The sequence below is a fragment of the Azonexus caeni genome, from assembly GCF_048146105.1.
Classification (GTDB): Bacteria; Pseudomonadota; Gammaproteobacteria; order Burkholderiales; family Rhodocyclaceae; genus Azonexus; species Azonexus aromaticus_B.
In genome coordinates this window covers 1-55294 of the sequence record NZ_JBKJAD010000004.1, presented here as the reverse complement: position 1 = coordinate 55294, position 55294 = coordinate 1, and the positions used below count along the sequence as shown (strand labels likewise).

At 59.0% G+C, this 55294-nt stretch carries 55 protein-coding genes, 3 tRNA genes and 1 pseudogene (1 of these 59 cut by a window edge); 28 read left to right on the top strand and 31 right to left on the bottom strand.

The window, feature by feature from the left end:
• The 5 genes from ACLIIZ_RS06695 to ACLIIZ_RS06675 form a co-directional block, all read left to right on the top strand.
• On the top strand, positions 1–224 hold the 3' end of the coding sequence (locus ACLIIZ_RS06695; RefSeq protein WP_416691334.1) for a TniB family NTP-binding protein. The gene continues 685 nt to the left of window position 1, outside the view; 224 of the gene's 909 nt are visible here — the last part of the coding sequence; its start codon lies off the left edge, out of view; it ends in the stop codon at positions 222–224.
• Positions 124–1266: a TniQ family protein gene (locus tag ACLIIZ_RS06690; RefSeq protein WP_416691333.1), complete on the top strand. Its 1143-nt coding sequence runs from the start codon at positions 124–126 to the stop codon at positions 1264–1266. Before ACLIIZ_RS06695 ends, ACLIIZ_RS06690 begins: the two co-directional genes overlap by 101 nt.
• A gap of 341 nt (positions 1267–1607) precedes the next feature.
• Entirely contained in the window at positions 1608–1877 is a 270-nt protein-coding gene (locus ACLIIZ_RS06685) for a hypothetical protein (protein WP_416691332.1), read from the top strand.
• Between the two features lie 182 nt (positions 1878–2059).
• Positions 2060–2593, top strand: coding sequence for a hypothetical protein (locus ACLIIZ_RS06680; RefSeq protein ID WP_416691331.1), 534 nt, complete (start codon positions 2060–2062; stop codon positions 2591–2593).
• Positions 2594–2687: 94 nt separating this feature from the next.
• Positions 2688–3365 (top strand): hypothetical protein, encoded by a 678-nt coding sequence (locus ACLIIZ_RS06675; protein ID WP_416691330.1) that lies wholly within the window; start codon positions 2688–2690, stop codon positions 3363–3365.
• 33 nt (positions 3366–3398) lie between these two features.
• Here the strand turns inward: ACLIIZ_RS06675 and istB are convergent, their stop codons facing one another.
• From istB to ACLIIZ_RS06660, 3 genes are all read right to left on the bottom strand, one after another.
• Positions 3399–4175, bottom strand: coding sequence for an IS21-like element helper ATPase IstB (gene istB / locus ACLIIZ_RS06670; protein WP_416691329.1), 777 nt, complete (start codon positions 4173–4175; stop codon positions 3399–3401).
• A complete protein-coding gene (gene istA / locus ACLIIZ_RS06665; protein ID WP_416691328.1) occupies positions 4165–5691 on the bottom strand; it encodes an IS21 family transposase in 1527 nt (508 codons plus the stop codon). Before istA ends, istB begins: the two co-directional genes overlap by 11 nt.
• 517 nt (positions 5692–6208) lie before the next feature.
• Complete coding sequence (locus tag ACLIIZ_RS06660) at positions 6209–7294, bottom strand: IS110 family RNA-guided transposase (protein ID WP_416691327.1); 1086 nt, start codon at positions 7292–7294, stop codon at positions 6209–6211.
• 164 nt (positions 7295–7458) lie between these two features.
• Between ACLIIZ_RS06660 and ACLIIZ_RS06655 the strand changes: the two genes are divergently transcribed.
• Positions 7459–8388: a DUF5677 domain-containing protein gene (locus ACLIIZ_RS06655; protein WP_416691326.1), complete on the top strand. Its 930-nt coding sequence runs from the start codon at positions 7459–7461 to the stop codon at positions 8386–8388.
• Between the two features lie 449 nt (positions 8389–8837).
• On the opposite strand, the gene ACLIIZ_RS06650 is transcribed toward ACLIIZ_RS06655, so the two are convergent.
• From ACLIIZ_RS06650 to ACLIIZ_RS06635, 4 genes are read right to left on the bottom strand one after another with little or no spacing between them, the layout of a single operon-like run.
• Positions 8838–10106, bottom strand: a complete 1269-nt coding sequence (locus tag ACLIIZ_RS06650) for an HD-GYP domain-containing protein (RefSeq protein WP_416691325.1) — start codon at positions 10104–10106, stop codon at positions 8838–8840.
• A 2-nt stretch (positions 10107–10108) separates the two neighbouring features.
• Complete coding sequence (locus ACLIIZ_RS06645) at positions 10109–11497, bottom strand: efflux transporter outer membrane subunit (protein WP_416691324.1); 1389 nt, start codon at positions 11495–11497, stop codon at positions 10109–10111.
• Positions 11494–14631, bottom strand: a complete 3138-nt coding sequence (locus ACLIIZ_RS06640; protein WP_416691323.1) for an efflux RND transporter permease subunit — start codon at positions 14629–14631, stop codon at positions 11494–11496. Before ACLIIZ_RS06640 ends, ACLIIZ_RS06645 begins: the two co-directional genes overlap by 4 nt.
• 9 nt (positions 14632–14640) lie before the next feature.
• Complete coding sequence (locus tag ACLIIZ_RS06635; protein ID WP_416691322.1) at positions 14641–15777, bottom strand: efflux RND transporter periplasmic adaptor subunit; 1137 nt, start codon at positions 15775–15777, stop codon at positions 14641–14643.
• Positions 15778–15951: 174 nt separating this feature from the next.
• Between ACLIIZ_RS06635 and ACLIIZ_RS06630 the strand changes: the two genes are divergently transcribed.
• Genes ACLIIZ_RS06630 through ACLIIZ_RS06605 form a run of 6 tightly spaced genes read left to right on the top strand, consistent with a single transcriptional unit; the run spans position 15952 to position 21929 of the window.
• Complete coding sequence (locus ACLIIZ_RS06630) at positions 15952–16191, top strand: RNA-binding protein (RefSeq protein ID WP_416691321.1); 240 nt, start codon at positions 15952–15954, stop codon at positions 16189–16191.
• A gap of 37 nt (positions 16192–16228) precedes the next feature.
• Entirely contained in the window at positions 16229–18499 is a 2271-nt protein-coding gene (locus tag ACLIIZ_RS06625) for a mechanosensitive ion channel domain-containing protein (RefSeq protein ID WP_416691320.1), read from the top strand.
• A complete protein-coding gene (locus ACLIIZ_RS06620) occupies positions 18496–19113 on the top strand; it encodes a paraquat-inducible protein A (RefSeq protein ID WP_416691319.1) in 618 nt (205 codons plus the stop codon). Before ACLIIZ_RS06625 ends, ACLIIZ_RS06620 begins: the two co-directional genes overlap by 4 nt.
• The gene (locus ACLIIZ_RS06615) at positions 19110–19766 is read left to right on the top strand and encodes a paraquat-inducible protein A (protein ID WP_416691318.1); all 657 of its coding nucleotides are present in this window, start codon (positions 19110–19112) and stop codon (positions 19764–19766) included. Before ACLIIZ_RS06620 ends, ACLIIZ_RS06615 begins: the two co-directional genes overlap by 4 nt.
• Before the next feature lie 46 nt (positions 19767–19812).
• Positions 19813–21336 (top strand): PqiB family protein, encoded by a 1524-nt coding sequence (locus ACLIIZ_RS06610; RefSeq protein ID WP_416691317.1) that lies wholly within the window; start codon positions 19813–19815, stop codon positions 21334–21336.
• Positions 21337–21338: 2 nt separating this feature from the next.
• Positions 21339–21929, top strand: coding sequence for a PqiC family protein (locus tag ACLIIZ_RS06605; protein ID WP_416691316.1), 591 nt, complete (start codon positions 21339–21341; stop codon positions 21927–21929).
• 115 nt (positions 21930–22044) lie between these two features.
• Here the strand turns inward: ACLIIZ_RS06605 and ACLIIZ_RS06600 are convergent.
• Positions 22045–22977, bottom strand: a pseudogene (locus tag ACLIIZ_RS06600) (chromate transporter); the annotation flags it as partial.
• Complete coding sequence (locus ACLIIZ_RS06595) at positions 22974–23912, bottom strand: chromate resistance protein ChrB domain-containing protein (protein ID WP_416691315.1); 939 nt, start codon at positions 23910–23912, stop codon at positions 22974–22976. The pseudogene ACLIIZ_RS06600 and the gene ACLIIZ_RS06595, both read right to left, overlap by 4 nt.
• Positions 23913–24142: 230 nt before the next feature.
• On the opposite strand from ACLIIZ_RS06595, the gene ACLIIZ_RS06590 reads away from it, so the two are divergent.
• Entirely contained in the window at positions 24143–24757 is a 615-nt protein-coding gene (locus ACLIIZ_RS06590) for a tyrosine-type recombinase/integrase (protein ID WP_416691314.1), read from the top strand.
• A gap of 321 nt (positions 24758–25078) precedes the next feature.
• On the top strand, positions 25079–25510 hold the full coding sequence (locus tag ACLIIZ_RS06585; RefSeq protein WP_416691313.1) for an NUDIX hydrolase: 432 nt from the start codon (positions 25079–25081) through the stop codon (positions 25508–25510).
• A gap of 42 nt (positions 25511–25552) precedes the next feature.
• Here ACLIIZ_RS06585 and ACLIIZ_RS06580 read toward each other — a convergent pair whose 3' ends face one another.
• Together ACLIIZ_RS06580 and ACLIIZ_RS06575 are read right to left on the bottom strand one after the other, a co-directional pair.
• Positions 25553–25924 carry a Crp/Fnr family transcriptional regulator gene (locus ACLIIZ_RS06580; protein ID WP_416691312.1) on the bottom strand — a complete coding sequence of 124 codons (372 nt, stop codon included), beginning with the start codon at positions 25922–25924 and terminating at the stop codon, positions 25553–25555.
• Positions 25925–25974: 50 nt separating this feature from the next.
• Positions 25975–26601: a ParA family protein gene (locus ACLIIZ_RS06575; protein WP_416691311.1), complete on the bottom strand. Its 627-nt coding sequence runs from the start codon at positions 26599–26601 to the stop codon at positions 25975–25977.
• 77 nt (positions 26602–26678) lie between these two features.
• Between ACLIIZ_RS06575 and ACLIIZ_RS06570 the strand changes: the two genes are divergently transcribed.
• Entirely contained in the window at positions 26679–27248 is a 570-nt protein-coding gene (locus ACLIIZ_RS06570) for a hypothetical protein (protein WP_416691310.1), read from the top strand.
• Between the two features lie 63 nt (positions 27249–27311).
• On the opposite strand, the gene ACLIIZ_RS06565 is transcribed toward ACLIIZ_RS06570, so the two are convergent.
• The 3 genes from ACLIIZ_RS06565 to ACLIIZ_RS06555 are packed head-to-tail and all read right to left on the bottom strand — an operon-like array spanning position 27312 to position 30112.
• Entirely contained in the window at positions 27312–27935 is a 624-nt protein-coding gene (locus tag ACLIIZ_RS06565; protein ID WP_416691309.1) for a GGDEF domain-containing protein, read from the bottom strand.
• Positions 27932–28549 carry a PAS domain-containing protein gene (locus tag ACLIIZ_RS06560; protein ID WP_416691308.1) on the bottom strand — a complete coding sequence of 206 codons (618 nt, stop codon included), beginning with the start codon at positions 28547–28549 and terminating at the stop codon, positions 27932–27934. Before ACLIIZ_RS06560 ends, ACLIIZ_RS06565 begins: the two co-directional genes overlap by 4 nt.
• Positions 28550–30112: a CYTH and CHAD domain-containing protein gene (locus tag ACLIIZ_RS06555; RefSeq protein WP_416691307.1), complete on the bottom strand. Its 1563-nt coding sequence runs from the start codon at positions 30110–30112 to the stop codon at positions 28550–28552. It lies immediately after the preceding gene.
• Between the two features lie 226 nt (positions 30113–30338).
• Here ACLIIZ_RS06555 and ACLIIZ_RS06550 point away from each other — a divergent pair, with 226 nt between their 5' ends.
• The 5 genes from ACLIIZ_RS06550 to ACLIIZ_RS06530 all read left to right on the top strand — a co-directional run bounded on the left by ACLIIZ_RS06550 (position 30339) and on the right by ACLIIZ_RS06530 (position 33462).
• Positions 30339–30527: a hypothetical protein gene (locus ACLIIZ_RS06550; protein ID WP_416691306.1), complete on the top strand. Its 189-nt coding sequence runs from the start codon at positions 30339–30341 to the stop codon at positions 30525–30527.
• 297 nt (positions 30528–30824) lie between these two features.
• Positions 30825–31655, top strand: a complete 831-nt coding sequence (locus ACLIIZ_RS06545) for a hypothetical protein (RefSeq protein ID WP_272804092.1) — start codon at positions 30825–30827, stop codon at positions 31653–31655.
• The gene (locus tag ACLIIZ_RS06540; RefSeq protein WP_374326481.1) at positions 31652–32092 is read left to right on the top strand and encodes a hypothetical protein; all 441 of its coding nucleotides are present in this window, start codon (positions 31652–31654) and stop codon (positions 32090–32092) included. Before ACLIIZ_RS06545 ends, ACLIIZ_RS06540 begins: the two co-directional genes overlap by 4 nt.
• A gap of 102 nt (positions 32093–32194) precedes the next feature.
• The gene (locus ACLIIZ_RS06535) at positions 32195–33025 is read left to right on the top strand and encodes a hypothetical protein (RefSeq protein WP_223916842.1); all 831 of its coding nucleotides are present in this window, start codon (positions 32195–32197) and stop codon (positions 33023–33025) included.
• Positions 33022–33462, top strand: a complete 441-nt coding sequence (locus ACLIIZ_RS06530) for a hypothetical protein (RefSeq protein WP_374326482.1) — start codon at positions 33022–33024, stop codon at positions 33460–33462. Before ACLIIZ_RS06535 ends, ACLIIZ_RS06530 begins: the two co-directional genes overlap by 4 nt.
• 51 nt (positions 33463–33513) lie before the next feature.
• Here the strand turns inward: ACLIIZ_RS06530 and ACLIIZ_RS06525 are convergent, their stop codons facing one another.
• The 7 genes from ACLIIZ_RS06525 to ACLIIZ_RS06495 form a co-directional block, all read right to left on the bottom strand.
• Positions 33514–34788, bottom strand: a complete 1275-nt coding sequence (locus ACLIIZ_RS06525) for an efflux RND transporter periplasmic adaptor subunit (RefSeq protein WP_374326483.1) — start codon at positions 34786–34788, stop codon at positions 33514–33516.
• Complete coding sequence (locus tag ACLIIZ_RS06520) at positions 34781–36256, bottom strand: TolC family protein (protein ID WP_374326484.1); 1476 nt, start codon at positions 36254–36256, stop codon at positions 34781–34783. The genes ACLIIZ_RS06525 and ACLIIZ_RS06520 overlap by 8 nt, the downstream gene beginning before the upstream one ends.
• Positions 36249–37460: an ABC transporter permease gene (locus ACLIIZ_RS06515; RefSeq protein WP_374326485.1), complete on the bottom strand. Its 1212-nt coding sequence runs from the start codon at positions 37458–37460 to the stop codon at positions 36249–36251. The genes ACLIIZ_RS06520 and ACLIIZ_RS06515 overlap by 8 nt, the downstream gene beginning before the upstream one ends.
• Positions 37453–38145, bottom strand: a complete 693-nt coding sequence (locus ACLIIZ_RS06510; protein ID WP_374326486.1) for an ABC transporter ATP-binding protein — start codon at positions 38143–38145, stop codon at positions 37453–37455. Before ACLIIZ_RS06510 ends, ACLIIZ_RS06515 begins: the two co-directional genes overlap by 8 nt.
• Positions 38146–38223: 78 nt before the next feature.
• Positions 38224–38781, bottom strand: coding sequence for a recombinase family protein (locus ACLIIZ_RS06505; RefSeq protein ID WP_374326487.1), 558 nt, complete (start codon positions 38779–38781; stop codon positions 38224–38226).
• Positions 38775–39167 (bottom strand): HepT-like ribonuclease domain-containing protein, encoded by a 393-nt coding sequence (locus tag ACLIIZ_RS06500; RefSeq protein ID WP_374326488.1) that lies wholly within the window; start codon positions 39165–39167, stop codon positions 38775–38777. The genes ACLIIZ_RS06505 and ACLIIZ_RS06500 overlap by 7 nt, the downstream gene beginning before the upstream one ends.
• On the bottom strand, positions 39164–39430 hold the full coding sequence (locus ACLIIZ_RS06495) for a nucleotidyltransferase family protein (protein ID WP_465221439.1): 267 nt from the start codon (positions 39428–39430) through the stop codon (positions 39164–39166). The genes ACLIIZ_RS06500 and ACLIIZ_RS06495 overlap by 4 nt, the downstream gene beginning before the upstream one ends.
• Before the next feature lie 183 nt (positions 39431–39613).
• Between ACLIIZ_RS06495 and ACLIIZ_RS06490 the strand changes: the two genes are divergently transcribed.
• Entirely contained in the window at positions 39614–42580 is a 2967-nt protein-coding gene (locus tag ACLIIZ_RS06490) for a Tn3 family transposase (protein WP_416691305.1), read from the top strand.
• Positions 42581–42871: 291 nt separating this feature from the next.
• Here the strand turns inward: ACLIIZ_RS06490 and ACLIIZ_RS06485 are convergent, their stop codons facing one another.
• The 7 genes from ACLIIZ_RS06485 to ACLIIZ_RS06455 all read right to left on the bottom strand — a co-directional run bounded on the left by ACLIIZ_RS06485 (position 42872) and on the right by ACLIIZ_RS06455 (position 49176).
• A complete protein-coding gene (locus tag ACLIIZ_RS06485) occupies positions 42872–44257 on the bottom strand; it encodes a TniQ family protein (protein WP_416691304.1) in 1386 nt (461 codons plus the stop codon).
• Between the two features lie 131 nt (positions 44258–44388).
• Entirely contained in the window at positions 44389–45342 is a 954-nt protein-coding gene (gene lipA / locus ACLIIZ_RS06480) for a lipoyl synthase (protein ID WP_416691303.1), read from the bottom strand.
• Positions 45335–45952: a lipoyl(octanoyl) transferase LipB gene (gene lipB / locus ACLIIZ_RS06475; protein WP_416691302.1), complete on the bottom strand. Its 618-nt coding sequence runs from the start codon at positions 45950–45952 to the stop codon at positions 45335–45337. Before lipB ends, lipA begins: the two co-directional genes overlap by 8 nt.
• Before the next feature lies 1 nt (position 45953).
• Complete coding sequence (locus ACLIIZ_RS06470) at positions 45954–46223, bottom strand: HP0495 family protein (RefSeq protein WP_416691301.1); 270 nt, start codon at positions 46221–46223, stop codon at positions 45954–45956.
• Position 46224: 1 nt separating this feature from the next.
• Positions 46225–47100: a D-amino acid aminotransferase gene (locus ACLIIZ_RS06465; RefSeq protein ID WP_416691300.1), complete on the bottom strand. Its 876-nt coding sequence runs from the start codon at positions 47098–47100 to the stop codon at positions 46225–46227.
• A 4-nt stretch (positions 47101–47104) separates the two neighbouring features.
• Positions 47105–48241 (bottom strand): D-alanyl-D-alanine carboxypeptidase family protein, encoded by a 1137-nt coding sequence (locus tag ACLIIZ_RS06460; protein ID WP_416691299.1) that lies wholly within the window; start codon positions 48239–48241, stop codon positions 47105–47107.
• 32 nt (positions 48242–48273) lie between these two features.
• Positions 48274–49176 carry a LysR family transcriptional regulator gene (locus ACLIIZ_RS06455; protein WP_416691298.1) on the bottom strand — a complete coding sequence of 301 codons (903 nt, stop codon included), beginning with the start codon at positions 49174–49176 and terminating at the stop codon, positions 48274–48276.
• Between the two features lie 102 nt (positions 49177–49278).
• On the opposite strand from ACLIIZ_RS06455, the gene htpX reads away from it, so the two are divergent.
• Positions 49279–50172 (top strand): protease HtpX, encoded by an 894-nt coding sequence (gene htpX, locus ACLIIZ_RS06450; RefSeq protein ID WP_416691297.1) that lies wholly within the window; start codon positions 49279–49281, stop codon positions 50170–50172.
• Here htpX and ACLIIZ_RS06445 read toward each other — a convergent pair.
• From ACLIIZ_RS06445 to lgt, 3 genes are read right to left on the bottom strand one after another with little or no spacing between them, the layout of a single operon-like run.
• Complete coding sequence (locus tag ACLIIZ_RS06445; protein WP_416691296.1) at positions 50166–50927, bottom strand: hypothetical protein; 762 nt, start codon at positions 50925–50927, stop codon at positions 50166–50168. The two genes, htpX and ACLIIZ_RS06445, sit on opposite strands and share 7 nt — an antisense overlap.
• Positions 50928–50949: 22 nt before the next feature.
• Positions 50950–51423 carry a VOC family protein gene (locus ACLIIZ_RS06440; protein WP_416691295.1) on the bottom strand — a complete coding sequence of 158 codons (474 nt, stop codon included), beginning with the start codon at positions 51421–51423 and terminating at the stop codon, positions 50950–50952.
• A gap of 41 nt (positions 51424–51464) precedes the next feature.
• The gene (gene lgt / locus ACLIIZ_RS06435) at positions 51465–52256 is read right to left on the bottom strand and encodes a prolipoprotein diacylglyceryl transferase (protein WP_416691294.1); all 792 of its coding nucleotides are present in this window, start codon (positions 52254–52256) and stop codon (positions 51465–51467) included.
• 89 nt (positions 52257–52345) lie between these two features.
• Here lgt and ilvD point away from each other — a divergent pair, with 89 nt between their 5' ends.
• From ilvD to ACLIIZ_RS06405, 6 genes are all read left to right on the top strand, one after another.
• Positions 52346–54202 (top strand): dihydroxy-acid dehydratase, encoded by a 1857-nt coding sequence (ilvD, locus tag ACLIIZ_RS06430; RefSeq protein ID WP_416691293.1) that lies wholly within the window; start codon positions 52346–52348, stop codon positions 54200–54202.
• 184 nt (positions 54203–54386) lie between these two features.
• A complete protein-coding gene (locus ACLIIZ_RS06425; RefSeq protein ID WP_416691292.1) occupies positions 54387–54695 on the top strand; it encodes a c-type cytochrome in 309 nt (102 codons plus the stop codon).
• Between the two features lie 116 nt (positions 54696–54811).
• Positions 54812–54896 (top strand) — tRNA-Tyr (locus ACLIIZ_RS06420).
• A gap of 40 nt (positions 54897–54936) precedes the next feature.
• Positions 54937–55010: transfer RNA gene (locus ACLIIZ_RS06415), tRNA-Gly, on the top strand.
• Between the two features lie 30 nt (positions 55011–55040).
• A tRNA-Thr gene (locus tag ACLIIZ_RS06410) sits at positions 55041–55115 on the top strand.
• A 53-nt stretch (positions 55116–55168) separates the two neighbouring features.
• On the top strand, positions 55169–55294 hold a 126-nt coding region (locus tag ACLIIZ_RS06405), incomplete at its 3' end, for a GTP-binding protein (protein ID WP_416691491.1).

Below are 55294 nucleotides of genomic sequence, written 5' to 3'. Positions count from 1 at the left end.
AACGACGCCTCCCGCTTCGTAAGACGTCAAACTTAAAACAGGCGGAGATTCTCCAAAAGGTGATCTGGATGAGCGAAGGCCTGATCGGTGAGATTTACGAAATATTGAAGCGCTCGGCAATTGATGCCATCAAGTGTGGAGAAGAGCAGATTACCTTGGCATCGCTGGAGCGGATCCGGTGGATTCGCCCGGTGGATCGGCGTAGCAAGCCCAGCCTTGCCTAGACGTCGCCTCTCTGCCGGGGAAGTCCTGTGGCCGATGCATTTGCGGCCGTTGCCCGATGAGTTGCTGAGTTGTTGGTTGGTACGTCTGGCCTACGCCCATGACCTGAAGTTGCGGACATTTGCGCGTTTATTGTTCCCCGACCAAGGCGAGGTCTGGTATCTCGACATGGATCGCATGGCGCCGGTTTGGCTGATCGAAAAGCTTTCGGCACATACCGGGCTGACGGCCGCCAAGGTCTTGGCAACGACGTTGCGTTACTACGAAGGGCGCCTGTTCAGACAGTACAAAGAATCGGGCGGGCTGCCCTGGATCCTGCCGTTAAAGGTCAGCGAGTGGAAGCGCAAGGGATATGGCCTGCAATTCTGTCCTGCCTGCCTTGCCGAAGATGCGGTGCCGTATTTTCGGAAGCGATGGCGGGTTGCCTATTACACCTGGTGCCCACGCCATCACGTAATGCTGCATGATCGTTGCCCGAACTGCGGTGCGGCCATTGCTTTTCATCGTCGTGATTTGAATGCGGTTTCGATCGATGGGGTGGGCTCAATTGCACAATGCTGGCAATGCGATTTCGATCTGCGGCTCGCCTCGGCGGCGTCGCCTGTTCTCTACGAACCATCTGCAAGTTCGGCATTCGAAGTGGCCTTGCTGAGACTCGACCGTCGCGGACGGAGCATCAAACCTCGAGGCGTGCGTTACTACAACGTCCTCCATCAGTTGTGCCACTTGATGATTGGGGCGCGCTACCGGAATGTGGCGCTTGGACGGTTCGCTGCGGAAGCAATCGGCGCTCCTAATCTTGTTTTGTCGGGCGTTCGAACCTTCGAGGCGCGCGCAGTGGACCAGCGCCACCACGTCGCGCAACTGGGATTCTGGTTCATGGCAGATTTGGAGGCGAGACTGACCGCTGCCTGGAATGCTGGAGTGATTACCCAGAGTGCGCTGATTCGAGATTTCGATGATCGGCCACGGAAGTTCGACGAAATCGTTGCGCGGTTTGCGGATTGGAGGAGTCGAGGACTTAAGGGCAACGACGGTCTGTGATTCGGTCTTATGTGGAATGAGTTGACCACCCAATTTCATGGCACCTGACCACCGAATATCAGCGTAGCGACCAGAAGCGTGTAGGCAGCTATCGGCCACAAGCGGCCTTTCGAAGATGCTGCCAGAAAGCTGCCGTAGCGCCTCTCGGACCCGTTCGGCATATTGCTTTGTTATACTGGCCGCAAGAACTCTAAGCTGCTGACAACAATGCGATTTGAGCAGCCAATCCTACGTCCACAATATCAATTGTTATACGGACCCACGCGTCCGTGTAAACACTGTTGGGCGTCATGAGTCTCACGTGCCTTTCGCCAGCGGAACAAGAGCAGGTTCTCCATGCCATGAGCTACTGGAGAACCCATTGGGACTGGGAGTGCCCGACTCTATTTGGAATCGACTTTGAAGACTTAGAGCAGGTGATCCGCTCCTGGCCCAATGCGACCGCTGAAATCCGAGAGAAGCAAGCGCTTGCGGTAATCGGTTCGTTCCGGGAATTGCTCTATGGTGCGTCCACTCCCGGAAAGGACAAACTCCCCTCGATTCTCGGGCTTGACTACAACGGTGCAGAAACGCTGTGCGCCAAGGTGCAGTTGCTTTATCGTCTTGCCTAAACCACCAATCATGAACGCGCACCCAAACACTTCTCTCTTTCAAAGGTCAGGCTGCTGGTCAGTTGCGCTGCGAGTGACGCCCAACCCCTCCGTCAACCGGACCGCCTGCAAGCTGCGCTTGCAGGTTCGCTCCGGCCTTCGGCCTCCGCCGGCCGGTTACGTCGAACGTTAAGGCGCATCAAATGCCGTTACGTACTGCCACAGCCGCACTTGCGCTAGCCTTCGGCGGTGCGCAGGCGCAGTCGCTTACCGACCCGGCGTGCCAGCACTCGGTTACGCGGCAAATCGCGTTCACATCGCCCCAAGCCAAGGAGCGCCTCACCGTGAGCATTGGGCCAGGCGCGTGTCACTCGGCCCAACTGTCCATCGTCGTCGCTTCCGTTCAGGGCAAAGTGCTCTACCGCTACCTTGCCCCATTTAAGAAGCACGTCGCGGTGCAGTGGAATGATCCGGACCTTCCTGAAGTGGCGCGTAAATTTGCCGACGACACATCATCCCGCGCGCTGGTTCCAAGAAGTGAACTGCCAGTTCCTAAGCCCCAGGGCGAAATGGATGAAGGGGACGCCGAACTAATGGTGCCTGCACCAGTCTTCAAGCGTTTGGTCTCCAGTGGTCAGCCCATGCTGTACCACCCGACACACTACGAGGGAGGTCAGTACGTTGTCTTCGACCCTGCCACCCGTTCAGCGAGGGTCGTTGCACAGTGGGGCGTCTGAAACTCGCTGCAATGCGCCCTAACCTCACCATCGATCGGACAGCCAACCGGTTACGCCGGTCGCCTGCCGCTCATGTCGAACGTTAGGTTTCACTATGGCATTCGAGAAGCCGCAAAAGGGAAACCCTCACGGCCTGACCGTGATGCAACACACATTCCCACGAGCCAGCATCGCGCGGTTTACAAACGGCGATGGTCGCGTTGCTGTCTCTTATATTCCTGGCAAGAAACAGCTTCGCCTTACCCCGGACGATCAACTCTTTTGTGCTAAGCGCACTTGGGATCAGCGCGCGGAGCAAGGATTCATGAAGAAGATCGAAGATGCATTTCAGTCGTTGGCTGAAGCCATTATTGACGGACGGGTTACGCGCATCGGCTTTTTCGAAAAGCCGGTAGTCAACGACTTTTTCGCGCTCTGGAATATTCGAGCACACAGGAAGTCTCAACCTATTGTGGATCAACCGATTAACGGTATCGTCGCCCTTGAGCGGAATCTTACGAAAGACGAACAGGAATTGCTGGAGAAACATCACATCAGTTTCATACGACCTGATCTGAAGATTCCTGGAAGGCAACTGGCCGGGATAAATATCCAAATGAATCTCGACATGGTCCGAAGACAACTAGCCGACGCCGAGTGGGGAATTCTCAAAGCAGATGAAGGCGAGTTTATCGTCCCCGACAATTTCTCAAACGCTCGGATAGTTCCTGTCACGCCGACAACTTGCCTCTTTGTTGATTTGCACCCAAATCTGACCCGGGTTTTGCATTGAAATCTGACCCACCCGGATGAGCCGCAGTATGGCTCAGATGCTGTTGGGTTTTCTAGTTTTGTCCTCCCTATTGGTCTTGGTGGAGCTGTTGCGGAAGCGGTAGCTCTCGTTGCCGGTCTCCACGATGTGACAGTGGTGCGTGAGACGATCGAGGAGTGCGGTCGTCATCTTGGGGTCGCCAAAGACGGCCGCCCACTCCGAGAAGCTCAGGTTCGTCGTGATGATCAGGCTGGTCCGCTCGTAGAGCTTGCTGATCAGGTGGAACAGCAAGGCTCCGCCATTCTGGCTGAAGGGCAAGTACCCCAGCTCATCGAGGATCACCAGATCGGCATGGCAGAGCCGCTGGGCGATCTGCCCCGGCTTGCCGGCAATTTTCTCCTGCTCCAGGGCATTGACCAGATCGACCGTGGAGAAGAAACGCACCCGGCGGTGCTGGTGCATGATGGCCTGGACGCTGATGGCGGTGGCCAGATGCGTCTTCCCGGTGCCGGGTCCGCCAATCAGAACGATGTTATGGGCCGATTCCATGAAGTCGCCCCGGTGCAGATGCCGGACCAGCGCTTCATTGACGACGCTCTGGGCAAAGTCGAAGCCGGAGAGGTCCCGGTAAGCCGGGAAGCGGGCGATCTTCATCTGGTAATTCACCGAGCGGACTTCCCGCTCGGCGAGTTCGGCCTTCAAGAGACTGTCCAGGATGGACTGGGCATTTAGGAACGCTGGGGATGCCTGGGTGGCCAGTTCCTCGATGGCTTGCGCCATGCCGAAGAGCTTCAGGGATTTGAGCGTCGTGACCATGGCTTCAGGCTGCATTTCTCACCTCCCGCAGGCTGTCGTAGCGGATCACGTTAGCCATCGGCTCCATCTTCAAGGCGAGGGCCTGTGGTGCATCCACCGGGGCGGGAGGTGGCAGTTCCACCAGGCGCCCCAGGAGATTAAGGACGTGCTGCTTGGAGGGCATGCCGCAGTCCAAGGCCATCTCCACCGCCGTCAACACAGCCTGCTCATCGTGATGCAGCACCAAGGCCAGAATCTCAACCATCTCCCGGTCGCCGCCGGGCCGTTTCAGCAACTGTGATTGAAGCCGCTTGAACCCGTCGGGGAATTCAGCAAAGGGAGCACCGTTTCTCAAGGCGCCAGGCTTCCTTTGCAGGACTGAGAGGTAATGACGCCAGTCGTAGATCGTCTTGCCGGAGACACTGTGGTTGCGCTCGATCACCCGGGAATGCTCGGTGATGACTTGGCCCTCGGCGGCTACGACCAGATGGTCCGCATAGACGCGCAGGCTCACGGGGCGGTTGGCGAAGGAGGCCGGGACGCTATAGCGGTTGCGCTCAAAGTGGATGAGGCAGGTAGGCGACACCCGCTTGGTATGTTCGACGAAACCATCGAAAGCCGCTGGCGTGGGCATAAGGCCGGAGCGTTCCTCCTGCCAAGCTTCGGCTACCGTCATGCTCGACTGCTCGGGATGGCGAAGGTCGGACCACAGGGAGATGCAGCGCTGCTCCAGCCAAGCATTCAGCGCCTCCAGATTCTCGAAGGCCGGTGCGCCCTGCCAAATGCGATGCCGGGAGTCCTGGACGTTCTTCTCGATCTGCCCCTTCTCCCAGCCAGAAGCAGGATTGCAGAATTCGGCTTCGAAGAGGTAGTGGCTGACCATCGCCTGGAAGCGCTGATTGACGTCCCTGGCCTTGCCCTTGCGAATCCTGTCCACCGCGGTTTTCATATTGTCGTAGATGCCTCGGCGGGGCACCCCGCCCAGGACCCGGAAGGCGTGGTTGTGGGCGTCGAACAGCATCTCGTGGGTCTGAAGCGGATAGGCCCGCAGATAGAAGGCCCGGCTGTAGGAGAGCTTGAACTGGGCAATCTGGAACTTGGTCTTCTCCCGGCCAATCATGGCCCAGTCCTCACTCCAGTCGAACTGGAAGGCATCGCCCGGGGCAAAGGTAAGCGGAATGAAGGTGCCGCGCCCGACAGTCCGGGCCACTTCCTGTTGGGACTGCCGCCACTGCCGAGCAAAGGCGGCCACCCGGTCGTACGAGCCGGCATAGCCCAAGGCAACCAGGTCAGCGTAGAGTTGCCGGAGATTGCGCCGCTGCTTGCGGTTCTTGTTGGCCTCGGTCTTCAACCAGGCCGTCAGCTTCGGAGCGAAGTCGTCCAGCTTGCTTGGGCTCTGCCGCTCCGGGTACTTGGGCTCAACCACCTCCTGCTTCAGGTACTTACGGATCGTGTTCCGGGAGAGCCCCGTCCGTCTGGCAATTTCCCGGATGGCCATCCCATCCCGCAGGCGCCAGCGCCTGATCACACTCAATAACGCCACGTCGATCACTCCTTCGTCTCCCTGCTCGTCCCCGAGCAGGTCAGTGTCGTACGTGGGTCAAAATTCGATGCAAATACCTACTGCTAGTGGGTCAGTTTTAGGTGCAAATCAACAGCCTCTTCTCTCAAAGCGACAACGACGTTATCTCTCGCGCTGAGGTAGCGGAGATCAACTGCCATGCCCTCGCTTCCAGCGCTGAGTATTTTCTCGCCAGAGACTTCTCAAAGTGTCCACTGTGAAACCTAACCCTGCGTATATGGACTCCCCCAGAAAACAAGGAAACTGATCGATAGTTTTGGCCGCTGGATAGCGCATGCAGTCGTATATCCGGCATCTAAGATGGGTTCTCTATGACCCGTGCCGACATGGAATCTGCCCACGGAGCGCCAATCGCTCAAAGCGGCACGCAAGCTGCCGGCAGAGTTAACGGCGTCAGTCCGTGTGGGTGCGACCCAATTAGCCATGATGGGCGATCAGTCTCAAAGCAAACGCAGGGAGGGGTGGAACAGGAACACGGTTTCTCCTTTCAGGCAGCAATGGCAAAGGCCGTACGGGTGAGTTTCTTTTCTTGCCGGGGTTGCGGACTACCGAACGGCGTGTGATCCCGCAGGACGGCATAACAGACCCTGGCCAACTTGTTGGCCAGGGCACAAGCGGCCTTGTTGTGATGGGCTCGCGCCTGGATCTCGGTGGCCCAGGTTCGCAAGCCATCAAGCGGCTTGCCGGCTCGCCGGGCTAGTTCGGCCGCGCGCAGCACGGCGCGGGCGCCATGGGTCAGCAACATGCGCAGATAGCGATCTCCCTTTTTGGAAATCCTGCCGAGCTTGCGACTGTTGCCCGAAGAGAACTCTTTCGGCGTCAGGCCGAACCAGCTGGCAAAGTGCCGGGCATCCTTGAAGTGGCTGACGCTGCCGCCGGTGGCGGCAACCATCGCGGTAGCGGTGAGCAGGCCGATGCCGGGTATCGTCAGCAGTTCGGTACAGGCCGGGCTTTGTCGGGCTAGCGAAGTCAGTTCTTTTTCCAGTTGGGCAATACGCTGCTCGAGCAGGCGGATTTCCTCGATCAGCAGCTTCATCGATTCGCGAATCAGCAGCGGGATTGCTGCCTTCGGATCGGCCAGCGCCCGGCTCATCGCTTCGACGCCCGTGCGTGCCCCTTGCGGCACGACCAGACCGAATTCCCGACAGAAACCGCGCAGTGTGTTGATGCGGGAGGTTCGTGTGCCCATCCAACGAGAGCGGATGCGGTGCAAGCCCTGCAGTGCCTGCTGCTCGACGGATTTCACGCGCACCGGCACGATGTCGGCACAGCGCGCAGCTTCGAGCAAGGCGCAGGCATCGGCGGCATCCGTCTTGTTCCGTTTCACGTAGGCCCGGATATAGGCGGCGGGCAGGAGCTTGACCTCAATGCCCAAGCCATTGAGCCAGCGCCCCCAATGATGGGCGGACCCACAGGCCTCCATGACAACCAGCCCCACATCACGGTTGTGGAACCAGCGTTCAAACTGGCTGCGGGTCAGGCGGAACTGCTCGACAACCTTCCATTTGTCATCGGCAACCGCAATCTGGAATACACTCTTGGCCAGATCAACTGCAACGGTAGTAGCATGCATTTCGGACTCCTTTCGTCGAAGACCGATCCCCATCCCCATGAGCACCGGCAACGCCTATTGGGCGCTGAAAAGACGGGGGAGTCCATCCCATCATTCGAGGCGACCTGCGCGAAAAGCCGCGCAGGCGCCTCAACTCCACGTTCGGCATCATCACTACGGCACCCATGGTCGATAGCGAAAAACTGCCACTGCTAGATGCTCTGCGCGGTCTGGCAATGCTTCAGCAAGAGTTTCTTCGTCTTGCGCTCTTCGTCGCATCTGAGGGTCCTGCAACCTTCGAGGGAGAAAAGCTGACGTGCAGCCTCGCTGACGGCCAGCGACGAACAAGTACATTTCTAGCCATGGCCGCAGGGCAATCGCTTGAAACGTTGCTTCGCATGGCGAAGCTTCGTGGTATTCCGGTTCGAGACGCATATCCGGTGGCACGTTCAGCAATCGAATCCTTTGTGAACGCGAGTTACCTGTTGGCCGAGTCCAACGAAATTGCAGCACGTGCCATCCGGTACGTTGATTTCGCTGCATGGCGACATCACAACAGGAAGTTCGGGAGCGGGGAGTTTTCAATTGAGGTCCGTTCAGACCCCGACCCTCCAGCCACCCTCCTAAGGGAGTTTCCTGAGTTCTGCGGAAAGGGCAAAGGCTCTTGGACGAGCCTTGACGTTCCGAGCCGCATTAGGCGTGTTGGCGAACTCGCTGGGCCTCGCGCTGCGTCTCGCCTAGTCGCAGCCTATGGCTTGATCTACTCTCTTTCATCCGAGATCATTCATGGTTCCCCCTTTGGAGCAAGCTATTTCTACTCTGCACACTTGAACGGTGAAAGAACTACCGAAGCATTTCACGCTGCGACGGTGCGTCACCTTGAGGAGATATTCATCGGCGTGCTTCATGCCGGCTGCGGCTATCTTGCCGCCTTCTTTGGGTACCAGAATATGCAGGCACCGCTGAAGGCAGAGGAAAAGATATTCACGCGACTCTTAGACTTGAGCTCCAAGCCGTCTACTGCTTTTCCTTGTGCGCCCATTCACGAGGTAGAAGATGGGAACGAGCAATCAAATAATGCCGAACCCATCAATCCACAGGACGCTGCGCAATGAAGCCGCGCGGCGCCTGTGATTTCAAACGTTGAACGTCAGCTTTCCAAAGTGATGACCGTCGCCTTTGGGTCGAGTGCCGTCCTGCAGCCAGCAATCAGGTGGCATCCGGCAGTTCCCGGCTACAACCGTACTGCCAATTCGTTCGGGTCGTTGTCATTCAACTGGCCGCTTCACTCCGGAAGCTGCCGAATCGCCAATTCGTGCTCCTCGGCCTGAACGGACGTTGGTCTCCTGATCGGTGTCGGGCAGCAATGTGGCGGTCAGTTGCCTTTGCGCCGCTGAAGCCACTGCAAGAGTTTCTCAAACAATCTCTCAGGATTGAACGGTTTGGAAATATAGTCGTTCATCCTGGCCACCAGGCATCGCACAACCTTTCTTCGTCGAACTGAGAGTCGACGTTGTATGACAATTCAGGTATCACTGAAAATTCATTGTTCGCGAATATTTAGCTAAGTTTCATGCAAGAAATAATCCGGCAACAATTGGCCCAATTTTTCAGCGAGTTCCGCTTCGGATTTGGCACAAATTTCTGCGTGGATATCTGCAACGATTCGGGTGAATTGCCCTACTAGTGCAGGGTCGAAATGCTGTCCGGAGTGTTTTAGAAGAATTGAGACGGCGTCTTCGACTGGCATTGGCACCTTGTAGGGGCGGTGCGAGGTCAGCGCATCGAAGACGTCGACGATGGCGAAAATTCTTGCCGTAAGTGGAATTGCCTCGCCGCACAGCCCCAGAGGGTAGCCGCTGCCATCGTATTTCTCATGATGTTTTCCAATGATATCGCGAGCGATGAGCAGCCAGTGGGAAGGCGCCACGATGTCTAATCCTAGTTCAACATGCTTCCGCATGGCTGCGAATTCAGTTTCGCTCAGGCGGCCTGGTTTGAGCAGAATGGCGTCCGGGATGCCAATTTTTCCGACATCGTGCAGAAAGGCGCCGAGAATTAGGCTACGCATCTCCGCCATCGGCAGGTTAACTGCTTCGGCCAGTCGGATGGCGTATAGGGTGACGCGATAGTTGTGTTCACCGGTGTCCGAGTCACGTTTCGCAATGGCTGTTCCAAGAACAGAAGCAATTTCCAGGTTGCCGCGCAGAATATCCTTCGAAGCCTTGAGCAGGGAGCGGTAGAGCAGCAGAACGATGGGGTAGACGGCGATCACGGTAGCCAGGCTGGCAAACAGGATAAAAGCCAGCATGCGCCAGATTTTTTCTTGCTGTTGGTCTTGGGTTTGCTGATCAAGCAGGAATGCCCCCTCAAAATACAATGGGCTAGGCGACTCGGGCGTAGAGAGCGTAACGAGGATATGAATGACCTTCTGGCCGTTGATGTCCCGTGTCTCGAAATGCCGCCTGCCATCGTGTGGCATCGGCGACATTGTTGCTTTCAGTGCTTCGGTGAGATTCGTGTATTTTGGGTTGTACAGTTCCCTGACCAGTCTGCCGTGGTGGTTATAAACCCTGATCCACAGATAGTGCTTACGGATGAAATCCTTGGTTTCTTCTGCCAGCACTTGCTGCTCCTTATCCCCGTCCGGAGCCACCTTGGCTGACAGTGTGCGCATTTCCGACGCGGCAATCGCCGCCAGGCCTTCTTCAAATTTATTAACCTCGATGTAGTAGCCGATGCCGGTTACCGCCAGCGCGACCAGCAGCCAGACTGCCAGCAAGCGGCGCAGCAGCATCCAGTGAATCGAATTGATCGTGTGGATGGCAGGCATGGCTATCTACCGGTCGCCTGCCAGCCTCCCCCCAAGGCGAGATAGATGCTGATCAAGGCTTGGCGTCGCTCCAGCAAGGCCTGCGCCTCCTGCGTTTCGGCCGCCAATAACTGGCGCTGGGTATCGAGCACTTCGAGGAAATTCGTCGTGCCGGCCCGGAAGCGCAAATCGGCGAGGCGCATCGCTTCTCGGGAAGCAGCAACGCGGCGAGCCTGGGTTTCCATCAGCGCATCGCTGGTTTCATAGGCAACCAGGCCATTGGCAACTTCGCCCAAGGCATTGAGAATAGTTTTCCGATAGTTGATGACTGCCTGATCAAGCCGGGCTTGTGCTGCTTCGCGGTTGAAGTAGATCTGACCGCCGGCAAACAGTGGTTGCAGCAGGTTCGGGCCGATACTGGCAACGGCTGGCGCTCGCCCGTGCACGACATCGGCCAGGCTGGTACTTACGCCACCGAAGATCGCGGTGAGCGAAAGGCTGGGGAAAAACATTGCCTTGGCTTCGCCGACACGAGCATTCGCAGCCATCAGGCGAGCTTCGGCCTGACGAATATCCGGCCGCTGTTCAAGCAGCCTGGATGGCAATCCCGGTGGAATCAATCCGGGCAGCGCCAGTTTGGGTGGCACATCCAGACGGAAGGCTCCCGGATTGCGACCGAGCAACAAGGATAAGGCGTTTTCCGTTTCGGCAATCTGGCGGCGCAACGTCGGCAGGCTAGCTTCGGTCGCCGCCAGCGCACTTTCCTGCTGACGCTCCTCAGCCGCGGAAGAAATGCCGGCCGCCGAGAGGCGCTTGATCAGGCGCAGCACTTCACCTTGGTTGCGCGCGCTGCGCTCGGTAATGGTTAGGGTGTCATGCAGCGTAGATAACTGAAAATAGTAGCGTGCGACGGTGGCAACCAGCGAAGCCTGCATGCCGTGCAGGGCTTCCTCGCTGGCCAGCAGTTCAGCCTTGGCGGCTTCGCTGGCGCGGCGGTAGCGTCCCCAGAGGTCGATTTCCCATGAGATGCCGGCGCCACCGAGGTAGCTGGCCGTGAAGCGTTCGCCGGGTTGGCGGATGGTGGGCGAAGTATTGAGCGATATAGAACCCTGCGGCCAGAGCGGTGCTCGACTGACACCGGCCAGCGCTTCGGCTTCGCGCAGGCGGGCCGCAGCGAGCAAGGCATCCGGGCCGGCACTCAAAGCTTCTTCGATCAGGCTTTGCAGGGGAGGATCGGTAAATACCTCGCGCCAGTTGCTGTCAGCCAGCGAAGGGGCCTTGGTGTTTTCCGGGCTGGCACCGCGATGGCTTTCCGGTAGATTGATTTCCGGACGCTGGTAATCCGGGCCAACGGCGCAACCGGCAACGAATAGGCTGGCGATCAACACTGTGGGGGGAAGACGGCGGATCATGCCTGGACCTCCGGCTGGTCGGCTGTTTTTTTGGAAAAACGGACGACGATGCGATCGACCGCAACGAACAGGACCGGCACCATGAAAATGGCGAGTAGCGTTGCTGCCAGCATGCCGGCAAAAACCGTAATGCCCATCGACACCCGCGCTGCCGCACCGGCCCCGGAAGCGATGATCAGCGGCACGACACCGAGGATGAAAGCGAAGGAGGTCATGATGATCGGGCGCAGACGCAGCTTGGCAGCACCGATGGCTGCACTCACGGCATCCTCGCCTTCTTCCCGCTTCATCTTGGCGAATTCGACAATCAGGATGGCATTCTTGGCAGCCAGGCCGATCAGCAGGATCAGGCCGATTTGCGCGTAGATATTGTTGGTCAGACCCGTCAGCCACAGGCCGAGCATGGCGCCGAACACCCCGAGCGGTACGGCGAACAGCACGGCGAAAGGCACTGCCCAGCTTTCGTACAAGGCGGCAAGGAAGAGGAAGACAAAGACGATGGCGAGCCCGAAAACGATGGGTGCCTTGCCGGCCGACTCTTTCTCTTGACGGCTGATCCCCGACCATTCGAAGCCGTAGCCGGCTGGCAAGGTCGTAGCCGCAACATCTTCCATGGCGGCAATGGCATCGCCCGAGCTGTAGCCAGCGCCGGGGTTGCCGCCCAATTCTGCAGTACGGTAGAGGTTGTAGCGTTCCAGAACCGTCGGTGCGCTGGTCGGCATGGGTGTAACCAGCGTCGACAGCGGAATCATCTGGTTGTCGCCGTTGCGGACGTGGAACAGCCCAATACCCTGAATGTCGCTGCGATATTCGGGTTCTGCCTGCATAGTGACCTTGTAGGTGCGCCCGAAGCGGCTGAAGTCATTGACGTTCAGGCCGCCCAGGAAGGTTTGCAGGGCACTGGTCACATCGGAAATCGGCACACCCAGTTTCTTGGCTTTTTCCCGGTCGACCGCAAGACGATAAGCCGGCGTGCGCGGATTGAACTTGGAATAGATGCTGCCGATTTCCGGGCGCTGGCGGGCAGCAGCCATGAAATCGTCGGCCACCTTGGCGAGTTCCTGTGGTGTGCCGCCGGCGCGGTCCTGCAGCTTGAACGAGAAGCCACCGGTAGAACCCAGGCCGGGAATGGGTGGCGGGTTGAAGGCAAGGATGATGGCCTCCGGTAATTTGGCTGCCTGCAGGTAGGTACCGATGATCACCGTCTTCAGCGAATCGGTGCTGCGCTCCGCCCAAGGTTTCAGGGTCGCAACGAACAGCGCACTATCGGATTGCGGTGCCCCGTTAAGGATGTTGTAGCCATTGATGATCAGGCGCTTATCGACTGCTTCATGGCTCTTCAGGATGGCGTCCACCTTGGTGGTGACGATTTCCGTCCGGTTCAGCGAAGCGGCTGCAGGCAACTGAACGCTGCCCAGAAAATAACCTTGGTCTTCGGACGGGACGAAGCCGCCCGGTACTTTATTCATCAAGCCGAATGCCGCGAAGATCAGAATGCCGAGCATTAGCAGCGATAGCAGGCTGCGACGGATCAGGGTCTGTACCTTGCGGCCATAGCTGTCGGTCAGGCGTTCGAAAACCCGGTTGAAGCCGCCAAAGAAGCGCCCGGTAAGGCCTGGCCGTTGGTTTTTGTCCTTTGGTTTGAGCATCAAGGCACAGAGCGCCGGGGTCAGCGACAGGGCGACGAAAGCCGACAAGACGGTCGAGACGGCGACGGTGATGGCGAACTGCTTGTACATGACCCCCGAGATCCCGCCCAGGAAAGCCACGGGTACGAAGACGGCGGCCAGAATCAGGGCAATGGCGACTACCGGCCCAGAGACTTCTTCCATGGCGCGCAGGGTTGCATCCCGGGCATTCAGGCCGCTGTGCTCCATGTGGTGTTCAACCGCTTCGACGACAACGATTGCGTCATCGACCACGATGCCGATGGCCAGCACCATGCCGAACAGGGTCAAGGTGTTGATCGTGAAGCCGAGCAGCGTGAAGGCGGCAAAGGTGCCGACCAGCGAGACTGGCACAGCGAGCATGGGAATGACGGTCGCCCGCCAGTTCTGCAGGAAGAGGAAAACAACCACGAGTACGAGCAGCAGCGCCTCGAAGAAGGTATGCACCACCTCGTTCAGCGAGGCCTTGACGAACACGGTGTTGTCGAGCACCACGTCGTAGCTCAGGTCAGCTGGGAAGGAGGTGGCTAGCGACTTCAGTTCGGCATTGATCAGCCCGGCAGTTTCCAGCGCACTGGCGTCGGGCGTCAGGTTGATGGAAAAGGCGGCGGCCGGATGGCCATTCAGACGCGACTGAAAAACGTAATCCTTGGCGCCCAGTTCGACGCGTGCCACGTCGCGGACGCGGACGAAGGAACCATCAGGCTTCGCGCGAACGATGATTTCCTCGAATTCACTGACTTCCGACAGGCGGCCGCGTACTTCGACGCCGTACTGGAATTGTTGCGTTTTCGGGGCCGGCATCTGGCCGACCTGCCCAGCCGGGGCCTGTGCATTCTGTTCCTGAATGGCACGATAGATATCAGATGGCGTCACGCCCAGGCTGGCCATGCGATCCGGCCTCAGCCACAGACGCATGCCGAATTCAGCACCGAACAGGCTGACGTTGCCGACGCCCTTGATCCGCTTGATGGCCTCGACGACATTGATTGTTGCGTAATTCGCCAGGAACAGTTCGTCGTAGGTACCGTTCGGCGACACCAGCGCCAGGTACATCAGCACGTCAGGTGTCTGCTTCTTGGTGGTGATGCCGGCGCTAATCGCCTCCGAAGGCAGGCGGGCGTTGGCCTGGGATGAGCGGTTCTGGACCTGTACTGCTGCGATGTCGGCGTTGTTTTCCAGACCGAAGGTGATGTCGAGGTTGTAGCCTCCGTTGCCGGAGGAGCTCGAACTCATGTAAAGCATGCCTTCGACGCCGTTCACCTGCTCCTCGATGGGCTGGGCGATGGCCTGTTCGACCACCTCGGCACTGGCACCAGGATAGACGGCGCTAACCCGGATGGTTGGCAGCGTGATCTGCGGGTACTGGGCAATTGGCAGACTGATGCCGGCGATGATGCCGCACAGCGTCAGGACGATGGCGGTGACGATGGCGAACACCGGCCGATAGATGAAAAACTTGGCCATGTTCGCTCCTTAAGGCTTGCCGGCCGTCGCCGCATCGAGCGGCTTGACGACGGTGCCGGGGCGCGCTTTCTGCAAACCTTCGACGACAATGCGCTCGCCAGCCTTGAGGCCCTCTTCGACCAACCATAGCTCACCGATACGGGCACCGGTGCGAATCGGGCGCTGTTCGATCTTGTCGCCGGCCAGCACGACGCTGGCGAACTGCTTGCCAAGTAGTTCGGTGACGGCCTTTTGAGGAACCAACAAGGCGTTCTGCGCGACCTCGTGAACGATGCGAACACGGGTGTTCATGCCCGGCCGGAGCAGACCATCCGGATTCGGGAAGACTGCCCGCAAGGTCAGCGTACCGGTCGCCGGGTTCAAGGCGCGATCGGTAAAGTCAAGTTGGCCCGACTGGGCATAGGTACTGCCGTCAGCCAGGATCAGATCGATCGGCGCCTTGCTTTCGCGTTTCTGGGCCTGGAATCGCTTGGCGAAACTGATGTAGTCGACTTCGGGAATGCTGAAATAGGCAACGACGGGGTCCAGTGTCGACACCGTGGCGAGCACCGTCTGGCCGGCGGTGGCCAAGGCACCGACTTCAATTTTCTGCAATCCGATCTGGCCGGAAATCGGTGAGCGCACATCGGCATACGAGCGATCCAGTCTGGCCTTTTCCAAACCGGCGCGGCGCGCCTGGGCAACTGCTGTGTTCTGCTGTTCGTAAGCGACTGCCTGATCGTAGGTCTGGCGTGGAATGGCGTTGTCGGGCAGAAGTGGCTTGTAGCGAGCGACGTCCTGGCGGGCCCGGGCAAGTACCGACTCGGCCTCGGCCAGCTTGGCCTGGGCATCGATGATCGCTTCGTCGTAAGCGCGCGGGTCGATGCTAAACAGCAACTCGCCTTCCTTGACCTTCTGTCCCGGCTTGAAGCTTTGCCTGATCAACTGGCCGGAGATACGTGGATAGATGTCGACCTCGCGATAGGCTTTGACCTCAGCCACCAGATCAACCATCAGCGGGGTGGTCTGGCCAGCGAGCGTTTGAACGATCACCTCGGGTGGTGGCGGGGGGGCGGGCTTTGATGTTTCCTTGCAGCCGCCGGTTGCCAAAAGAGCCCCGAGCAGCAGTGTACAGGTGAGGGAGGGAAACTTTGACTGACCTGGCATGGGCTCCGGCTCCTGGCGTTAATATGTGGTTGGCAATCGATTAACCTTACATCCTAATCATCTTTGGTGTCACCTTCCGAGCGAGGCCGCCCATTTTGGGCGGAGTGAAATTTCCCTGTATTCCCCAGCCGGTAATATTGGGGGCTTACATTCCTTCTATATAAGGATAAGGCAATGAAGAAAATCATGTTTTCCGGCCTTTTACCCGACGTGACTGAAGAAGCAGTCAGGAAATCACTGGAAAAAGTCGGGCCGGTGCATACGGTTTCCATCATCAAGGATGGCGATGCCAGCGCACCGCTCGTCATTGTCGAGATGGACATCAGTGACGTGCAGGCATTCCAGCTCACTTCACGCGTCACCGACTACTGGCACGACGGGCACATGATCAATGCCCGCTTGCTGTTGCACTGAGTGTGCCGAAAGCATTGCAGACAGCCCTGAGATAAGCATGCGGATTGCGATTACCCTGCTGTTGATTGTGCTCATGGGGACCTCCCATGCGCAACAGCCAGCTTTGCGCAGCGCTTTGGGGGGCAAGCCGGCAGTAGCGGCGACCGTTGATGTTGCTGAAGAGCGCGCCAAGCTGGAGACCCAGCTTGGCGAGACCTTGCGCCAGCGCGAAGCGGAACTGCCCGGTGCCAGGGAGACAGCCAGTGCCGACTCGGTGCGTGCCGCCGACAGACAGCGACTGCTGGACCATCTGGCTTTTCTGCAAGGTGAGCGAATCAAGCGCCTGGACGAACTGGGTGCATTGCAGAAGGCTCCTCCATTTACATTGGCCAGCCTGCCGGTGGTGCACGCGATAGGGGCGACGCCACCTTATTCGGCGCTCGCCGTCGACGCCCTGCGCGATGAACTGGCCGGCGTGCAGGACAAGGTTCAGGCACTGGATTCCGGGCTCTCGGCTCGCGAATCGGAAAAGCAGATCTTGGTCGAACAATTGCGGCGGGCCGATGAGGCACTTCGCCTGGCAGCTGATCGACTAGCGCTGACCGGCAACGACGGCAATGGGCTTGTCGCACGCTGGGAGCATGAGCAGGTTGAATTGCGGCGACGGACGGCCGAGGCGGAACTGGCGCTGCTGGCCATCGATATCGATAAACTCAAGCTGCAAAAAAGTGCCTTCGTCGTCCAGGCTCAGGAAATGCAGGCACTGGTGGCCAAGGTCTTGCCGGCACAACGGATTTCCGAACAGGACCTGAAGACGCTGAAGGAGCGCACTACTGCCGCAGAGGAAAAGCTGCGCGAGGAAACCGATAAGGTCCGCCGGCGCCAGTCTGCCCATGAAAAAGAGCAAAAAGAACTGTCGGCAAGCGGGCCACCAACCGACGGCGAGCGCCTGCAACGCGTGAATTTCCTCAAGCAGGCACTGATCATCGAAGGCAACATCCTTGAGGGCTTGAACGGCCTGCAGTTGCTGGCCCAATTAAGGACCGACATATGGGAAAAGCGTTACCTCGGGCAGGCATCCAACGATATGCTGCAACAGCGCCAGATGTTGCTCTCGTTCAACAAAATCCATCAAGGCCTGGTCAGCCGCAAGCGCCTCTCACTTGAACAGCGTGAGGCATCGGCGGTTGCTATCCGGGATCTGGAAACCAAGGTGGCCAATTTACCCCCGGGCAGTACCGAGCAACAGCTGGCCCGCGAAGAGTGGGCCCTACTCCAGGAACAGATTAGCGTTCATGAACGCCTGGAATCGGCGGCCAGCCGCCTGGAACGCCAGTTATCCCGCTGGCTGGCTGATTTCAATCAGAACGCCGATGGCAGCCTGACTGGCAGGGCCGGGGCATTGGGCGACCAACTCCACGAAACCTGGCGCGCTTTCTGGCAATACGAACTGTTTGCCGTTGAGGACGTGTCCGATGTCGATGGACGGAAAGTCAGCGTGTTTTACGGCATCACCGTCGGTAAAAGCGTCGGCGCGCTACTGCTGTTCGTTGTCGGCTACTGGCTGTTTTCGCGCCTGTCCCATCTGCTGTCGAAGATTCTGGTCAGCCGTTTCGGGATCAGCAACCAGCTGGCTTCGGTGATACGCCGCTGGATGATGATTCTTCTCGCGCTGGGGCTGATCGTTTTCATTCTCAATCTGGCACGCATTCCACTGACCGTTTTTGCCTTCATGGGTGGTGCGCTGGCCATTGGCGTCGGCTTTGGCACGCAGACGATCATCAAGAACTTCATCAGCGGCATCATCATCCTGTTCGAGCGCAAGATTCGGGTCGGCGACATCATCGAGCTCGGCGGCATGACCGGGCATGTCACTGCGGTGGATTTGCGGGCGACCACTGTCCGGGGCTTCAACGGCGTGGAAGCACTGGTGCCCAATTCCAGCTTTCTCGAAAACCAGGTCGTCAACTGGACCTATTCAAATCAACAGTTACGGCGTGAATTAAAGGTCGGGGTGGCCTACGGCTCCGATTCCGAGGCAACCACCCAATTGCTGATCAAGGCAGCCTGCGATCATCAAAAGGTGCTGAAGACGCCGGCCCCGGAAGTGTATTTCGAGGATTTCGCCGACAGCGCCTTGTTAATGGTGCTGATTTACTGGGTCGAACTGGGCCCGGGCACGGTGGCCCGCCGCGTCGATAGCGATTTGCGCCATACGATCTATCGACGTCTCACCGAGGCTGGAATCGCCATCCCGTTCCCGCAGCGCGACGTGCATCTCGATTGGGCGCGTCCGGTTCCTGTCATCATGATGGATGGTGCGTCGTGACTCGGCCCCCTCATCTGACGGCTTGCCACGAGTGCGATCTGCTGCTCCGCGAGATCGACCTGTCAGCTGAAAAGGGGACCGTTGCCTGCCCGCGCTGCGATGCCGAGTTGTACCGTGTGGGCCGCAACAGCCTGGAGCGCTCGCTGGCCCTGACTTGTGCGGCCCTGGTCTTGCTCGTGATTGCCACCACCTTTCCCATCGTTGGCCTGAATATCCAGGGGCATGAGATTGAAACGACCGTCTTTGGCGCCGCACGCCAACTGTGGCGCGACGATATGCCGGGCGTGGCCGTCCTGCTGCTGGCGACGACGGTTCTAATCCCCCTGATCGAACTGTGCGCCCTCGGCTGGCTGCTGCTACCGCTGCATCTGGGGTATCGCCCGGCCGGCTTCTCCCGCGTCTTCCGTGCGCTTCAACTGGCGCACCCATGGGCGATGGTCGAGGTTTTCATCCTTGGCGTCCTGGTCTCTCTGGTCAAGCTGTCGCATTTGGCCGATGTCCTGCCGGGGCCAGCGATCTGGTGTTTCGGCGCGCTGATGCTGGTCTTGTCGGTATTGAGCTCCATCGTCGATTACCGCGAACTGTGGCAAACCTGGGAGGCAGCCGAAGCATGAGGGCGATCACGGCAGCCGAACAGGGCTTCGCCTTGTGCGAGGTGTGTGGTCGCCTGGACAAAATGGCCGAACATGCGCGTTGCCCGCGTTGCAATGCCCCGCTACATCGACGCAAGCCCCATAGTCTGGAACGCAGTTGGGCCTTGTTGATTGCTGCCTACGTGCTTTATTTGCCGGCCAACCTGCTACCGATCATGGAAACCCGCTCCCTGTTCGGCGTGCAGCGCGACACCATCATGAGTGGCGTTGCTTTCCTGTGGAATTCCGGTTCTTGGATGCTGGCCCTGATCGTTTTTGTCGCCAGCGTTGCCGTTCCCCTGCTCAAGCTGCTGTCACTGACTGCGTTATTGCTGGCTGTACAGCGGCGCAGCCAAGGTGAGCCGCTCCAGCATGCCCGCCTGTATCGCCTGCTGGAATTGGTCGGACGATGGTCGATGCTCGATGTCTATGTCGTGGCCATCCTGGTGGCCCTGGTACAAGCCCAATCCCTGGCTACCATGGCACCGGGGCCTGGCGTCCTGGCCTTTGGCGCTGTAGTCGTCCTCAGCATGCTGGCGACGATGGCTTTCGACCCGCGCCTGCTGTGGGATATCAAAACCAATTCCAAATCCGAGAAAGAGCGTCGTGAGCGAGAACGAACAGCCCCTGTCTGACAACCTGCCTTCCGGACGCATCGTTCGGCCACGCCAGAGAATGACCATGATCTGGATCGTCCCGGCACTGGCCATCCTGGTAGGCATCGGTCTTGCCGTCCAGGCCATTCGCGCCCGCGGACCGGAAATATCCCTGCAATTCGTTGCTGCCGAGGGGCTGGAAGCCAACAAGACGCGTGTCAAATTCAAGGATGTCGAGATCGGTACAGTCAAGAGCATTGCCTTGAATCCGGATCGGAAATCGGTGCGGGTCAGCGTACAGATGGATAAGCAGGCTGAAGGCTTGCTGGTCGAGGACACCCGTTTCTGGGTGGTGCGGCCTCGTGTTGCCGCCGGTGGCGTTTCAGGGCTGGCGACCTTGTTGTCCGGTGCCTATATTGCGCTCGATCCCGGCAAGTCAGAGACTTCGCGCCAAGAGTTCGTCGGCCTGGAAGAGCCCCCGCTGGTTACTTCCAATACGCCAGGGCGCCAATTTGTGTTGCGGGCTGATGACCTTGGATCTCTGGATATTGGTGCGCCGGTCTATTTCCGGCGCATTCAGGTCGGACGTGTTGTGGGCTACGGCATGCAGAAAGACGGCTCCGGGGTATCAGTACGCATCTTTGTCGATGCGCCTTACGATGCCTTCGTAACCCAGGCGTCACGATTCTGGCATGCAAGTGGGATCGACGTATCGCTCAACGCCGACGGGGTTAAGCTCGACATGCAATCCCTGGTCAGCCTGGCGCTAGGAGGTATTGCCTTCTCGTCGCCGAATGGCAGCGACGAAGAGCCGGTGCAAAAAGCCGAGGCAGACTCCTCCTTCGTGTTGCATTCCGACCAGGCGGCAGCCAACCGGATACCCGAAACACGGGTTGAAAAATATGTTCTCACCTTCCGCGAATCCCTGCGCGGTCTGGCTGTCGGCGCCCCCGTCGATTTTCGTGGCCTGGTGGCGGGGGAGGTCTCGCGTATCGACCTGAATTTCGAAAAAGAAAAGACTGATTTCACGATGCTGGTCGAGATCAGCCTCTACCCTGACCGCTTTGCCAAGCGCACGCGAAACCAAAGCGGCGACGAGGTATCGGCGAAGGCATCTCGGGATATCCTCGAGAAGATGGTTGGCAAAGGTTTCCGGGCCCAGTTGCGTACAGGTAACGTGCTGAGCGGCCAACGCTACATAGCCCTCGATTTCTTTGCCAATGCCAAGGCCGGCAAGATCGACTGGTCTCGGCGTCGGCCCGAGTTGCCGGTCCAGCCTGGCACACTCGATTCGCTGCAGGACCAGCTGTTGGCTATTGTCGAATCCCTGCGCCACACGATGCAGCACGTCGACCAACTGGTGGTTCGCCTCGACAAGGAGGTGGCGCCCGAACTAACGGCCACCCTGAAAGATGCGCGCAAGACGCTGGATAGCGCCGAACGGATGCTCAGCTCGGCCGACAAGGCGCTGGTCAGCGATGCGCCATTGCAGCTTGAGATGCGCGATACCTTGCGGGAGGTTGGCAAGGCCGCAACGGCCGTACGCAACCTGGCTGACCTGCTCGAACGCCAGCCAGAAGCCTTGTTGTCCGGCAAGAAAGGGGAATGAACATGGCTCATAAAAAGTGGCTTGCCTGTCTGGGTGTGGTTTTTCTGCTGGGGGGCTGTGCGAGTACTCCGGCTCCAGTTTTCTACACGCTGGACAACGGCATCGAACAACCCGGCCCGCAAGGGGTAGCGCCCAGTATCGTGATCACCCAGACCAATCTGCCTGAATTGATCGATCGCCCGCAACTGGTGACCCGCATGGCCAACAACCAGGTCCGGATCAACGAACAGCAACGCTGGGGCGAACCCTTGCGGCGGGCTATTCCTCGGGTGCTGGCAATGGAACTGGGCCGCAAGCTCGATACCGGCAGGATTGTCTCTGTTCCTATTGATGCCCAGCGTATTGACGCCGATTTCCGCCTGTCTCTGGAGGTCCAACGCCTGGAAGTGGTCGAGGGACGTGGTGCCGATGCCGATATTGTGTGGCGACTGGAGTCGCGCCACGGCAAGGTCGTCCTCGGGCGCAGTGTCCTGCACGAAACCGAGCGCTCTGCCGAGCCCAGTGCCTTGATTGCGGCGCAACGCCGTGCCCTGGCCGTTATCGCGGCCGAGATCGCTGATCAGGTGCGCCGTTGGCAGGAAGCTGCCAAATGATTCATCGCCTGCTCGCATTGTGCTGTGCGCTACTACTGGCCGGCTGCACGAATTTCATGGAGTTGCGCCAGGAACTGCAGGAATCGAAAACCCAGCTAGGACGCATTGCCGGGACGGTCGTTTCGCCCAGTGCCAGCCCATCAATCATCTGGGTCGGCGTCAGCCAGCCATAGCCGCCGACTGCGCCCTGATAGACATAGGGCAGCACGGCATACGCACCACCAAAGGTGAGCAGCGCGGCCTTGGTGAAGAACCAGCCCATCTGGGTCAAGGTATGGTCCCAACCGTAACGGGCGGTCAGCATCCCCATCGGCACCAGCCACAGCAGCATGCCGACGAGTGCGACTTTGACCAGCCTGCTCCAGGCAAACAGAGCATGCGCAGGGGTCGGCGTGTCATCATCAATCAGTGCTCGGCCAAACGACTTGTCTGCCTTGCCATGTCCGCCACCGGCCTTGAACTTGTCCGGTGCAATGCGCCCGCCGAAGTAGCCAATTGCTGCTGCCGCCGCCACGATAGCCGGGAACGGCACATTGAGCGCGAAGATGGCGACAAAGGAGGCTGCCGCAACCGCCCACAGCACATTGTTCTTCAGTGCACGTGAGCCGATGCGGTGGGCAGCCTGGACGACGATGGCGGTTACAGCCGGTTTGATACCATAGAACAGGCCGGCGACCAGCGGCACATCACCGAAGGCGATATAGACCCAAGACAGCCCAATCAGGATGAACAACGAGGGCAGCACGAAGAGTCCACCAGCCACGATGCCGCCCCAAGTGCGATGCATCAGCCAGCCGATGTAGGTTGCCAACTGCTGAGCCTCCGGACCGGGTAGTACCATGCAGTAATTGAGGGCATGCAGGAAGCGGCGTTCGGAAATCCAACGCCGGCGCTCCACCAATTCCTGATGCATGATGGCAATTTGTCCGGCGGGGCCGCCAAAGCTGATGAAGCCGAGCTTTAACCAGAACAGAAAGGCCTGCCAGAAGCTGACTTTGGCAGGTTGTTCATCGAGTGATTCGGGTTTTGCTGTCAGGGTTGTATTCATGATTTCGGGCCTTTCTCAAAGGAGGCCATTAGTCCGTCAAAGATATTGCTGGCCAGAGCCAGAAGTTGGTCGTCGTCGAGGATGGTGTCGCGCAGGCCGGCCAGGGCGCTTTCGATGCCAACGGCCTCTGGCGGTTGTACGCCACCTACGTCGAGGAAGTGCACCAGGGCACCGAAGCGTTGCAATGCGGGGGTTTCCAGGCCGAAGCTGGCGAGCAGCACTTCGAAGCTGACCCGGGCACCGACATGGGTGAAGGTCGCGCCGTCGAAATCGAAGCCCAAAGCCTCAGCCGGGCAGTCAGCCGGCGTTGCCAGCCAGAGCAACTTGGCTTGCGGGTCGATGTAGCGATAAATCAACCAGGCACAGGCCAGCCTATCCACCCAGGGACGCCGACGAGTCGCCCAGAGTCGCCCCTGGTAGTTCTGGATGTGCAAGCGAGCGATGGCATCGTTCACCGGATGCGGTTCATCGGGTGACAAGGCCCAAGCTGCTCGCTGTTCGAGGTCACGCAGAGCCTCATCGGCCTGCTTCTGAGCTTCGCCAGGAAAGAAGTCGATAGCTGCCAGATTGCCAAACGCCTTGCGCAGCTTACGCGCTTGCTTCAGGGCTTCGTTGGCCGTATCTGGACTGAGTGCGCTTCGGGCTGCTGAAATGTCATTCAGCAAGCTAGCAAAATCAGCGCTGCGGTCGAATAGCGCCACAAAGTTGCCATCGGTTGGCTCTTCGAGGCGGACGACCAGTGCTGTTCCATCCGCTGCACGAACGTCCGTGGCCACGCTATCCAGCGTGTTTTGGCAATCCTCCCGTTCCGGCATCAGATAGACGCCATCCCGGAGGACCGCAGCGCCCGACGCCTTGAGGCTACGCCAAGCACGCATGCGGGCAGTCGCATTCTCCGTGGGGAGGCTGGTAATGAGTGAAATCCATGTAGTCATGAATACACTCTACAATAGAGTAATGTTTTCTACAAATTTGTTCTTAGTCTACGTAAAAATAGTGACTCACCTGATACCACCGGCTCCTTGTTGGCGATTTGCAGACTTGAATCAACGACTCGGGCTATGTCGGCTGTTGGCCGACAGCCCGCGTAAGCCATCCTGCCCCACAGCAGCCATTCCCCCACAGACCGAACATATGACTCCGATCAACAGCCAAGGAGTCACAGATGGAAACCATCAACAAACGCGAAGCCTGGAACAAGGGAAAGCTCGTCGGCCAAAAGCCACCGCTCAAGCCCAAGGACATCTGGGCCATCCGCATCTTCCTCCAGAATGCCCATGCGGTCCGCGACCTTGCCATGTTCAATCTGGCCATCGACAGCAAGCTACGGGGCTGCGATCTCGTCAGCCTGCGGGTGCGCGACATTACCCACGGAAACCAGGTGCTATCCCGCGCCATGGTGGTTCAGCGAAAAACGCAGCGGCCAGTACAGTTCGAACTGACTGAACCGACGAGGGCAGCAGTGTCGGCCTGGCTGGAGAAATCGCATCTGCGAAGCGATCAGTTCCTGTTCCCGAGCAGGGTGGCTAGATCGCCTCATGTCTCGACACGCCAATATGCGCGGATAGTGCATCACTGGGCCGAAGCTGCCGGTCTTGATTCATCTGCCTACGGGACGCATTCCATGCGGAGAACGAAGGCGACCTTGATCTACAAGCGGACGAAAAACCTGCGGGCAGTTCAGCTGCTACTTGGTCATTCCAAGCTGGAAAGCACCGTTCGCTACCTCGGCATCGAGGTGGACGATGCCCTAGAGATTTCGGAGCAGACTGAAATCTAGCCAGTGTGTCGCGGCTGTGCGAGTACATTTTCCGTGCGGCCGCTTTTGGGCATCAGGGTGTACGCGGGCTGCCGGCCAGAAGCCGCCGGTCGAGGTGGCTATCCATTTTGAATAAGCAAGAGATATTCGGAGCCAGTTGAGTGGCCGGTATCTAGCCCAGCTTTGACGTTCACGACAGGGGGAGAGGGCCACTAATAAACGGTCGCTGGCGTAGCTCAACGGAATTCATAGCGCTGTCATCGAACAGAAATAATGGAACGGTATAAATCGTTTACATTGTTCAAAACAACTCATCGATAACCGTCGCCGCAAATATTTGACATGGACAAGGGATACAGCCAACCAGGAGCATGGGCCGTCATTTACTGTGCGGCCACCGGCAAATTTCTGATGGGGAAACGCTCTTCCAAGGTCAACAAAAGCGGGGCATGGAACCTGTTTGGCGGTCGTATCGATAGCGGCGAGCGCCCTCGGGAGGCACTGGTTCGTGAATTGGGTGAAGAGGCTGGCTTGAGCATCAAGCCACGTCACCTGGCCAAACTGCATACGCTCACCCGAAGGTTCAATTCAGGACAGAATGACCGGGATATGCATTACTTCGTGATTAAAGCCGAGCGGGAGTTTTCACCGCGCCTCAATCGCGAGCACAGCGACTTTCGCTGGTTTACGGCCAAGCAGTTGCCGTCCCGCTTTAACGGGCCAACCTCGATTGCCATCAAGAAGGGGTTGCTGGAGAAGGCGGCCAGCCACTGAAAGGCGGTGTTATCCTCCCGCCACTCAGGTGAAGAACTGAAACTAGGCTGCGGCAGCCACCAGCAACTTGTTGGTGGCCCGAAGTCGCTCCGCCATCAGTCGCATGACTTGAATGGCGAAATACGGCGTTTGTTGCACCAGGAACTGAAAACGCTTTTCGTCGACAGCGACGAACTCACAATCGGTCTTGGCAATCACGCTAGCCGAATGCGGTCCAGGCGACACCAAGCCCATCTCGCCGACGATGCTGCCATGCTCCAGCGTTTCGACGACACGGTTCTGAACAATGACCTCAGCGGTGCCGGTTTCAAGGACGTACATCTGGTTGCCCTCGTCGCCTTCCCGGAACAGCGCCTGCCCCGCCTGAATCGCAATCCTTACCGTATTGTGAGAGAAAATTTCGATGGGCATCATGACGCTTTATCTCCTGATAATTTTTGAAGTAATACTGGCGAACTGAACGGTCAGTGTCGGCTAACCAGCCAATTCAACAACGGGCGCCACTGGATGTCCACGGCCGTCGAATTCAAATCATTGTCAAAAATCGTGACCCCGGTGTCCGCTGCCTGCAGGTAGCGTTGCGATTGCGCAATGCATGTCACGACAGGCAGGTCAAACTCTTTAAGGAATTCCAGCAACTGAGCGTAGGCATGGGTGCGGACATCAACCCGCATCCCAACCACCCCAATATCCACTCGCTCCTTGCGAACGGCTTTGGTTGCGGCAAGTTCCTCAAAGAACTCACGGGTGGCCAGCATATCGAAACGCGACGAGGAAACCGGCACAACCACCTTGTCCACCTCATTCAAGACTTCTTTCAGACGTTTCCCATGCAAACCTGCAGGCGTATCCAGTATGGCGACGTTGCAGTGCTTGGGCGGCAGCTTGAATTCATCCGCGGAAATGTCCCAGTGCTTGATGGTGGCGAGGTTTTCAGGCCGAGCTTCCAGCCAATGCCGGCTGGATTGCTGCCGGTCGAGGTCTCCCAAATAGACAATCTCATCGTGCCGGGCAAACCAGCTCGCGATATGAACCGACAGGGTTGATTTGCCGCACCCACCTTTAGGATTGGCCACCATGATTTTACGCATCTGAATTGCTTTGCTTCCATTTAGTGTATAAAGTGTTTATATAGTTTATACCTTTGATGCCGCTTTAGGAGAGCAAAATGAGCAAGGAAGCCGCAGTCCAGCCCGCGAAAGACGAAGTCAAAGCAGCCGAAGTCGCTACCCCTGTCGTGGAAAAGAGTGAGCCGGTAACCGCCCAAACTGTGGCGTCTGAGCCCAAGAAACAAGTTGCCACGGCCGCTGCCGTTAAAAAAGTGACTGCCAAGCCCAAGGTCGAGAAAAAGGTCGTTGCCGCGAAGCCAGCCAAGAAGGAAGTGGCTGAAAAGCCGGCTCCCACTCCGGCAGCGAAGACGCCGGCCAAGCCGGTGAAGAAGGTTTCCGCGGCCGCCAAGGAAAAAGTAGCCGAAGCACCAAAGGCAGAAAAAGCCCCCAAGGTGAAGAAGCAAGCACCGAAGAAGCCGAAGCTAGTGCGCGACAGCTTCACCATTCCGGAAACCGACTACGCCCTGTTTGCCACGCTCAAGCAACGTGCGCTGACTGCTGGCGTCGAGGTGAAGAAGAGCGAAATTTTGCGTGCAGCCGTGCTGGTGCTGGCCAAGCTGGATGATGCTGAACTCGTCAAGGCGATTGGCCTGGTTGAACGCATCAAGACGGGGCGCCCGAAGAAATAAGTCCTCTGCTTCAATGGGGCGACTTTGTGTAAAAAAGTCGCTCTAGTGATTGCCGATGTTAGGTCAGCAGACGACTTTGTTTCGCCCCGAGGCTTTGGCCGTATAAAGCGCAGCATCCGCTCGTTTGAGCAGACTTTCGGTCGTCTCTTCTTGCTGATGCTGCGCGACACCAATGCTCACCGTAATGTGAGGTAATGCTGGAATCTGTATCTCGGCAACAAAAGCCCTTAAGCATTCTGCGAGATGAGCTGCGTTGCTAATGTCCGTTTGCGGCAGCAGGATGATGAATTCCTCCCCGCCCCAGCGACACACAGAGTCAGTCTCACGAACCCGGTTTTCAAGGGTTCTTGCCAACAAGACGAGCACCTCATCACCCTTGTCGTGACCAAACTGGTCATTGATATTCTTGAAATGGTCGGCATCCAGAATCAAGAGACTGTAGTCCACGTCATTGCGGCGCTTCTGCTGCCGGGCCTTGTCTAGCAAATCGAGAAAATGGCGGCGATTCCACAGGCCGGTCAACGGGTCGCGGGATGCCGCGAACTCGAGTTCATTCTTGAGGCGTTTCTGCTCAGTCACATCGTGAACAACGCACAGCATAAGCCGCTTGCCGTCCATCTCCAAAGGGCTGGCATAGGTCTGAACATCGCGTAGGCTGCCATTCGCAAGGCAATGAACGAAATTCAAGGGGCGGTGCCCCCCGGCAATTTGGCCACTTCGCTCATGATGGGCAGGACCTGTCGACCGAGCGCGTTGAGTTCCCAAGTATGTATGCGGCAAAAGCTTTCCCGGGTGTAGCCGTAAAATCGGCAAGCCGCCAGGTTAGCATCGACGATGAGGCCATCAGCCGCCGGGTCGATAAGGAGCATGGGCGCGCCATTCGAATGAAATAGCTGGTCGTAGAGACCGTGCTCAGCAAGCCCGGAAAGCCTAGAAACAGAAGCGGACGGCAAGCTAGCCAATATCCCTTCAACGAGGATTTGCTCGTTTTGCGGGCTCTGGTCAAGCAACGACAATTGGCAACTCAGCGGAACAGCCTCTCCATTTCGATGCAGCGTCCAGATTTCAACGATGGGCTCACAAGCGCGCAGTGCCGGCAGATAAGCGGCAAGGTGTTCTTCGGCGTAGGCGGAATGACTGCCGTGGCGCAGCTCGTGCAGGTCTGACTTTGCGGAAAGCTGTTCCGCAGCCTTGTTTGCAAAAACAACTTCATTTTCTCGGCCCTCGATAACCCACACTGGCGCTGTCAGCAAATCCAGGGCGCGATATTCGGGGCGCTGCGTGGCGGACGACTCAATCATTTATTCGACTTGCAGCTTGATGTCATGCTGCATGCGACGCCGGATTTCGCTCAGGCCCCGTCGCTCACATTCGGTACACCAAGGCTGACAGCGGCTCATGACTGACTCGGCAAGATGCAGGGCATTGGCTAACATCGCTTGTGCCTGCGGGGTATGCCATGCCGCAACGGCATCGCGGGTTTCTTGCGTGATGGCCGCTTGCGCTACCCAGTCCTGCAGTCTGGAGAGCGCCACATGGAAGTCGTTGATGAATCCGAATGCGTCCTGCAAGCCGGCAATCGCTTTGGCGTATTCCACCATCTCGTCGTTGTCGAACAGGGGCGCAAAAAACTCGCACGAGTAGCGCAGATGCTTCAGTGCGATGCGGAATCGATGGGCCCGCTCCGGCGTTGGCGCTTTGAGCGTCTTGGTCAGTCGTTTGACGGCATTGCGGTGCAAGCCTGCGAGTTGCTTTTCGGCGAACCGGGGCAGGCTCTTCGGGAAATCATCGGTACCCAGGTCTTGCAAGTCGCGTGCAAATAGAAGGACGGTGCCGCCATACTGGAGTTCTGCCAACTGCGCGACGGCTTCCCTCTTCGCCTCATCCAATGCGGCAAGTGCGGCTTTGGCATGCCAGGAAATTTGCGGGTCGTCGCTCTGCAACATCGGTTCCACGATGCCTGAACGCATCACGTCCAGGTCACGGACATCCCCGGTGATTTGTGACAGTGCTTTGACGCGTTTCGTCCATTGCGTCTGATAGTGTCCAGGCAAGGCCGGCTTGAAGACCTTGATGAGGCTATTGAGACGCCGCAGGGAAACCCGAAACTGATGCACGAATTCCTGGTCTGGCGAGGTCAGGGTGCCCAGAAGATTGGCTTGCCACATCTGCATGCCTTGGCTGGCCAGAAACTGGAAAGCTTCCGCCGAGTTCTGCTTGGCGCCGAGCGGGCTGGGAGAGGCTTTCTGGGGGCCTGAAACCTGGTTCAGGAATAACTGATAGCCGCGTTCAGCCTTGCTGGCATCATGAGGGACCAAAGGCAGGTGGGTGGCCAAGGCAGTTGCAAAATCGAGCAGGTCTTCCGGATTCCCCTGCGCCAGTTCGAGTTCCACTTCTGAAATCGGCAAGGAGCGGTCGCCTGAGGAAACTTGCCCGGTATCGACCATGACTAGGATGGCAATCTTCTTCGAAATATCGATGCGCCAGGTTCGCCGCTCGAACGCTGTCGTGAAAACGGGAACCAAACTCGCCTGCTGCTCCTCCAAAAAGGCCCGAGCCTTGCGGGCATCGACGGCGCTGAAATCAAACGCGCCCGTATAGGGGGTTTCCCACTCGGGGCGGGAGGATAGGCCAGCGACGGATTTGGCGGCGCATTTGACCGTTTGCAGTTGTTCCGTAGGCGTCGTGCGCAGACGCAGCGCAATGCGTTCTTGATGCAACGCCAAGTCGGGCGTGTCGTAGTAGGTGTTCTCAAGATGTTTGGCAGGGCCGGTTTCGACACCTGCGGTGATGAGGGGGTGAGTCTCGACGCGAGAGATAGCGTCGGGGGAGCAGTAGAGTTTCAGTTCAACTTCGGTGGCCATGGTGCTGCGCGTGGAGTCAGGATGCAGCGGAGTCTATCGAAAGCCATAATTCGGCTCTACCTTGCTGCACCAGATTTGTGAATGGCAGGCGTTCTGTGGAAACCACGGATTGGCTCCAAGGCTGAGAGACCGGTAGAATTTCCGAAAAAATAATAGCCAAAGCAAGAACAAGGCTGCCACTTTTGGTGGCGCGTCGTTGGCAAACATCACCTAGAGAGAGCAGCAAATGAACAATCAACAGACGTCGAATAACCCATCCCGTTCCACCATTTTTTCCGGACAACCGAAGCAGGAAGTGGCAGAGAAAACAGTGGCTCGTTTGCTAGACGACCAGGCAGCGATGGATGATTGGACGAAAAACATCGAAAAAATCCGCCAGAAGGAATCTGACGGCGCGACCAAGCATACTTCATAGAAGACTTACTACCTGTGGGCCTACCCAGGCCTATCGTAGGTAGGTTCATCTCAATTCCTATTCCAGTCATCTTCGGATGGGAATGGCCTCTTTGGGCCGGCGTAATGAGGTCGCCAACGGCCGCTTCATAGATTTCCAATTCGCATAAATTGGGGGCATCTCAGAATTCGGAAAAAACCGTACGCTAAGCGAGCAAGTGGCTACCAGAGATGCGATTGTGAAACACTTCGTCATTTATGGTATTGTGCTAATACTGGATTAGGCGTGCAGACTCCAAGCTCACAAAAGGGGGTAGCCATGATCGGCTCGATTGGTTCGTATTCCACAACCCAGGCAGGCGGCGCGGCGGCTTTCAAAGCGGCTTCGGCGACCGAGCGGGTTTCTGACGCTTCAGAAAATCAGGGCGCGTCAGGTACGCGAGGCGGCACACAGACGATTTCCACGCTGGCCCGACAACTGGCCGCAAGCTCCAGCCGCGCCGAAGAACGAGACAAGACGCTCACCCGCTCGGAATTGGCTGACAAGGCGAAAAGCATTCTGAATCACATAGTCGGTGATTCATACTATGCAAATAAAACACTGCACGACAGCGAGATTCCCAATACCAGTGACCCGGAATTACTGTCTAGAGCCAAGCAGGCAACGGCATTCGTTAATGATGCATCTAGAGGCGGCCACTCGATTAAAAACCCATTTTCCGGCCTATCGCGAGAACAGTTGTCAAACATTATTTACGACGAGAGCGGTACGTATACGGTGAATGAGCGTCACGCCGCTTGGCGAGAGTCTTACGATCAGGAAGAAGCGTGGCGAGAGAAAGTGGCAGCCCAAGCCATGGCCGAATACAACAGCACGGGGAAACTGACGAATTTCTTCAGTTCTGTACTTGATCACTTCAAGGAACTGCCTGCTATCGAGCAAGCACAATACCCAAAGGATTATGCCACTGATCTGCAGTCCAAGATTGATCTGGATTTTAACTACCGCACACACCGAGCAGAGGGCAAAGACAAAGACCCCATGAGCTTGATCGAGATGCTATTCGAGCAAAGCACGCAACAAACCAATGAACTTCCCCAAGAGCCGAAAAACACCACTGACTCACCAACCGTAAGGAGTAATCCATGAAATTGTTGCCAAAACTGCTTGCCGCCACCTCCATCTTCGCCGCCACAGCAGCAATTGCTGGGCCGCCCGTAACGGTGACTTTCAAGAACCAAGCTACCGCAGATGCAACTTATACCATTATCACCAGCAACGAGACCAGCACGTATGCGAATGCTTCGCCCAAGCCTGCGACAACCGTTAAGGCAGGGATCAACAATTCGTACACTGTCACCAGCCTGATCAGCCCGGACGTCAACTTTGCGAATGTCCGCTACAAAATCGGCTCCAAGGAGTGCGTATTCGGCACGACCTTCGTCAATGCGCTACAACCCGGCGGCTACAAAATCCCCCAATGGAACAAGACCGCGACGGGTAGCGGCGGGGCGATCTGCACCGCTACCATCACCTCGACCAACTTGACCACCTATGCATGGACGGTCGATTTCGTAATGAAATAGCGATTTGAGTATCCGAATGCCCGGCGATTTTTGCCGGTTTTTTTCGTTATTTATTTACGGTCGTTTCGTTTTCGCACAGGTTCTAGGTTCGAAGGGGCAGTTATGATCGGTTCCATTGGTTCGTACTCCACAGCCCAGATAGGCAACGCGGCGGCGTTCAAGGCGGCTTCGGCAACCGCCCCGATTTCCGACGCTACGGAAAGTCCGGGCACATCGGGCACTCAAGGTGGCTCACAGACGATTTCCACACTGGCCCGACAACTGGCCGCGAGCGCCAGCCGTGCCGAAGAGCGGGATAAGACACTTACCCGTTCGGAATTGGCGGACAAGGCAAAGACCGCTTTGAGCCAGATACAGGGTGATGCTTACTTCACCAACAAGGCCAAACACGACAGTGAAGTGCCTAGGACGAGCGACCCAGAATTATTGGCCAGAGCTAAACAGGCGACGGAGTATGTTAATAGTGCGGCTAGAGGTGGAACCTTAGAGAAAAATCCATTTGCCGGTTTATCACGAGAGCAATTGGCAAACATCGTTTATGACGATAGCGGGACTTATACAGTCAATGAACGAAGAGCGGCATCCTATGAAGCCGATCGTCAAGAAGAAGAATGGCGTGTAAAGGTCACAACCCAAGCCATGGCCGAATACAACAGCACGGGGAAACTGACGAATTTCTTCAGTTCTGTACTTGATCACTTCAAGGAACTGCCTGCTATCGAGCAAGCACAATACCCAAAGGATTATGCCACTGATCTGCAGTCCAAGATTGATCTGGATTTTAACTACCGCACACACCGAGCAGAGGGCAAAGACAAAGACCCCATGAGCTTGATCGAGATGCTATTCGAGCAAAGCACGCAACAAACCAATGAACTTCCCCAAGGGCCGAAAAACACCACTGACTCACCAACCGTAAGGAGTAATCCATGAAATTGTTGCCAAAACTGCTTGCCGCCACCTCCATCTTTGCCGCCACGGCCGCGATTGCGGGGCCACCTGTAACAGTGACCTTCAAGAACCAAGGGACCGCAAACGCGACCTACACCATCGTTACCAGCAACGAATCCAGTACGTATGCGAATGCCTCTCCCAAACCCGCTACGACTGTGCCGGCGGCGGCTAATAACGTCTACACCGTCACCAGCACGCTCAGCCCGGACGTGAACTTTGCAAACGTCCGCTACAAAATCGGCACCAAGGAATGCGTGTTCGGCACAACCTTCGTCAACGCGCTGCAACCCGGCGGTTACAAGATCCCGCAATGGAACAAAACCGCGACGGGCAGCGGTGGGGCAATTTGCACCGCTACCATTACCTCGACCAACTTGACCACCTATGCATGGACGGTCGATTTCGTAATGAAATAAACATTTTGTCCCTCCTCTGAAAATCCCGGTGATTATCGCCGGGCTTTTCCATTATGGCCTATTCATTGTTCTTACATATCCGGGCTTAAGGCCGAATACCTCCACACCTTCTGCGCTGACCCGTCCAGCTTTCACCGCAATCCGCTCCGCTGCAGCGCCCTCCATGTTGCGGTACTCCACGAACAGCTGATTGCCTTCTTTCAGGATCGCCTCGTGGGGTATGACAATAGCAGTGTCATTCTGATAAGTGATGATCGACAACTTGGCACTCATCCCCAACTTGAGGCGCTTCTGTTGCTCGGCGCTCAGCGCCGGCATGGCCACTATCACTTCATAGTTTGCCCCTGAGCCTGGTGAATCTATTGCAACGACTTGGGCGCCCACCGAGGCAACGTTTCCGCTCAGTGTAATGCCATCAAAGCCGTCGCCTGTGATTTCAACTAACTGGCCTTCCTGCACCAAGTTGATGTCAACCTCTTCCACCTTCGCAACAACCTTGAGTTGTTCCAGACTCGCCAGGCCAAAAAGTGGCTGCCCCCGGCTGACGCGAGCGCCGCGCTGTACGGGTTCTGCCGGTGATCTATCGGGTGCAACACCAGGCACGCGCATGATGATTCCAGCAAATGGCGCAACCAGTTCGCGCCGAACCTCCAATGCACGCAACGCCTCGTATCTTGCTGTGGCATTGGCGAGTTCCATTTCAGCAATTTGCCGATCCTCGCCACCTCCCTTTGCCAGTACCAACTTGAACTCTGCCTGCGCCGCAGTCAGATCTAGGCGCTGCGTGTTCGCCTGCTGCTCCAAGGCATCAACTTCCATGCGTGGCACGATGCCGCGTGCCAGTAAAGCACTGGTTTCAGCCAGTTTGCGTTCAGTATCGCCCAAGCTCATTTGGATGGTCGTCATGGCTCGGCGTGCCCGAGCCACTTCCTGACCTTGCGACCAATGCGCCAGGTCATGCACGGCACGCTTCGCTTTCAACAATCCGGCCAGCGCTTCACGTAACTGGATGTCCAATTGGGCGGTATCGAGTTGCAGCAGTACCTGCCCGCGTTCAACCCGATGGCCTTCCTCGATGATCTTTTCCTGGACGTTGCCATCAAACGGTGCCGTAAAGGTGACGAGGGATGCGGGCTCAAGACGCCCCACCAGCCCTAAGCGCAAAACCATGGGTTTTGATTCGATACGTAGCCACTGTGGCTCCGGCGCCTGAATCGACTCGTTGGCCTGGTACGCGACGACGGCGCCCCCCAGGGCCAGCAAGATGGCGCCGGCTAGAAGCCATGTCTTGAGCCGTGACCCAAGCAGGCGGTTTAGTTTAGTCATTGAGTGCAATATCCCAACTCTCCAAAGTCATCCCCAGTTTTTCGTCCAATAATGTCTGCGCATTCAGGTAGGCGATCAGTGCATTTAACTGAGCATTCTCTGCATTGCGCAGATCGGTCTCGAAACTTAGTACCTGGAAATTGCTGGAACGTCCTACTTTCAGCTTGTCGCGCTCGATTTCAAGCTTGCGCAACGACAGTTCTCGGGCACGCTGGGCGATTTCGTATTGACGCCAGCGCGTGCCCACGTCACGCACTGAATCGCCCACATCGCGCTCCGTCAATTGCTTCATTTCGGCGAGCCGGATGGCCTTGTCTTTAACATCGACCTCTGCCCGAATTTCGTTCTGACGCGGCCGCAAATCCCCAATAGGAATATTGAACTGAATCCCCGCGTACTTATCCCATTGCCGATCTAGGTTACTGATCTGGTCGCCAAAAACCTTGTCACGCAATTGGCTCGCCCCTCCGACCAAGGAAACATCCCACAGTCGTTGGTTCTTGGCTACCCGGAGGTTAATCGCCGCCTGTTCGCTCGAAATCAGTTGCATCAAATATTCCGGCTGATTTTCCAGCGCAATACGCAAAGCCTGGGCCACATTGAGGTCGACACGTTTGGCCCCCAAGGCGTCGCTCGCTCTAACCGGTGTATTCAGATCGAAGGCCAGGAGCCGCAGCAGCCCCCGCCGGCTGGCATCAAGGTGATTGGCAGCTTCTTCGACACCAAGCTCCTGAGTGGCTGCATCGGCCTCGGTTTGCACGATTTCGAACTCAGCCATGCGGCCTGCCGCGATCAAGGCTTTGTTCACTTCCATGAGTTGTTGCGAACGCGCCAGTGCATCACGCGCGATGCGCAGTTGCTCCTGGGCGCGCAGCAATTCCCGATAGGCCACCGCGATTTGGGTGACAGTTTGCGAAATGGTAGCTTTCAGACTGAGTCGATTGGCTTGCTCACCCAAACGTGCAAGGCGTACCGGAGCAGTGGTGACTTCTGGCCCGGCATCGCGCAACAGTGGCTGGATGATGGTAAAGGTCAGCCCGTTGCTCTGATAGCGGCCGGAACGATCAGTCTGGTTAATTCGGTTCGTCCATGACAAGCTGACTCGCGTACCCAATTCGGTCAGTAAGGTCGTGGTGGGGCTCACTTCGCTGGTGCGGTAGCGATCGTCTTGATTGCTACCGATGAGGGAACGCCCGGCTAACACCAACTTGGGCGTAAATTGATCTTCGGCTACTCGCAAATCGAATTTCTGTGCGACGCGCTGCAAGAATGCGCTACGAATGGCGCGGTTATCGCGCAGCCCAAGAAATACAGCGTCGGTCAAACTCAGATCGACCATCTGATCATTCAAGGATGCCGATAACTTGCCAGGCATCGTGGCTCGTGATGGCTCCAGCGTATCTGTGGTCCATGCCAAGTTGCACAGACCACTAAGCAAGGCGATGGCGACGAACTTTTGCTTATACATTTCGTAGCGCTTGGACGGGTTGTAGTCGGGCTGCGGAAATAGCTGGATACAGACCGAAAAAAAGCCCAATCAGTAACGAGCTGCCACATCCCAGAAGCAAGGATTCAGGGGCAAATGAGAATTGCCACCCCGAAACGTGCGTAAAAACATAGGCAACGACAAGCCCCAATATGCCCCCCAACACTGCTCCGATAATGGATAGAGTCCCGGCTTCCAGCAAAAACAAGTTACGAATATCGCGTGGGCGAGCCCCCAACGCCATACGAACGCCGATCTCTCGCCGCCGCTCTGAAACGTTCATCAACATGACATTCATTACACCTACCCCGCCTACCAAAAGGGAAATACCCCCCAAGCCAGCGAGTAGATAGGAAAACGTACTGGCCTGGCGCTTGAGTCCGTCAAGCAGGTGTTGCGGTATTTGTACCTCTACCTCGCGGCCATTCGCCCATCTGCTCAGGTAATTGCGTAAAGCCCTTGCCGTAGTGGGGAGTTCGGCCGTGGCGAGCACCTTGCCAACCACACTGCCAATTTCCGGGGTTGGCCGTAAGCGACGCATGCCGTCGATAGGTAGTATCACCGATTCGTCAATAGCCACCGGTATCAACGAACTTGTAGTTAAGCCTTCGGCAATACCGATGACCTGGAACAGATAGTTTTCGATCTGCAACAGGCCGCCGACTTGTAAAGAATTTCCCTTCGCACCGAGGTCGCGTGCGACGCGTGCCCCGACCACGACAAAGGTTTCACGATGATCAAAGTCGGAAAGGAAGCGGCCCTCTTGGATTTTCAGACCCAAGGCAGGGGCCAAGTCAGCGGAGGTGCCAACTAGAGTAGCTTCTGCTATTTGCCCATTTAGGCTTACACGCGCCGAATGTATTGTGATCGGTGCGACATGGGCGATGGCAGGCACGGCTTCTTTCAGTGCGTCCGCGTCCAGGGACAACGGAAGTAGGCGCTTGTTCTGTGGCGAATCTGGAAAAGTGACAATCAAGGTATCGGCGCCCAAGTCCTTGAAGGCACGAATCGATTCATCGGCCGCATTGCGGCCGATATTGAGCAGCGCGATGATCGACGCGCTGCCTACGACAATACCCAGCAGCGCCAGTAAGGATCGCCGTCCCAGCAGGCGTAGACTATGAATGGACTCGGTAAGCAATTGAAATGGCGAAGGGCCGTGATGTTGAACAAAGCGCCTATGCATATTTCCCCGCTTCCGGGATGAATGCCTCGTGCAAGCCCCCATCGAAGACTTCAATCTGTCGATCTAGCTGCTTCGCCACTGAGGCGTCGTGCGTCACCACCATCAGCGTAACGCCCTGCTCACGGTTAAGTTCCAGTAGCAAATCCATGACGCCGGCGGCGGTCGTGCTATCGAGGTTGCCGGTAGGTTCATCAGCCAAGATGATGGCTGGATTGCCGACCAGGGCGCGCGCTATTGCTACACGCTGGCACTGTCCGCCGGACAATTCTGCAGGTCGGTGCTCAGCATGGCCTGCCAGACCTACTCGTCGCATTTGGTCTAGTGCATACGCATGCGCTTCGTGATGCGACATTCCACGATATGTTAACGGCAAGGCCACATTGGCCAATGCGGTAAGGTGCGGCAACAAATTGAATGACTGAAAAACAAACCCGATCTCGCGATTGCGAATAGCCGCCAGTTCATCCACGCTTGCTGTCAGCATGTCTTGGTCGGCGAAGCGGAATTGACCTGATACCGGGCGATCAAGCAGCCCAAGAATATTAAGCAGCGTGCTCTTTCCCGACCCGGACGCTCCGAGAAGGGCGCACGTCGTGCCCCGCCAAAGAGTTAGGGAGATATTTTTCAATATGGGAATTACTCGCTCCCCAATACGGTAAGACTGGCTGATGCCTTCCAGCGTCATCAGGGCTTGCGCTTTACATTCTGGTGAACTGTTCATTGGGGAACCCAGGTCATCTCGGAAAACGGAGTAAAACGTGCATCACGCGCGCATCGAGGCTGGAATCCAGCGGTACAGGGTCGGCACCGACACACCAAGGTTTTTCGCCACATCCCGAGGCGGGATGCCGCTGGCCAGGAGTTTCTTGGCAGATTCGATTTTGCTGTCGGTCATTTGGCGTTTGCGACCGCCCTTGCGACCAAGCTGGCGAGCGACCTCCAGCCCGGCGCGGGTGCGTTCCACCGTCAGTTCCCGTTCCATTTCGGCCAAGCTAGCCATGACGTGGAAGAAGAACCGACCTGATGGGGTGCCGGTGTCGATGGCGTCGGTGAGGCTCTTGAACTGGACGCCTTGCCTATGCAGTTCGCTAACCAGATCGACCAGGTTCTTGACGCTGCGACCCAAGCGATCCAGCTTCCAGACAACAAGGGTGTCGCCCTCGCGCAGCAGTTCCAGCGCTTTGGTGAGTCCGGGCCGCTCGGCTCGGCTACCGCTGATCTTGTCGTCGAAGACCTTCTTGCAGCCCGCTTTGGTCAAGGCTTCGAGTTGAAGATCAAGGTTCTGATCCTGAGTCGAGACCCGTGCATAGCCGATCAGCATGACTTGGCACACACAGGGTCGTTTCGATTGTCGGCATCTGCATCCCGGCGCACAGCGGGCAGTTGCTTCAGCAGCTCCGACAATGCCGTTTGCACCGTCTCCCACCCCACATCAAGGTTGATGTCGAAATATCCGTGGGCGATGCGGTTGCGCATACCGCGCATGCTGCGCCACGGCACTTCGGGGTGAGCCTGGGTGAACTCGGCGTAGCTGTCCATTACCTTTGTGGCGGCCTCGCCGATGATGATTAGACTCATGATGACGGCCTGCTGGGTGCGCTTGTCAGTCAAGAAGTCGTCTTTGGCCAGACCCTCCACGAAGGCGCTGGCATCGGTCGCGGCCTGCTGCATGTGGTCGAGGTAGTCAGGAAGGCGGTTCTCGTTCATAGCGGCTGCGCCTCCGCGAGTACATTGGCCCGGAATTTCGGCGGCAAATCGGCAGGGGTCAGCAGATCGACGTGAATACCAAGCAGCGATTCCAGTTCGTCTTGCAGTCCGCCCAGGTCGAACAACGTCGCGCCAGGCAACGCATCGACCAGCAAATCGAGGTCGCTGCCATCCCGGTCTGTGCCATGCAGCACCGAACCGAAGACGCGCGGGTTCGCTGTTCGGAAGTGGCTCACCGCTTCGCGCACCGCGCTTCGCTTCATGTCAAGCACAACGGACGGTCGCATGGGCATCCTTTCTTATCGAAACTCGTTGAAATGATATGCGGATAAGAATAGAGTTTCAAGAACTATTTTTGAGAATTGCAATGCCTTGATTTCCCATGCCACGCCAGTTTCCTTGGCTGGCTGATCACAAACGAGCGTTTTCAAGAAGAAGGAAACCGCATGCCCCGTCGTTCGATCCTCTCCGCCGCCGAGCGCGACAGCCTCTTGGCTCTGCCCGATACCCAAGACGAACTCATCCGGCACTACACCTTCAGCGAACCCGACCTGTCGCTGATCCGTCAGCGGCGCGGCGACGCCAACCGCCTGGGCGTCGCGGTGCAGTTGTGCTTGCTGCGCCTCCCCGGGCAGGGCCTGCTGCCCGGCGCTGAGGTGCCGACGCCCCTGCTGCAATGGATCGGGCGGCAATTGCGGCTCGATCCGGCGTGTTGGCCGCAGTATGCAGAGCGGGAGGAAACCCGGCGCGAACACCTGCTCGAACTGCGGGCATACCTGGGCATGGAGCCGTTCGGCCTGGCGCATTACCGGCAGGCCGTCCATGCCACGACCGAGTTGGCCTTACAGACCGACAAGGGCGTCGTGCTGGTCAGCGCTATCCTCGACTCGCTGCGCTACCGACACATCATTTTGCCGACGCTGGATGTTGTCGAGCGCGCCTGTGCCGAGGCGATCACCCGTGCCAACCGGCGCATCTACGAAGCCTTGGCCGAGCCGCTTTCGGACGCGCATCGCCGCCGCCTCGACGATCTGCTTAAGCGCCGGGACAACGGCAAGACGACTTGGTTGGCCTGGCTGCGCCAGTCGCCTGTCAAACCGAACTCGCGGCACATGCTGGAACACATCGAACGCCTCAAAGCGTGGCAGACACTCGACCTGCCTTCTGGCATCGAGCGGCTGGTTCACCAGAACCGGCTGCTCAAGATCGCCCGCGAGGGCGGCCAGATGACGCCCGCCGACCTGGCCAAGTTCGAGCCGCAGCGGCGCTACGCGACCCTGGTGGCGCTCGCCATCGAGGGCATGGCCACCGTCACCGACGAAATCATCGACCTGCACGACCGCATCCTGGGCAAGCTGTTCAACGCTGCCAAGAACAAGCATCAGCAGCAGTTCCAGGCGTCCGGCAAGGCGATCAACGCCAAAGTGCGGCTGTTCGGCCGCATCGGTCAGGCACTGATCGAGGCCAAGCAAGCGGGCCGCGATCCGTTCGCCGCCATCGAAGCCGTCATGTCCTGGGACGCCTTCGCCGAAAGCGTCACAGAGGCGCAAAAGCTCGCGCAACCCGAGGACTTCGATTTCCTGCACCGCATCGGCGAGAGCTACGCCACGCTGCGCCGCTACGCGCCGGAATTCCTCTCCGTGCTCAAGCTGCGGGCCGCACCTGCAGCTAAGGACGTGCTCGACGCCATCGAGGTGCTGCGCGGCATGAACAGCGACAACGCCCGCAAGGTGCCCGCCGACGCGCCGACCGACTTCATCAAGCCGCGCTGGCAGAAGCTGGTGATGACCGACACCGGCATCGACCGGCGCTATTACGAGCTGTGCGCGCTGTCGGAGATGAAGAACGCGCTGCGCTCCGGCGACATCTGGGTGCAGGGATCACGCCAGTTCAAGGACTTCGAGGACTACCTGGTGCCGCCCGCGAAATTCGCCAGCCTCAAGCAGGCCAGCGAACTGCCGCTGGCCGTGGCCACCGACTGCGACCAGTACCTGCATGACCGGCTGACGCTGCTGGAAAACCAGCTCACCACCGTCAACCGCATGGCGATGGCCAACGAGTTGCCAGACGCCATCATCACCGAGTCGGGCCTGAAGATCACGCCGCTCGATGCGGCAGTGCCCGATACCGCGCAGGCCCTGATCGACCAGACCGCGATGATCCTGCCGCACGTTAAGATCACCGAACTGCTACTGGAGGTGGACGAATGGACGGGCTTCACCCGGCACTTCGCGCACCTGAAATCGGGCGACCTGGCCAAGGACAAGAACCTGCTGCTGACCACGATCCTCGCCGACGCGATCAACCTAGGCCTGACCAAGATGGCCGAGTCCTGCCCCGGTACGACCTACGCCAAGCTCGCTTGGCTGCAAGCCTGGCATGTCCGCGACGAAACCTACTCGACTGCACTGGCCGAGCTGGTCAACGCGCAGTTCCGCCACCCGTTCGCCGAGCATTGGGGCGACGGCACCACGTCATCGTCGGACGGACAGAACTTCCGCACCGGCAGCAAGGCCGAGAGCACCGGCCACATCAACCCGAAATACGGCAGCAGCCCAGGGCGAACGTTCTACACCCACATTTCCGACCAGTACGCGCCGTTCCACACCAAGGTCGTCAACGTCGGCGTGCGCGACTCGACCTACGTGCTTGACGGCCTGCTGTACCACGAATCCGACCTGCGCATCGAGGAACACTACACCGACACGGCAGGCTTCACCGATCACGTCTTCGCCCTGATGCACCTCTTGGGCTTTCGCTTCGCGCCGCGCATCCGCGACCTGGGCGACACCAAGCTCTACATCCCGAAGGGCGATGCCGCCTACGAGGCGTTGAAACCGATGATCGGCGGCACGCTCAAGATCAAGCACGTCCGCGCCCATTGGGATGAAATCCTGCGGCTGGCCACGTCCATCAAGCAGGGCACGGTGACGGCCTCCCTCATGCTCAGGAAGCTCGGCAGCTACCCGCGCCAGAACGGCCTGGCCGTGGCGCTGCGCGAGTTGGGGCGTATCGAGCGAACGCTGTTCATCCTGGACTGGCTGCAAAGCGTCGAGCTGCGCCGCCGCGTGCATGCCGGGCTGAACAAGGGCGAGGCCCGCAACGCGCTGGCCCGCGCCGTGTTCTTCAACCGCCTGGGCGAAATCCGCGACCGCAGTTTCGAGCAGCAGCGCTACCGGGCCAGCGGCGTGAACCTGGTGACGGCCGCCATCGTGCTGTGGAACACAGTCTATCTGGAACGGGCCTCAAACGCCTTGCGTGGTCACGGCCAGACTGTCGATGACGCCCTGTTGCAGTACCTCTCGCCGCTCGGCTGGGAGCACATCAACCTGACGGGCGATTACCTCTGGCGCAGCAGCGCCAAGATCGGCGCGGGCAAGTTCAGGCCGCTACGGTCGCTACAACCGGCTTAACGTACGATTTTTTCCGTTTTCTGAGGCGACCCCAAATTGGATTTGGCCGAATGTCGGCTATGGTGCAAGCTGACCGGCTGCAAAGGGTCGGGAGCACGTAGTTGCTAAATGAGAAAGCTGCCTGTCGCCATGATGAAGGCCCCAACGGCAGCTTACTGCTGGACTGCTGACCGACATTGACCGATCAGCTAACGGCGGCAAAGGCCGAGTAGTTCGCGTTCAGCAGACGCCCTGAACGGCCGGTCTGCTCTATCGCCAGCCGTAGAAGACGGATTGCCGTCTAGGACTGCCTTACGATTTTCCTCGCAGGCTTCTCTGCTGCCGCTTCAATATCGGTAACGAGGTTTCCGTATCGTCCATGTCCTCGAGCAATTCACTTAGAGGATCATCCACCAGAGCAGTAGGATAAAGCTCCCTGACGCATTGGCGCAGACTGTCTTCACACTTTTGAGCGGACTCGGCAGTGCCTGGGTTTACCTGCAACTGGCGGCTGAACGCTTGGCGTACTTCTGGTGAAATGGGGCGTGTGCGCGGTTTGAACGGAGGGACAACCCCCGTATTCATAAATGTGGTCAGTTCCGCATTATTGGGGGGGTAGTTGCGCAATTTCGCCAACAGTTTCTTGGCCGATGCGATCTCTTCGGGAGATCGCCGATTTTCGCGAATACACAACTGTGCAATTTCGTCGCTGTGCATCCAGGCAGGAAGAAATTTCTGGTGCGGCAGGCACGTTGGGCTACGGATTCCTGTTTCCTGAAGCAGCGCAATCCAATGTTTCGGCCAATCCTGCACCAACCAATAGGCAAGAACCAATACCCACGCCCTCGCAACACTTGTTTGCCGTTCAAGGGTGCCTTCGCCCAGGAAGCTGAAATCCGAATAGGCCAACTCGGGATGGTGTGCCGCAACCCACGCACACATCGTTCTGCCGTGCTCAGGGTTCAGCAACGCTTCAGCTACTATGTGGAGGCCGCGCAGAAAGAGCGCAATCGGAATGGATTTTCCGCCGTGTTGCATCCACCCCGCAGCCAGGCCATTCATCAGGGCAGATTGGATTGCAATAGCGCCTTGCTCGAGCGCATCAAAAGTCCCGTGCTGCGGTTTTGCGAAGGGAGTGCCGCAGGCGGTGCAATGTCTCAAAGCATGAGCGCCGTAGCGGCTCCAGCTTGCGCTGCCAAGGGCGAGGTAGGAGAACGGAGCGCCGCAACGCGGGCAACGGTCGGCCAAGAAGCCATGCTCGGGACAAATAGGGTGAAACGCGTATCGCCAAACTTTTCGATAATAGGGCGTCACATCGGAGGCGAAGCAAGCCGGGCAAAAGGGTTGCGAGGCGACGTGCCGTTTCTCGGGCCATGTGCCTAGCCGGTCGCGCGGAATAATCCAGTCCGGATGGTCTGTGGCCTTTTGAATGAATACCAAGCCTTCATCCCGGGCAAACCCGAGCGCGGCAACATGTTCGGGCGGAATAGCGCTCCAGGTGGCAATGGCAGTGAAAAACGCTTCGTCGTCGATGAGGTCGAGATCTGCGCTTGTGCCATGGGCCTTGGGCAAATAGCGCTTGAACGATCTCTGATCAAGCCCATTGCCATCGGCGATTCTCAACAACCACGATGAGAGCGCTTCGCCCACCAGCGGCTTGGAGTGAACTGGCCAAAGCTGTGAGGGCTGAGCGGTCATAAATCAGGTTGGGATGGAAAGTTATTCCAACCCCTTGTCTCCTGTGCCATTCCGGCTAAATGAATGACAAATTGCCTTATCAAAATTATCGTTCACTTGTCAAAAGTCTCATTCACTTATCAAAGTTCACATCAGGCGACGCCGGCGCTGTGCGCCTGCTGGTCCGCCCAGTAGCTTGAGCGGACCATCGGCGCGCAGGCGGCGCCGGTGAAGCCCATCTTCTTGGCTTCTTCCTCGTACATCTTGAACACGTCCGGGTGGACGTAGCGCGTCACCGGCAGGTGATGGCCGGACGGCGCCAGGTACTGGCCGATGGTCAGCATCTCGACGTCGTGGGCGCGCAGGTCGCGCATGACGTCGAGGATTTCCTCGTCGGTTTCGCCGAGGCCGACCATCAGGCCGGATTTGGTCGAGACGTTCGGGTAGCGGGCCTTGAACTGCTTGAGGAAGTCGAGCGAGTGCTGGTAGTCGGCGCCGGGGCGGGCTTGCTTGTAGAGGCGCGGCACGGTTTCCAGGTTGTGGTTGAGGACGTCGGGCAGGGCGCCGCCAAGGACGTCGAGCGCCACGTCCATGCGGCCGCGAAAATCAGGGACCAGGGTTTCGATGGTGGTCGTCGGCGACAGCTCACGGACGTTGCTGATGACGTCGACGAAGTGCTGGGCGCCGCCGTCGCGCAGGTCGTCACGGTCGACGCTGGTGATCACGACGTAACGCAGTTTCAGTGCGGCGACCGATTCGGCGAGTTCGCGCGGCTCGTCCGGGTTGGGCGGCAAGGGCTGGCCGTGGCCAACATCGCAGAACGGGCAGCGGCGCGTGCAGATGTCGCCGAGGATCATGAAGGTGGCGGTGCCGCGGCCGAAGCATTCGCCGATGTTGGGGCAGGTGGCTTCCTCGCAGACGGTGTGCAGCTTCTTCTCGCGCAACATGGACTTGATCTCGCCGAAGCGGCCGGCGCTGTTGCCGGCCTTGACGCGGATCCACTCCGGCTTGCGCAGCGGTTCGGCGACCGGGACGATCTTGATCGGGATGCGCGCGGTCTTCAGTTCGCCCTTTTGCTTGACGCCTTTTTGCTTGGTTTCAGCCATGTTGTATGTCCAGTTGCTGCAGCAGTTGCTGCGAGAGTTGCTCGCCCGCCTCATGAGCGGTGAGCGGAATGCCCAGATCCTTGGTCTGGATCACCTGCAGGCCGGGATAGCCGCAGGGATTGATCGCTTCGAATGGCGACAGGTCCATGTCCACGTTCAGCGAGACGCCGTGGTAGGAGCAGCCGTTGCGGATGCGCAGGCCGAGTGCGGCGACCTTGGCCGGGCCGACATAGACGCCGGGCGCGCCGTCGCGTCGCTCCGCCGTCACGCCATGCTCGGCGAGCAGGTCGATGACCGCCTGTTCGATGGCGCTGACCAGTTCGCGCACCTTGATCTTCAGTCGTGACAGGTCGAGCAGCAGGTAGATCACCACCTGGCCGGGGCCGTGGTAGGTGACCTGACCGCCGCGGTCGATTTTGACCAGCGGGATGCCGACATCGCGCAGGATGTGTTCCGGTTTGCCGGCCTGGCCCAGCGTATACACCGGCGGGTGCTCGACGATCCACAGCTCGTCCGGCGTCTCGGCAGTGCGCGTTGCGCTGAACTCCTGCATGGCCTGGAAGGTCGGCGCGTAGTCGACTCGGCCCAGGCGTTTGACGACGATGCTCACGTCAGAGCACGACCTTGACCAGCGGGTGAGAGGTCAGCTCCATGTACAGCGCGTCGAGCTGCGGCTTCGAGGTGGCGACCACGGTGCAGGTCAGGCTCAAGTAGTTGCCGCCAGAACTGGCGCGCATTTCCATCGTTGCGCCGTCGAAGTCGGGGGCGTGGCGGGTGACGATGGTCAGTACCGCCTGGGCGAGCTCGTCGTGCGCCTTGCCCATGATCTTCAGGGGAAAGTTGCAGGGAAATTCGAGGAGTGTGTCCTTGTACGAAGCCATCTCAGCCTTTGCGCATTACCGTGTTCTTGAAATCCTGATACCACTGCCACATCCGTACGCCGAGCGGGCCGGGTTTCCCATTGCCGACGGGTTTTCCGTCGAGCGTGGTGATCGCCAGCACTTCCTTGGTCGACGAGGTCATCCAGACCTCGTCGGCGGTGCGAAGTTCCGCTTCGGCGATTTCGCGCACTTCCAGGGGCTGCTGGTGCTGGGCGGCCAGTTCGAGGATCACGTCGTAAGTGATGCCGGGCAGCATCAATTGCGTCTTCGGTGGCGCCAGCAGCAGGCCGTCCTTGACCACGAAGACGTTGGAGGCAGCGCCTTCCTTGACGTAGCTATCGCGGATCAGCAGCGCTTCGGCGCAGCCCAGTTCGACCGCCTGCTGGCGGGCCAGGACGTTGGCCAGCAGCGAGATCACCTTGAGGTCGCAGCGCGCCCAGCGCTGGTCGGTGACGGTGATCGCGGCGACGCCGGCGGCGCGTACGGCGGGCGACGGGGTGACCAGCGGCGAAGCGAAGGCGAACACCGTCGCCGGTACGCTGGCCGGTGGAAAGGCGTGGTCGCGCTTGTCGTCGGCGCCGCGCGTGACCTGCAGGTAGATCGACTGATCGTCCCAGGGCGCCTGTTCGACCAGACGCTCGACGATTTTCTGCCATTCGGCCAGCGGCAGCGGGTTGCCGAGATGGATGCCGGCCAGCGTCGCCTGCAGCCGGGCGAGATGTTCCGCCATCCGGAAGGGGCGACGGGAATAGACGGGAATCACCTCGTAGACGCCATCCCCGTAGAGGAAGCCACGGTCGAGTGGCGACACGCGGGCTTCAGCCAGCGGCAGGAATTGTCCGTTGAGATAGACGGGGTCGGCGACGTAAGGAGTCATGGCATCAGTTGAACCAGAGTCTGACGGTATCGAAGGCTCTACCGAAGATGCCGGCGAGCGGGACGTTTTCAAGAGCCGGGACGAGGTATTCACCGTAGGGCTTGCCGTCCAGGCTCAGTTTCAGCGTGGTCACGGCCTGGCCCTCCTGGACCGGCGCCATTAGCCGCGACGGGTTGACCAGTTGCGCCTGCAGCTTGCCGGCCAATCCTTTCGGTACGGCGACGATGAAATCCTTGGCGAAGCCGGCGGCAACCTGGTTCTGATCGCCCTTCCAGACGCGCTGCGTCGACACCGCCTGTCCCTTCTTGTAGAGCGTCACCGCGTCGTAGGCGAAGAAGCCCCAGTTGAGCAGCTTCTGCGATTCGCTGGCGCGCTCGGCGTCGGAAGCGGTGCCCAGAACCACCGACAGCAGGCGGCGCTGGTTGCGGATCGCCGACGAGATCAGGCAGTAGCCGGCGGCGTCGGTGTGGCCGGTCTTGACGCCGTCCACGCTGGGGTCGGCCCAGAGCAGGCGGTTGCGGTTGGGTTGGGTGATGCCGCCGTAGCTGAATTCCTTCATCGAGTAATAGCGGCGGTATTCCTCGGGAAATTCGCGGATCAGCGCGCCCGCCAGGCGGGCGAGATCGTGGGCGGTGGTGTAATGCGCCGGGTCGGGCATGCCGGTGGCGTTGCGGAAGCTGGTTGCGGTCATGCCGAGGCGGCGTGCTTCGCGGTTCATCTGGTCGACGAAGGCCTGCTCGCTGCCGGCAATCCCCTCGGCGAGGACGATGCAGGCATCGTTGCCGGACTGGACGATCATGCCTTTGATCAGATCGTCGACGGCGACCGTGTCACCAACCTTGACGAACATCTTGGAGCCCCCCATGCGCCAGGCCTTTTCGGAGACCGGGAGCTTCTGCTGCAGGTTCAGCGTCTTCTGGCGCAGCGCCGAGAAGCTCAGGTAGGCGGTCATCAGCTTGGTCAGCGACGCGGGTTCCAGGCGCTGATTGGGCTTTTCTGCGGCGAGGGTTTGCCCCGAGCCCATTTCGATCAGCAGCCAGGATTTGGCGGCGAGTTGCGGTGGCGTGACTTGCGCCTGCGTGAGTGCGGGAAAGGAAAGAATGAGAACGGCCGCCAGCGCGGCCAGTTTGCGGAAAAGCATCGGGAAATGGGGGTGGGGGAATGGAGTGCGGATTATAACTCGCCCGCCGCAGGCGGCTGTGGGGCAGCACGGCACAACACCTCGACCGCCGGGTGGCGAATGCGCCGTTCGTTGGAAATGGCGTAAATGTGTTCGCTGACGCCGTCCAGCGCGCCGATCGGGCGGGCGTCGTATTCGCTGGCGAGTTGCGCGGCGAGGGCGAGCGGTGCCGGGAAGATGCCGAAGCCGCCGCGGCCGAAGGTGGTGAGCAGGGCGCTGTCCTCGAATTCGCCGACAATGCGCGGGGAAATCTGGTTCTCCTCGAGCCAGCGGTCGATCCGGTTGCGCAGCGCGTTGTGCCGCGTCGGCAGCAGCAGCGGCGCCCGCGCCAGACTGTCCGGGAAGCCACTGCCGTAGCGCTCGCTGAGTGACGCGGTGGCGAAGAGGGCGGTGGGAAACTCGCCGAGGTGGGTGCTGAATACCTTCAGATTGCTGCCGACCGGCGCCGGCCGGTCGGTCAGCACGACGTCGAGACGGTGCAGCGCCAGTTCGGCGAGCAGGTTTTCGAATTCGCCCTCGTCGCAGATCAGGCGGACATCGCCCGGCATCGCGCTGACCTGGTTGAGCAGCCGGTAGGCGAGCAGCTTCGGGATGCCGTCGGAGATGCCGACGCGCAGCCGCAGGATGGCGTCGTCGCCATCGTGCTGCAAGGCTTCTTCCAGTTGCTCGCCGAGCAGGAAAATCTGGTCAGCGTAGGCCAGCGCCTTACGCCCGGCATCGCTCAGCACCAGACCGCGTCCCTGATTGTTGAACAGCGTCTTGCCCAGTTGGCGCTCGAGCAGGCCGAGTTGGCCGCTGATCGTCTGCACGGCGACGCCGAGGCGCTCGGCAGCGCGGGTGATGCTACCTTCCTTGGCAACGACCCAGAAGTAGTGGAGGTGTTTGTAGTTGAGCATGGCTTTCGAAAAAAACGAAGTTCGCCTCAATTTTGCTACGTTTTTTTCGTTATTCCAACGCGTGTTAACATGGCGCCGTTTTCATCACACCCGGAGTTCAACATGAAACGCGTCGTACTTTTCCTGCTGACCAACCTGGCGGTCATGCTGGTACTCAGCGTGGTGACCAGTCTGCTCGGCGTCAATCGCTTCCTCACCGCCAATGGTCTCAATCTCGGCATGCTGCTGGCTTTCGCCGCGGTGATCGGCTTCGGCGGCTCCTTCATCTCGCTGCTGATGTCCAAGCCGATGGCCAAGTGGAGCACCGGCGCTCGCGTCATCGAGCACCCGTCGTCATCCACCGAAGTCTGGCTGGTCGATACCGTCGCCCGCCTGGCCAAACGCGCCAACCTGCCAATGCCGGAAGTGGCGATCTACGATGGCGAACCCAATGCTTTCGCCACTGGCGCCAGCAAGAACAGTTCGCTGGTCGCGGTGTCAACCGGCCTGCTGCAGAGCATGACCCGCGAGGAAGCCGAAGCGGTACTGGCGCATGAGGTGGCGCACATTGCCAACGGCGACATGGTGACGCTGACGCTGATTCAGGGTGTCGTGAACACCTTCGTCATCTTCATTTCGCGTGTCGTCGGCTATCTGGTCGATTCCTTCCTGCGCCGCAACGATTCCGAGAGCAGCGGACCGGGCATCGGCTACATGGTCACCAGCATGGTCTGCGAGATCGTCTTCGGCGTTCTGGCCAGCATCGTTGTCGCCTGGTTCTCTCGGCAGCGTGAATTCCGCGCCGACGCCGGTGCTGCCGGGTTGATGGGCTCGCCGGTGCCGATGCAGAACGCGCTGCGTCGTCTGGGTAACCTGCATACCGAACCTTTGCCGCAGAACATGGCGGCTTCCGGCATCGCTGGCGGCAAGGGCGGATTCATGGCGCTTTTCTCCACCCACCCGCCGCTCGAGGAACGCATCGCCGCCCTCGGCGGTCGCTGGCGGGGTGGTCAGTAGTCGATGCTGCGCAGCGCCTGCCCGATCAGCAGCAACTGCTGCTCGATGTCCCGGGCGGCCTGGTCCTGTATCGCTTCGCTGGCGTCGCCGAGCTGTAGCGCGAAATTGAGCACCTGCCGGGTCAGGTGATAAATCCCCCACATCTCGATCTGTTCGGCGTGCTGGATCAGTTCGCTGGCTTCCAGTTCGATCGCGTAGACGTCGATCGGCAGCACTTCGAGCGCCTCGTGCATGCGGGCAACGCGCTCCTCGGCGTCCTGCACGAAGAGGCGGTCGAGTACGTCGGAACGCTCGCCGGGTTTGCTCGATGGGCGCAAGGCGGCTTCCAGGCGGCCGGTGAAATGGCGCAGGCGTTCGCCGAAATGCGGGTTTTCCAGGCCGCCTTCGTCGAGCAGGGCTTCGGTGGCCGCGCTCAGGGCGGCGCTCAGACGGTTGCCTGGCGCCTTGTGTTCCAGATGGTCGGCAACGCTGGCCAGGGTTTCGCCGAAACGCAGGCAGTCGGCTTCGCCGGTTTCGATGGCTACGGCAAGCAGCGCGAAGACCCGGGGGCGGATCGCTTCCGGATCGCTGCGTCCGTGTTTCGACCAGTCGTCGGCCAATGCCCGGCAGGCGGCTTGCCAGCGTTTGTTGAGTTCAGGCGGGTAGCGCACCGGCTGGGTCTTGCCGACCCAGGGCAGGATCGATGCCATGGCATCGAGGGTCGGAGCGAGGGCGGAACGGGTTTTCTCGAGATCGTCGTCGGGAAGTTGGGCCATCGTCCTCGCTCCTGTGTGGTGATTACCCCGCCAGTTTAGCGAAAGCATCGACCACTTCGGGCGGTGCCTGCACCAGTTCGACGAGCACGCCCTCGCCGCCGATCGGGAATTCCTCGTTGCCCTTCGGGTGCAGGAAGCAGATGTCGAAGCCGGCGGCGCCCTTGCGGATGCCCCCCGGGGCGAAGCGGACGCCGTTGGCCGACAGCCATTCGACGGCCTTCGGCAGATCGTCGATCCACAGGCCGACGTGGTTCAGCGGCGTCGTGTGCACGGCCGGCTTCTTTTCCGGATCGAGCGGCTGCATCAGGTCGACCTCGACCTTGAACGGGCCTTTGCCCATCGCGCAGATGTCTTCGTCGACGTTTTCGCGCTCCGACATGAAGGTGCCGGTGACCTCGAGGCCAAGCATGTCGACCCACAGGGTCTTGAGTTTTTCCTTGGACGGGCCGCCGATGGCGATTTGCTGGATGCCGAGAACCTTGAACGGACGAGTCATGCGTTATCTCCCTGTCGGGCTGTGGTTTGAGTAATCCATAATTATAGGGATTTCCGGCGGTAGGCAAAGACCACCAGCGCGACGCCGGCCAGCACCATCGGCAGCGACAGCCACTGTCCCATGCTCACCGTGTACGACTGGCCGAAGATGCCGTGGTCGGGTTCGCGGAAATACTCGGTGATGAAGCGGAAGGCGCCGTAGCCGATCAGGAAGACGCCCGAGGCGGCACCGGTCGGGCGCGGTTTCGCGGTCCATAGCCAGAGGATGGCAAACAGCGCCAGGCCTTCGAGGCCGACGTGGTAGAGCTGCGACGGGTGGCGCGGTTCCAGGCTGCCCGATTGCGGAAAGACCATCGCCCAGGGCAGCGCCGGATCAGCCAGCCGGCCCCACAGTTCGCCGTTGATGAAGTTGCCGACGCGACCGGCGGCCAGGCCGAGCGGCACCAGCGGCGCGATGAAGTCGGTCACGGTCAGCCAGCGCAGGCCGGCCTTTTTCGCCCATAGCGTCATCGCCACGAGGACGCCGAGGAAGCCGCCGTGGAAACTCATGCCGCCTTTCCAGACGGCGAGGATCTCGAGCGGATTGGCCAGGTAGTAGCCGGGCTCGTAGAACAGCACCTGGCCGAGGCGGCCGCCGAGCACGACGCCGAGCACGCCGTAGAAGAGCAGGTCGTCGAGTTGTTCGGCGCTGACCGGCGCCAGCTTCTGGCGGATGCGCAGACGGCCGAGCGCGATGAACTGGAGGAAGGCGAGCAGGTACATCAGGCCGTACCAGCGGATGGCGAGCGGACCGAGGTAAATGGCGACGGGATCGAACTGAGGATGGAGCAGCATGGTCGAATCGATTCGGCTAGAATTGGCCGATTATAGATCGCGTCCGTGACAGCTACGTGCCGGCGCCAGATACAAAACGGAGAGTGAGCATGCCCCAGTACCGTTCCCGCACTTCCACCCATGGCCGCAACATGGCCGGCGCCCGCGCCCTGTGGCGCGCGACCGGCATGAAGGATGGCGACTTCGGCAAGCCGATCATCGCCGTCGTCAACAGCTTTACCCAGTTCGTTCCCGGCCACGTCCATCTCAAGGACATGGGCCAATTGGTCGCCCGCGAGATCGAGGCGGCCGGCGGCATTGCCAAGGAATTCAATACCATCGCCATCGACGACGGCATCGCCATGGGCCATGGCGGCATGCTCTACTCGCTGCCGTCGCGCGACCTGATCGCCGATTCGGTCGAATACATGGTCAATGCCCATTGCGCCGATGCGATGGTCTGTATCTCGAACTGCGACAAGATCACCCCCGGAATGCTGATGGCGGCGATGCGTCTGAACATCCCGGTCGTCTTTGTCTCCGGCGGTCCGATGGAAGCCGGCAAGGTGAGCTGGAAGGACCAGACGATCAAGGTCGACCTCATCGACGCGATGATCAAGGCCGGCGACAAGAGCGTTTCCGACGCCGAAGTCGAGAGCTTCGAACGTTCCGCCTGCCCGACCTGCGGTTCGTGTTCCGGGATGTTCACCGCCAACTCGATGAACTGTCTGACCGAAGCGCTCGGCCTCAGCCTGCCCGGCAACGGCACCGTCGTCGCCACGCACGCCGACCGCAAGCAACTGTTCCTGCGCGCCGGTCGCCTCGCCGTTGAACTCTGCCGCCGCTATTACGAGCAGGACGACGCTTCGGTCCTGCCGCGCGCGATCGCCACCAAGGCAGCCTTCGAGAATGCGATCACGCTCGACGTTGCGATGGGCGGCTCGACCAATACCGTGCTGCACCTGCTGGCCACCGCGCGCGAGGCGGAAGTCGATTTCACGATGGCCGACATCGACCGCATCTCGCGCAAGACGCCGTGCCTGGCCAAGGTGGCGCCGGCAACGCAGAACTACCACATCGAAGACGTGCATCGCGCCGGCGGGATCATGGGCATCCTCGCCGAGCTGGCGCGCGCCGGATTGATTCACACGGATGTGTCGACCGTGCATATGAAGACGCTGGGCGAGGCGATCCATACTTACGACGTCACCCACAGCGCGGCGCCGGACGTGCTCGAATTCTTCAAGGCGGCGCCGGGCGGCGTGCCGACGCAGACAGCGTTCTCCCAGGATCGCCGTTATCCCGAGCTCGATCTCGACCGCACCAACGGCTGCATCCGCAACCAGGCCAACGCCTACTCGCAGGACGGCGGTCTGGCCGTGCTCTACGGCAACATCGCGGTCGATGGCTGTATCGTCAAGACGGCAGGCGTCGATGAGTCGATCTGGAAATTCAGCGGCCGGGCGCGTGTTTTCGAAAGTCAGGATGCGGCGGTCGAAGCAATTCTTGGCGGCAGCATCGTCGCCGGCGACATCGTCGTGATCCGCTACGAAGGCCCGAAGGGCGGGCCGGGTATGCAGGAGATGCTCTATCCGACCTCGTACCTGAAGTCGATGGGCTTGGGCAAGGAGTGTGCACTGCTCACCGACGGTCGTTTTTCCGGTGGCACCTCGGGCCTGTCGATCGGTCATGCCTCGCCTGAGGCTGCCGATGGCGGCGCCATCGGCTTGGTCGAAGAGGGGGATGTGATTGAGATCGACATCCCGGGGCGGCGCATTCATCTTGCGCTCGCCGATGAAGAGCTGGCGGCTCGGCGGATGGCGATGGAGGCGCGCGGCGCGGCAGCGTGGCAACCGCTTGCCCGGCAGCGCGTGGTGTCGCCGGCCTTGCAGGCCTATGCGCTGATGGCGACCTCGGCGGACAAGGGAGCGGTACGCGATGTGACGCAGATTCAGCGGCGCAAGTGATGCGAGTCAACTTCGTGCTGTTTCGTCCGTTAATGGAATCGTCAGACGGGCAAAATCAGCACGCCGGCAAAACGTGAAATGTTGTAACTGTGAATTGCGATTGGCGGTGAAGGGCTATATCATCCGTTCATGAAATAAAGCCAAGCTGTCAAAAGTATCAACCTTACCAAAACGGAGCGAGAGTATGAAAGCTGCTTACATTGCCATGATGGTTGCCGCCGGTGTCGTTATGGCCGGTCAGGCGAATGCCGACGAAGCGCTGGCCAAGGCCAAGGGTTGCATGGCCTGCCACGCGCTTGACAAGAAGCTGGTCGGCCCGGCTTACAAGGAAGTTGCCGCCAAGTACAAGGGCGACAAGGCTGCTGTTGCGACCCTGGCTGCCAAGGTCATTGCCGGTGGCAAGGGTAACTGGGGTGCGGTGCCGATGCCGCCGAACAAGGTCACCGATGACGAAGCCAAGAAGCTGGTGACCTGGGTTCTGTCGCTCAAGTGATCTGAGAGCCTTGCCCGTGTTTTGAAAAAGCCGGCGTCAGCCGGCTTTTTGTTGTCAATTTCTTGTCCAGCCTGTTGACAGGGCTGCGGGTGGTCTGGATAATCCCGGCTTCTCCCGGAGGGGTACCCAAGCGGTCAACGGGAACAGACTGTAAATCTGTCGGCTCTGCCTTCGAAGGTTCGAATCCTTCCCCCTCCACCAGAGTGATGCTGTAGCGGTTTGTGCTGCGGGCAGGGGTTAAGCGGGTGTAGCTCAATGGTAGAGCTGAAGCCTTCCAAGCTTAAGACGAGGGTTCGATTCCCTTCACCCGCTCCACGACGCGGTACGGCTGGAGTTTTAAGGTAGGCCCATGTGGCTCAGTGGTAGAGCACTCCCTTGGTAAGGGAGAGGTCGGCAGTTCGATCCTGCCCATGGGCACCACCGATTAGCTTTGATTCTGGACTGTTTGCTAATTTGATTATTGAGGAACTGGAATGGCTAAGGAAAAATTCGAGCGTACCAAGCCGCACGTCAACGTTGGCACGATTGGTCACGTTGACCACGGCAAGACGACGCTGACCGCTGCGATCACCACGGTGCTGTCCGCCAAGTTCGGCGGC

Bases quoted from the DNA above. Each gene is read 5' to 3' on its own strand.
- ACLIIZ_RS06690 (WP_416691333.1), top strand. From the start codon at position 124: ATGCCATCAAGTGTGGAGAAGAGCAGATTACCTTGGCATCGCTGGAGC.
- ACLIIZ_RS06685 (WP_416691332.1), top strand. From the start codon at position 1,608: ATGAGCTACTGGAGAACCCATTGGGACTGGGAGTGCCCGACTCTATTT.
- ACLIIZ_RS06680 (WP_416691331.1), top strand. From the start codon at position 2,060: ATGCCGTTACGTACTGCCACAGCCGCACTTGCGCTAGCCTTCGGCGGT.
- ACLIIZ_RS06675 (WP_416691330.1), top strand. From the start codon at position 2,688: ATGGCATTCGAGAAGCCGCAAAAGGGAAACCCTCACGGCCTGACCGTG.
- istB (WP_416691329.1), bottom strand. From the start codon at position 4,175: ATGCAGCCTGAAGCCATGGTCACGACGCTCAAATCCCTGAAGCTCTTC.
- ACLIIZ_RS06660 (WP_416691327.1), bottom strand. From the start codon at position 7,294: ATGCATGCTACTACCGTTGCAGTTGATCTGGCCAAGAGTGTATTCCAG.
- ACLIIZ_RS06655 (WP_416691326.1), top strand. From the start codon at position 7,459: ATGGTCGATAGCGAAAAACTGCCACTGCTAGATGCTCTGCGCGGTCTG.
- ACLIIZ_RS06650 (WP_416691325.1), bottom strand. From the start codon at position 10,106: ATGCCTGCCATCCACACGATCAATTCGATTCACTGGATGCTGCTGCGC.
- ACLIIZ_RS06645 (WP_416691324.1), bottom strand. From the start codon at position 11,497: ATGATCCGCCGTCTTCCCCCCACAGTGTTGATCGCCAGCCTATTCGTT.
- ACLIIZ_RS06640 (WP_416691323.1), bottom strand. From the start codon at position 14,631: ATGGCCAAGTTTTTCATCTATCGGCCGGTGTTCGCCATCGTCACCGCC.
- ACLIIZ_RS06635 (WP_416691322.1), bottom strand. From the start codon at position 15,777: ATGCCAGGTCAGTCAAAGTTTCCCTCCCTCACCTGTACACTGCTGCTC.
- ACLIIZ_RS06630 (WP_416691321.1), top strand. From the start codon at position 15,952: ATGAAGAAAATCATGTTTTCCGGCCTTTTACCCGACGTGACTGAAGAA.
- ACLIIZ_RS06625 (WP_416691320.1), top strand. From the start codon at position 16,229: ATGCGGATTGCGATTACCCTGCTGTTGATTGTGCTCATGGGGACCTCC.
- ACLIIZ_RS06615 (WP_416691318.1), top strand. From the start codon at position 19,110: ATGAGGGCGATCACGGCAGCCGAACAGGGCTTCGCCTTGTGCGAGGTG.
- ACLIIZ_RS06610 (WP_416691317.1), top strand. From the start codon at position 19,813: ATGATCTGGATCGTCCCGGCACTGGCCATCCTGGTAGGCATCGGTCTT.
- ACLIIZ_RS06605 (WP_416691316.1), top strand. From the start codon at position 21,339: ATGGCTCATAAAAAGTGGCTTGCCTGTCTGGGTGTGGTTTTTCTGCTG.
- ACLIIZ_RS06595 (WP_416691315.1), bottom strand. From the start codon at position 23,912: ATGACTACATGGATTTCACTCATTACCAGCCTCCCCACGGAGAATGCG.
- ACLIIZ_RS06590 (WP_416691314.1), top strand. From the start codon at position 24,143: ATGGAAACCATCAACAAACGCGAAGCCTGGAACAAGGGAAAGCTCGTC.
- ACLIIZ_RS06585 (WP_416691313.1), top strand. From the start codon at position 25,079: ATGGACAAGGGATACAGCCAACCAGGAGCATGGGCCGTCATTTACTGT.
- ACLIIZ_RS06580 (WP_416691312.1), bottom strand. From the start codon at position 25,924: ATGATGCCCATCGAAATTTTCTCTCACAATACGGTAAGGATTGCGATT.
- ACLIIZ_RS06575 (WP_416691311.1), bottom strand. From the start codon at position 26,601: ATGCGTAAAATCATGGTGGCCAATCCTAAAGGTGGGTGCGGCAAATCA.
- ACLIIZ_RS06570 (WP_416691310.1), top strand. From the start codon at position 26,679: ATGAGCAAGGAAGCCGCAGTCCAGCCCGCGAAAGACGAAGTCAAAGCA.
- ACLIIZ_RS06560 (WP_416691308.1), bottom strand. From the start codon at position 28,549: ATGATTGAGTCGTCCGCCACGCAGCGCCCCGAATATCGCGCCCTGGAT.
- ACLIIZ_RS06555 (WP_416691307.1), bottom strand. From the start codon at position 30,112: ATGGCCACCGAAGTTGAACTGAAACTCTACTGCTCCCCCGACGCTATC.
- ACLIIZ_RS06550 (WP_416691306.1), top strand. From the start codon at position 30,339: ATGAACAATCAACAGACGTCGAATAACCCATCCCGTTCCACCATTTTT.
- ACLIIZ_RS06545 (WP_272804092.1), top strand. From the start codon at position 30,825: ATGATCGGCTCGATTGGTTCGTATTCCACAACCCAGGCAGGCGGCGCG.
- ACLIIZ_RS06540 (WP_374326481.1), top strand. From the start codon at position 31,652: ATGAAATTGTTGCCAAAACTGCTTGCCGCCACCTCCATCTTCGCCGCC.
- ACLIIZ_RS06535 (WP_223916842.1), top strand. From the start codon at position 32,195: ATGATCGGTTCCATTGGTTCGTACTCCACAGCCCAGATAGGCAACGCG.
- ACLIIZ_RS06530 (WP_374326482.1), top strand. From the start codon at position 33,022: ATGAAATTGTTGCCAAAACTGCTTGCCGCCACCTCCATCTTTGCCGCC.
- ACLIIZ_RS06525 (WP_374326483.1), bottom strand. From the start codon at position 34,788: ATGACTAAACTAAACCGCCTGCTTGGGTCACGGCTCAAGACATGGCTT.
- ACLIIZ_RS06520 (WP_374326484.1), bottom strand. From the start codon at position 36,256: ATGTATAAGCAAAAGTTCGTCGCCATCGCCTTGCTTAGTGGTCTGTGC.
- ACLIIZ_RS06515 (WP_374326485.1), bottom strand. From the start codon at position 37,460: ATGCATAGGCGCTTTGTTCAACATCACGGCCCTTCGCCATTTCAATTG.
- ACLIIZ_RS06510 (WP_374326486.1), bottom strand. From the start codon at position 38,145: ATGACGCTGGAAGGCATCAGCCAGTCTTACCGTATTGGGGAGCGAGTA.
- ACLIIZ_RS06505 (WP_374326487.1), bottom strand. From the start codon at position 38,781: ATGCTGATCGGCTATGCACGGGTCTCGACTCAGGATCAGAACCTTGAT.
- ACLIIZ_RS06500 (WP_374326488.1), bottom strand. From the start codon at position 39,167: ATGAACGAGAACCGCCTTCCTGACTACCTCGACCACATGCAGCAGGCC.
- ACLIIZ_RS06495 (WP_465221439.1), bottom strand. From the start codon at position 39,430: ATGAAGCGAAGCGCGGTGCGCGAAGCGGTGAGCCACTTCCGAACAGCG.
- ACLIIZ_RS06490 (WP_416691305.1), top strand. From the start codon at position 39,614: ATGCCCCGTCGTTCGATCCTCTCCGCCGCCGAGCGCGACAGCCTCTTG.
- ACLIIZ_RS06485 (WP_416691304.1), bottom strand. From the start codon at position 44,257: ATGACCGCTCAGCCCTCACAGCTTTGGCCAGTTCACTCCAAGCCGCTG.
- lipA (WP_416691303.1), bottom strand. From the start codon at position 45,342: ATGGCTGAAACCAAGCAAAAAGGCGTCAAGCAAAAGGGCGAACTGAAG.
- ACLIIZ_RS06470 (WP_416691301.1), bottom strand. From the start codon at position 46,223: ATGGCTTCGTACAAGGACACACTCCTCGAATTTCCCTGCAACTTTCCC.
- ACLIIZ_RS06465 (WP_416691300.1), bottom strand. From the start codon at position 47,100: ATGACTCCTTACGTCGCCGACCCCGTCTATCTCAACGGACAATTCCTG.
- ACLIIZ_RS06460 (WP_416691299.1), bottom strand. From the start codon at position 48,241: ATGCTTTTCCGCAAACTGGCCGCGCTGGCGGCCGTTCTCATTCTTTCC.
- ACLIIZ_RS06455 (WP_416691298.1), bottom strand. From the start codon at position 49,176: ATGCTCAACTACAAACACCTCCACTACTTCTGGGTCGTTGCCAAGGAA.
- htpX (WP_416691297.1), top strand. From the start codon at position 49,279: ATGAAACGCGTCGTACTTTTCCTGCTGACCAACCTGGCGGTCATGCTG.
- ACLIIZ_RS06445 (WP_416691296.1), bottom strand. From the start codon at position 50,927: ATGGCCCAACTTCCCGACGACGATCTCGAGAAAACCCGTTCCGCCCTC.
- ACLIIZ_RS06440 (WP_416691295.1), bottom strand. From the start codon at position 51,423: ATGACTCGTCCGTTCAAGGTTCTCGGCATCCAGCAAATCGCCATCGGC.
- lgt (WP_416691294.1), bottom strand. From the start codon at position 52,256: ATGCTGCTCCATCCTCAGTTCGATCCCGTCGCCATTTACCTCGGTCCG.
- ilvD (WP_416691293.1), top strand. From the start codon at position 52,346: ATGCCCCAGTACCGTTCCCGCACTTCCACCCATGGCCGCAACATGGCC.
- ACLIIZ_RS06425 (WP_416691292.1), top strand. From the start codon at position 54,387: ATGAAAGCTGCTTACATTGCCATGATGGTTGCCGCCGGTGTCGTTATG.